Genomic DNA, 57,671 nt, shown 5'->3' on the forward strand with positions numbered 1-57,671 from the left:
GATTTTACCTTATGTTTTATTTGTTCTATTAGATTTCTAACTGAAAATACCCTAAGGCTTTATGCTAGAAAAAAGAGCCCCGAAGGGCTCAAAAGGGTGACAACTTTAAACTTTGATAAGTACAGATTTATGCTCAGTGTAGGCGGCAATAACTTCCTCGCCCATCTCGCGCCCCAAACCAGAAAGCTTGTAACCGCCAAAAGGCAATACAGGATCTAAAGCACTATGGCAGTTGACCCACACTGAGCCTGATTTAATTTGCGGAATTAAGCGATGCACAGCGGCTAAATCATTTGACCAGATACTCGCGCCTAGGCCGTAGATATTATCATTGGCTAGTTTTACAGCTTCTTCTAAGCTGTCAAAAGGTTGGCAAACCAATACAGGCCCAAAAATTTCTTCCTGCACTAATTTGCTGTCTTGTTTGACATCAGCAATAACCGTAGGGCGTACAAAATAGCCAGGACCAAAGGACTCACCGCCGCATAGAATACGAGCTCCTTCGGCTTTGCCCTGATCAATATAGGCTTGCACATTATTTTGCTGTTTTTTAGACACTAAAGGACCCATGTCGACGCTTGGGTCCATGGCATTGCCTAACTTCATGCCATTGGCAATATCAGCAATGCCTTTAATCACAGTCTCATAGTGTTTCCGATGCACATATAAGCGTGAGCCGGCACTACATACTTGCCCATGATTAAAGAAAATAGCTTGTGCAGCTCCAGCAATGGCTTCTTCTAAATTGGCATCTTCTAAGATTAAAACGGGTGACTTTCCACCTAGCTCTAAGGTCACACGGGTCATATTATCCATGGCTACTTTGCCAATGGTTTGTCCTACTTGTGTTGAGCCAGTAAAAGTGAGCTTATTCACCTGTGGATGGCTTGTTAACGCTGAACCAACAACTGAGCCAGGGCCAGTAATAACGTTAACGACACCAGCCGGATAACCCGCTTCTTTGACTAGCTCAGCCAGTTTTAGCACGCTCAGTGGTGTTTCATCTGCGGGTTTAATAACAATGGTGCAGCCTGTAGCAAGGGCAGGTGCAATTTTCCAGCAGGCTAATAAAAGGGGGAAATTCCAAGCGACAATAGCACCAACCACACCAATAGGCTCACGACGTGTAAAGCCATGAAAGTGTGCATCAGGAATTAAAGGAATGGACGGCTCCACAGTGGTACCACCTAACTTAGTCGCCCAGCCAGCCATATAACGCAAAAAGTCGATACATAGCTGCACGTCCATAGCGCGAGCAACTGCGGCACTTTTACCATTGTTTAGGCATTCTAGTTCGGCTAGCACTTGCCCATCGCGCTCCATTAAATCCGCCAGCTTCCATAATAAATTTTGGCGCTCACGTGGTCGCATACGTGACCAAGGTGAATCGTCAAATGCTTGGCGCGCAGCGGCCACTGCTTTTTCCATATCACTAATACCGCCATGTGCAACACTAGCAATAGGTTCGCCTGTGGCAGGGTTCTTTAGCTCTAGTACTTTACCGCTGTCGGCTTGCACAAATTCATTGTTAATAAATAAAGGGACTTGGCGTTTTAAAAAATCTAAGGTTTTTGAAAGAGGGCTTGCTACAGACATAGTTTTATCTCTTGTTGTGACTGTGTGCGTTGTACAAAGCAAAGCCTGTGCCAAGTTGCTTAGCGCCTTTATTTTTAAGGCTTATTAACCAGTAGCTTAGATTCACCTTCAGTAAGGACTGTTTTTCATTGCGAACAGCCTGTCGCAATGTGAAACACTTGTACTAAAGCAGTGCTTTAGCGATAAGTCGAAGTGAGTAGTGGTCTTGGCTATGTCATCTTGCTGAGCAATCTGTTTAGCAATAAGAAAAAGGTGTTTCAGCTTGCGACAATATGTCTATGAAAATTCTATAAATCATTTTATGAAACCTAAAAAAGGCTAGGTAGTTGTTTGTAACTAATTGAAATATATAGTTATTTTTAATGTTGGCATAAAAATAGCTTAGTAGTTGAAAGAGGATATATCGCTCGCATGCTGCGTTGCTGATCCCTAGTTGTAACAATAAGAATAATGTGGAGGTCTTGATGAAGACAAAACTACGGCAATGCCTGATGCCTAGTCTGCTGTCCTTAGCAGTAGTAGGATTTTCAACGCCTGTGATGGCGGAAGATGTACGTCCAGGGCCGCAAATTGTGCAAGAAACCTGCGCGGTGTGCCACCAAAAACAAGATGACGAAAAACTAAGTCGCATTAGTTTTCAACGTAAAACCCCCGAAGGCTGGCTGATGACGGTAGTACGTATGCAGCAAGCCCATGGCTTAGAGATTAGCAATGCTGAACGGCGCAGTGTGGTTAAGTACTTGGCTGATACGCAAGGCTTAGCACCTAAAGAAACCGAAGGTGTGCGCTATGCGTTAGAGCGTCGTTTAAATACTCAAGAAAGCTTTCGTGAAGAACCTTTAGGCGAAATGTGTGCTCGCTGCCACTCAGGTGCACGTTTTGCGTTGCAACGCCGCCCAGCGGGTGAATGGGAAAAGCTTATCAATTTCCACTTAGGACAATGGCCTTCTTTGGAATATCAAGCACTATCACGCGATCGTGATTGGTTTGATATTGCAACAAAGCAAACGGCTCCAGAAATCGCCAAGCGCTTTCCTTTTGAGTCTGTGGACTGGGACAAATGGAAAAAAGACAAACCAGCTTCTGACAGCCTAAAAGGTACTTGGAGCTTTAGCGGACACTACACAGGTAAAGGTGAAGTGCGCGGCACTATGAGTGTTGAGCCAACCACGAATGACGAATTTAAGGTGCAAGTAACGGGACAATACGCTGATGGCAAGCCGTTTAATGGGGAAGGCACAGCTATTGTTTATAACGGTTATGAGTGGCGCGCCAACATTACTATTGACGGTGTAGTCATGCGTCAAGTGCTATCGGCCGTTAATGGCGAAATGAAAGGGCGCATGTTTGAGCGTCAGCGCGATGAGCGTGGGCTAGACTTTGTTGGCGCACAACAAGGCCAGCAACGCATTCTTGCAGTGCAACCAGCTTATGTAAAAGCCGGTAGCGAAGCCGTAATCACCTTAGTCGGATCAGGACTTTCTGGTACGCCTAGCTTTGCTAAAGGTATCGAAGTGGTCAAAGTCGAGTCTGCCAGTGATACGCAAATGCAGGTGCGCGTGAAGGTGGCAGCAACAGCCGAGCTAGGTATCAATGAAGTCGCAGTTGGTAAAGCCAAAGGCGCTAGCCTTGCGGTCTATAACAGCGTTGAAAGCATTAAAGTAGTACCCGAATATTCTATTGCACGTGTAGGTGGCAACGGCGGTGCGGTAGAAAAAGTAGAAGGGCGTTTTGATGCTGAAGCTTGGGCCGTCAATGCCAAAGGTAAACCTTATCGTATTGGTGTGATGCCAGCTACCTGGTCAGTAGATGCCTGGGATGAAAAGGCCGTGCGCGATCAGGATCTACGCTTTGCAGGTACTATGGACGCTGCCACAGGTGTATTCACACCCAATGGAGCAGGCCCTAACCCAGAACGTAAAATGATGGCCAGCAACGTGGGTAACCTAAAGGTAATTGCTAAGGTTGAGCAAGATGGCAAAACCCATGAAGCACAAAGCCATATGGTTGTCACAGTACAGCGTTGGAATCTTCCACCGATTCCTTAAACGTTTATAACAATAATTAAAGAGGGTGCAATCATGGGTGCGAAGTTGAACTTAGTAGAGCATAACGTGCACGAGGTGCAGGTAGATGCCGCACGCATGCTGTTTCATATTCCAAGTAGTTCGTTGTTCGCTAGCGATGAACTAACCACGAGTGTGATAGCAGGCTTGCGCGCGGGTAGCTGCTCTGAGCAAGAGTTGCAAGCACGTTTAGCTGGGCGTTTTTCGCAGGATGATGTGCAGCAAACACTGCAAGAGCTAATCGCCTTAGAAGTGGTTAGCGATGGGCGACCATTAACCCCTGAAATTCGTAATAAGCGAGTCGAGAAAACAGCATTAAATACCGTAGTGTTAAACGTTAACACAGGCTGTAACCTAAGCTGTACTTATTGCTACAAAGAAGACTTAGATAAGCCTTCTGAAGGCAAAAAGATGAGTTATGAAACAGCAGAAGCTTCGGTTGAAATGCTGTTAAAAGAATCTCCGGATGAACCACGCTACACCGTTGTTTTTTTTGGTGGTGAGCCATTGAGCAATCGCCCATTAATTGAACATATGGTGGATTACTGCGAGCGCCGACTTGGTGCTTTAGGTAAAGGGGTTGATTTTGTGATGACCACTAATGCCACCTTGCTGACTGAAGAAATAGTGGATTACTTAAATGCTCATCGTTTTGGCTTATCAATCAGTATTGATGGACCTAAAACAGTGCATGACCGTAACCGTATTACTGTCGGTGGGCAAGGTACTTATGATGTGGTTCGACGCAAAGTCGATATGTTGCTCTCGCGTTATACCAGCCGACCTGTAGGTGCTCGGGTTACCTTAACCAAAGGCATTACCGATGTTGAAACCATTTGGAATCACTTATTTAACGAAGTAGGTTTTGCTGAAGTAGGTTTTGCACCTGTGACAACAGGTGATATCAGCAGTTTTAACCTTAGCGCTGAAGAAGTGGCTCAAGTGTTTGACAACATGAAAGCCTTGGGGCGTCGTTATCTTGAAGCCGCACTACGCAACGAAAATACAGGCTTCTCTAACTTGCACCAAATGATTACGGATATTCACGAAGGCCATAAGAAATTATTACCTTGTGGCGCAGGCTTAAAAATGCTGGCGGTTGATCATAAAGGCGAATTAAATCTTTGCCATCGCTTTACAGGCTCAAGCTTGCCAACATTTGGTAACGTGCATGAACAAGGTGTCAAACAAGCCGAGCTAAATGACTTTTTGTCGGTGCGTTTAGACCGTACGAATACGGGCTGTCAAACCTGTCGTATCCGCAATCTTTGCTCAGGCGGTTGTTACCACGAAAGCTATGCTCGCTTTGGCGACCCAACGCACCCAACCTATCACTATTGCGAACTAATGCGCGACTGGGTGGATTTTGGTATCGAAGTTTATAGCCGAATTATGGCGCATAACCCAGATTTCATTACCACGCATATCACACCGCGCAAGGGGCATTAATTATGAAACATCTAAAGCCAATTAATAATAAAGCACAGCATCTAACCCAAGCGGTGGCTGAAGATCGTCAAGACGAAATTTTGGCCATGAGTGTTGTAGCAGGCTGTACAGCTACTGTCGACCCAGGTTGGGAGGTTGATGCTTTTGGTGGTATTAGCTCGTTATGCCAGCCGATGGAAGCCGATCTTTATGGCTGTGCTGACCCATGCTGGTGGCCAGCACAGCTGCCAGACATTATGAGCACGCACCCTAACTGGAATAAAGATGCAGCTGACTCCGCCACTGACTGGCGCAACCTGCAAACGATTTTCCCTGAAGACGTGTAACGCTTGGCATGAGGAATAACTATGAACAATAAGAAAATGTGGTTAGGCGCAAGCTTTGCAGCGCTGTATTTAGCCAGTGCAGGCGCTTATGCATTAAATGAAAGCAAGCCATTAAGCAAAGGCACTGAGTATTTAGCTGTGGCTAACTATCCAGACAACCTACATATTATTGATGTAACCAAGGATAAACTTGTTAAAACCTGCAAAATTCCGGGTAAGTTTGGCCCAGGAACAGTAGTAATGAGCCCAGATAAAAACCGTGCCTATGTGCTAGGTAATGGGTTTAGTGAAGTCTTTGGTTTTAATGTCGACAACTGTGAAATAGAATTTCGCGCTAAATTCTCGCAGCAGCGTAATGAAGAAGCACGCTCTATGTTCTCATTTACGGTGAGTGCGGATGGCAAAGAAGTCTATGTAGTAAACAACCCTGTGCTTAAATTCAGTGAGCATTATGAAGTTAAGCAGCCGCGTTTATTTGTATATGACGCCAATGGAGGGACGGACGCTAAGCCTATTCGTAAATTCCCAATGCCACGCCAAATGTACATTATGCAAGCAGCGGATGATGGTTCAATTTACATTGCAGGCGCGGATATCTACAAAGTAGATGTTCATACTGGAAAGTATGAGGTTGCCATTCCTGTACGTAACTGGAAACGTGAAAACTATGGTGCGCCTGACGTACTCTACTTCTGGCCGCATCAGCAAAAAAATCGTGATTTTAGTATTTTGTATACAGCACCTAAATTCAAAGATGCCAAGCAAGATATGGAAACCGCAGACTTTAAGTATGGTTTTTACAATGTGAATTTAGCCACAGGCAAAACTGAAACTATCGATTTTGCGCCTGTTGAGGAAATTTATTTCACAGGTTATCGCGATCCAAAAGACAGCAATACCATGTTTGCTGTGTTAAATCGCCTAACCAAATACGACATTAAAGGTGAAAAACTGTTACAAGCGCAGGAATTAGACCATACCTACTACTGCATAACCTTTAATGATAAAGCCGACAAAATGTACCTTGTGGGGACCCTGAATGACATTAGTATTCATGACCCGCAAAGTTTGAAAAAAATCGGCAGTATTAAGCTTCCAGGTGGCGATATGGCTATTACCACAGCACAAACCTTTATCCGCTAATCCCCTTACCGTGAGTTCTGCCGTGCAGGCTCACGGGTTCTTTCCTAAACAACAAAAATAACGATTAGGAGTGTTTATGCACAAGCGCTCAATGCTTTCTTGCGCCTTAATTTCGCTGCTAGCTGTAGCCAATGCAGGTGCTTATGAGCTGTATAAAGATGACGAAAGCTACCTCAATGTTGATATTTCCGCTGCTTTTGGTCTGTTTCATAGCCAGAAAAATTATGCTGCTATTAATCCAGAGCAAAAAGCAGGTTCAAGTAGCTGGCGTGAAGGCTATATCAAATATGGTTTTTCAGCAGGCCATAAACTAGTAGATGAATCTGAACTAAGTGCTGGTCTAGCTTGGGTTAGCTCAGGTACTTGGGGTGACGGTGATGCTGCGGGTTTAACCAATGGTAAAGAGCGAAGAACCCATGTGGAAGATGCATGGTTGCGCTGGAAATCGGGCAACTTGGCACCCATGCTAGGTGAGGATGGGGTTGATATTTCGTTTGGACGCCAGTTTGCTGCTGTCGGTAGCGGTTTTTTAATTTATGGTGATCCGGTCAATATGGGAGAGGGCGTTGCTGCAGGGGATTTAAATCGTGGCGGTGCTTATTACCTTGCTGCGCGCAATAACTTTGCACGCACCGCTATTTTGCGTTTAGGTGGTGCAAGCGGTTGGCGTGGTGATTTAATGTATTTAAAGTCAGATAACCGTGCGCAAGCAAAAACCGCACTCTATGTCGCAAATCTTGAACATGTAGGGGAAACCTCCACCCTAGGGTTAACTTACATAAAAGGGCAGGATGTTGATAAAAACTACGCCGATGATAACCAGCTAGAACGCAAAGGCATGAAGGTTTACAGCTTGCGTGGCAATACCAGTTTAGGTATAGAAGGTTTAGATCTTGCAGGCGAATATGCATGGCAAAAAAAACGTCATGGCGATAAAGAAAATGCATGGTTTGCTCAAGCTAGCTGGCAATTTAACGAGGTAGCATGGCAGCCTAAAACAACCTATCGCTATAGCCGCTTCTCTAAGGAGTTTGATCCATTATTTTTTGGATTAAGCACAGGTTTTGGTAGTTGGTTCCAAGGCGAAGTGGCGGCCAATTATGCGGGGCCATTTAACAGCAATACACAGGTCCATCATTTAGGTTTTACAGCGCAACCGCACGAGGCGGTGACTATCGGGGCCTTAGCATTTAACTTCTCAACTTTGCAGAAAAAGCTAGGTGATTTATCAGGAAACGAGATTGATTTGTATGCACAATGGGATGTGAACGAGCATCTGTCAATTATTCCTGTGGTGGGTTGGTACAAGCCGAAAAAAGATGTGAATCACGGCGGCGCTCAACTAAAGAATAATCAGACTAACCTATATAGCCAATTGCTTTTTATGACGCAATTTTAAAGGATGGTGTAAGTATTCTATAAAGGAAAACGTCATGCAGCACATTGTGGTTTTAGGTGCAGGTCCTGCGGGAGCTGTCTGCGCCTTGGGGTTACACAAGTTGGGCTACCTTGTTACTGTGGTATCCAGTAAACGCAGTTTTGCTGCGCTAGAAGGGGTTTCTCAGCGCGTGCTGCATGCTTTTCAGCAAGCAGGGCTAGATTTAGCCCTTGCTACAGTTAATCAATCCTGTGCTCGCCATGTTATTTGGAATGGGCAAGAAAGTGCACAGAACCATGAATTCTTGCTTGATCGCCCTGTTTTTGATCAAGCTATTATTGCTCAATTAAAACAAGCTGGTATTCCTGTTATTGAAAAAAGCGCCGTACAAGTGCAAGCCGTTAGCGCCGGTTTTAGCGTGCAATTAAAAGACGGGCAAGCACTACATGCCGACTTTTTAGTGGAAGCGCGTGGTCGGCAAGCGCCTGCTTCAGGTAAAGGTTTAAGAGGGCCAGAAACCATCAGTTTGCTTAACCGTTGGCAAGCGACTCAAGGTGAAGCTAAAACCGCAGTGACCAGCTTGCCAGATGGCTGGAGCTGGATGGCACAATTGCCCGATGGGCGTTGTTATTGGCAAATTACCTTAGATGTTGCCAGCGCCAATCTACCCAACAAAGATCAACTCTTGGATTACTGCAACCAACGCCGTAAAGCCTGCATCTTAAGCCAGCAATTCTTTGCTCAAAGCCCACGTCAAGGTATCGATCTACACGCACGTAGCAGCACCTCAACATTAAGCCAAATAGCCGTTGGCGATAACTGGATTCGGATTGGTGATGCCGCCATGGCGGTTGATCCTTTATCAGGCAATGGCGCTTTTCAGTCTTTATCTTCTGCTTTACAAGCGCCTGCCGTGATTCACACATTACTTAGCAAACCAGAACATAAAAAACTCGCCCAAAGCTTTCATCAAAGCCGCATTGAAAACCTATTTATGCGCTTTGCCCGCTTAGGCCGCGATTTTTACGCGCAAGAACAACAATGGCAAAGCAACCCATTTTGGCAAAAGCGCAGCACTTGGCCAGACAACCAACCTATGCACCTAGTTACCCGCCTAGAACAGTTGCAAATAGCCACGCGTCCTGTCTTGCAGAGTAATTTAATTGTGGCAAAAGAGGTAGTTATAACTCCAGATCAGCCATTAGGTATTTGGCATCTTGAAGGCATCGAACTGGCTGGCTTTGTACAACAAATAAAACGGCAAGGACTAGCACAGGCATTACGAAATTATGAGCCACAACAACAAAAGATTTTGCAACATTGGTTTAATACAGTGATTAACCAAGCTTAGCCTTATTTGGCGCTACTCTGTCAGCGACTGTATATCAACCTAAATAGTGTGGACGAATCTATGTATAAGACATTAAGCATTTTAGCCGCAGCCACTGTGCTTGCAACAGGCTGCATGACGTTATCAGGCAGTTATGAAGTGATCGCCTATGATCAACAAGGAAATAGGTTACTGCCGCAATCTCAAATGAAAGCACACGGCACAGGAATTTACACCGTCCGTAATGCAGTTTGCGAGTCTTTACGTGGTGAAAAAGCCATAGTACGTATGTACGATACTGATACAGGAAAGGAAGTAAGAAGCGAAAGTCCTTATCATTGTAAAGAATAAATAGAGTTAAACCCTATCTATTGAGTAGGGTTTTTATGTATAAAATACTTAGTAGTAATAGTCTGAGCCACTGAAGTCTTACCAACATTAAGCATAGAGTATTTTGACAGTTGAGGAGTTTAAGGGACATAGTTAAAGGCTTGGTAATTTTATCTTTAATACCTAACGTTACCTTATTATTTCAAAGTGTAGCTGCCAATTTTAGCCAGCTCCTTTGTACTGTAACGCATGGGAGTGTTTAGGCTTAGGTAGCTTAGTCATAGTTCCTATAATTTTATGGTGCTGTAAAGCATATAGTAGAACTATTTATGGATCGTTAGCTGCATTTTTAATTTTTTCTTAGGGTATTACTGTTGGTATTTGTCTTTGGACTCGAAAGGAAATAATGGATTAGCAGTTTTGCTTTATTTGACATCACTACCAAGTGGATATGTAGGCTCTTTTTTATCGGTTATTATTAGTTATAAATTAGATAGAAATTATTTTTTATTTGGTTTTTCTATTTCTTTTTAGGTATTTTTATAGGCGTTTTTTATAATTTAATAGCTCATTAAATTATACTTTAATTATATTTTTAACTTTTTTTATTGCTTCATTAAGTAATAAGTTCGTTTTCCTCAAACTCTAAAAAGTCTTCATGTAAACCTTGGATGGGGCGATCTGTTGTCATTCCATGCTCATCTGTTTCTACTAGTAGCCAGCCTACTTTATCTTGTTCTAGGTTGTAGTTGCCTTCATCAAGCAAATCAATAACCTGGCCAATTAAGCCTTTACCATAATCATGTAAGAAATAAGCAATGTTTTGCTCTCCGAGAAGCTCGCATAGTTTTTCATAAACCACAACTGATTCAGGTTTTTGCGTGCCATTAGCTAGCTTTTCACAAAGGGCTTGGTATTCAGGCGCTACACTACAGCCAATATCACCGGCATAACTGAGGTTGCCTTGAATATCGTTATGTAACTGGGTAAGGTTTTTTAACATAAGAAAGCGCCCAAATTGCGCAATGTTTTCGCTAATTTCGCTGCTTGCCCAGCTTTTTGGGTTTTTCGCCCCAGCTTGCTTGAGGCGGTTTATAAGGTCTTCACGTTTGCTGTTCATTCATTGATTACTCGTATTTAGGTGGATGAAAATAGCCTGCCTTAGTAAGCTGGGAACAGTGTAAAACTATCTAAATAGCAGCAATAGTTTTAATACGGATGCTATTTAGTGCCTAAAAATAGATTTTGATGGGCTAAAGTTATTTCTTTTAAGTACTCCCATAATACACGAATACGTTTTAGTTGGCGTACTTCCTCACGGCACGAAATCCAAAAACTATTATTGACTACAATCTGATCAGTTAATAGGGGCACAAGGTTGGTGTCTTGCTCCGCAATAAAACATGGCAAAATTGCAAGATGTTGCCCTTGTAAGGCGGCGTAATATTGCCCAATAACTCCTGTGCAAGTTAAAGGTGTTTGTGGGTGGGCAATGTATTTTTGCAAATAGGATAATTCATTACTAAACGTAAGGTCTTCAACATAGTTAATGAATTGGTGTTTTGCTAGATCATTGATGCTATTAATGGGTAAATTGTTAGCTAAATAGCTTTTACTTGCATATAAACGTAAACGGTAATCACAGAGTTTGCTACTAACATAAGGCCCCCGTGCTGGGCGTTCAAGGGTGATGGCGATATCGGCTTCACGCTTAGATAAACTGACAAAGTGTGGAACAGCCAGCACGTCTAAATAAATCATTGGGTATTCTTTTTGGAATGCTGCTAATTGGGGCATAAGAAAAAAAGCGCCTAAGCCTTCTGTGCAACCAATACGAACTTTGCCTGTTAAAGAGCTGGCAGTGCCTGATACTTCTTCAAATGCGGAAAGCATCAGACTTTCGATGGATTCAGCGTGTTGTAGCAAAGCTTGTCCCTCAGACGTTAGGATAAAGCCAGCCTGCCGTGATTTTTCAAAAAGTAATGTATTTAAGCTTTTTTCAAGAGCGTTAATTTTCCGTGAAACTGTCGTGTAGTCTACCTCAAGACGGCGTGCTGCTTGGCTTGCAGTACGAGTGCGTGAAACTTCTAAAAAGAATTTTAGGTCATTCCAATTTAATTTACTCAGGAGGTTGCTAGTTTTTTGCATAATGAACCTGCTTTTTTGTCTGTTTTTGTAGCAAGAGTGCATATCTATACTCAAGTTGACAACAAAAACAACAGCCGCTCATCTACCCAAATAGGACAGCATGGAATGCAATGGTAGGCAGTCTGAGCAGTTACGTACTTCTTTACTACAACAATAAACACGTACAAAAACGGAAAAGGAAGCACTATGGCACATGAAATCTATGCAAGGATTAGAAAAAATCCTAAGTTCCATCAACTGGTAAAAACACGTACACGATTTGCGGTTGTCTTAAGCATTATTGTTTGCGCTATTTTTTACGGTTTTGTTTTGCTGGTCGCTTTTGACCCCGAGCTGATCGGTAAACGCCTTGGCTCAAGTTATATCACTATAGGTATTGCAGCAGGCTTGTTTCAGTTTATTTTCTTTTGGTTGCTGATTTGGTGGTATGTGTATCGCGCCAATGGTGAGTTTGATCGTTTAAACGAGGAAATCATCTCAGAAGCAGAACAAGGAAAATAAGCACATGAAAATAATAATTAAATTAAGTGCAGCTGTCGTATTGGCAAGTTTTAGCTCATTGGCTAGTGCTGCACAGGGTGGAACTAATATTCCTGCAATCAGTATGTTTTTTGCCTTTGTAGTGATGACGCTAGGCATCACTTACTGGGCAGCACGCAGAACTAAATCAACCTCAGAGTTCTATACTGCTGGCGGTGGTATTAAAGGTTGGCAAAATGGCTTAGCCATTGCTGGTGACTATATGTCAGCAGCCACCTTACTTGGCTTAACAGCGATGTTATACACCACAGGCTTGGACTCATATTTTTATATGATTGCCTTCTTTGTGGGTTGGCCAGTCATTCTATTTTTAATGGCTGAGCGTTTGCGTAACCTAGGGCGCTTCACTTTTGTTGATATCACCTCATATCGCTTGAATCAGGGCAAAATTCGTACCATGGCGGCTATTAGCTCATTGATTGTGGTGTGTTTCTATTTGGTTGCACAAATGGTCGGAGCTGGGCAGTTAATTAAGCTGTTATTTGGCCTTGATTATAATGTGGCACTTTTTATTGTCGGCATTCTGATGATCGTATATGTCACCTTTGGCGGTATGGTGGCTACAACGTGGGTGCAGATTATTAAGGCGTGCATGTTGTTATCAGGTGGCACATTAGTCATGGTTTTATCCTTAACCTATTTTGGTTTTAACTATGAAAAACTCATGACAGAAGCTATTAGTGTGCATTCACTGAAAGAGCGTTTAGTTTACCCAGGGAGCTTTCTTTCTGATCCTGTAACCTCTATTTCGCTTGGCTTAGGCTTGATGTTTGGTACTGCAGGTTTACCTCATATTTTGATGCGTTTCTTCACTGTTGGTAATGCTAAGGAAGCACGTAAATCAGTATTGTGGGCCTCGGCTTGTGTTGCTTACTTTTTCAATGTTATCGCGATACTAGGCTTAGCTGCCATTGTCATTGTTGGGCAAAATCCAGAGTTTTTTGAAGATGGCAACCTAGGTGGAAAAATCATTGGTGGTGGCAACATGGTTGCTCTACATCTGGCGAAGGCCGTAGGCGGGGATATGCTGCTGGGCTTTTTATCGGCAGTAGCTTTTGCAACTATTCTGGCTGTTGTTGCAGGTTTGGCATTAGCGGGGGCTTCAGCCATTGCCCATGATTTATACGCACAAGTTTATAAACGCGGGCAGGCAACAGAAAAAGAAGAACTGAAAATGACCCGATTAGCTACAATTAGCTTAGGTGTGGTAGCTATTTTGTTAGGTATCGCCTTTGAAACCATGAACGTAGCCTTTATGGCGGGTATGGCGTTTGGGGTTGCTGCTTCTGCTAACTTCCCTGTGTTAATTCTTTCTATGTACTGGAAAAACTTAACTACATGCGGTGCAATGGCGGGTGGCTATGCTGGGTTATTTAGCGCAGTAACCTTTGTGCTCTTATCTAAGTCAGTATGGGTTGATGTATTTGGCTTTACTCAGGCGATCTTCCCTTATACGCAGCCTGCGCTTTTCTCCATGCCTATTGCCTTTGCTTTAGCCTACTTTGTTTCTAAAGCAGATAAGTCTAAAGAAGCGATGGCAGAGCGTGAAGCTTTCGCAGATCAGTATGTGCGTGCACAAACGGGGGTAGGCGCGAGTGGTGCGTCAGCGCATTAATATTATTAAAAGTGCATAAAATAAAAACGCCATTATATGGCGTTTTTATTTCTATGGTTGCAATGTCTAGAAATAATATAATTTTCATATATTGTTAGTATTTTAATTTTTGTAAGTGATTGATAACCAATAATTATTATTGTGTTTCTATATGGGGGTGTTGTTTGGTCTGATTTTTAAACGAATAAATGTTGAAAAAAATAGAACTGCATCTATTTTTATTTGTGACTTTATTCGCGCAATTTTATCAATTTACTTTAGTTTTTAGGAATTGATTCTATTGCTTTGGTAGATAGTGTCTAAGGCACTAAGGGAGTTTATATGTTCAAAAAATGGAATTTTGTTTTTCCTTTAAGTGCTTTAGCTGTTATGTCAACGGCTTACTCAGCGGCTCACACATTATCCCCAAATGAAATTTACAGCTATGGAGCCGCTACTGGAATAGGGTTTAGTGGAGGTTATATTGCGATCACTAGTGCTGACAACCAAGTTTTTAGGGCAGTCAAAGATACTAAAGGCTACAACCTAGAGTCGTTGCAAAGTGTCGTCACGGATAAGATTATTTATGCAAAGGCGAATGCCGTTTCAGCGGATGGCAGCGCTTTGGTTGGTGGTTATGCAATACGTAAGACAGATCCTGATAGTGTAGGCGTGTATCATCCAGCTCAACCTGAATATAAAACACAAGCCTATATTTGGGATAAGGACCATATCACTGTTATAGAAGGCTTTAGATTTCCAACTTTCCCAGGTGTACCAGATATCTTCCCTGCATATCACGATACCTATCGTGATGAAGCTACTGCTATTAGCGCCGATAAAAATACAGTCGTTGGTAATACGCGTTTTTACTGGACTGATTTTTGGAATAACAGTCCAGAGGAGGAATCCCGTGCTTTTATTTGGAACAGGGCGACCGCTACTAGTAGTGAGGTTGGTTTTTTAAACACTAAAGATCCTAGCATTACGCATATGAGCCAAGTTGCTACAGGAATTTCAGCCGATGGCAGTAAAGTTGTAGGTCAATCACGTCGTAGTAGTACGGCTGAACGTGCCTATCTATGGACGGTAGGTGATGCGACCGCTATTGATTTGGGAACATTGCAAGCGAATAGCCTGACAAGTAACACAGGAAACTCCTATGCAAGCGCTATTTCAGGGGATGGCAAAACCATTGTGGGCTGGGCGGATAACGATGCTGGACAGCAAATAGCTTTCCATTGGCAAGTGTCTACAGGAATGCTTGCGCTTGGCACTCTAGGCAATGATATAAAATCAAAGGCCAATGCGGTGTCTGATGATGGAAAGATTATTGTAGGTAACTCGTATAACGCAGCTAATGAGTCAAGCGCATTCTATTGGCAGAAAACAGAGTCTGCTAATGGCACTATGACTCAGTTGGCTCACTTGACTGGTCAGACTAGCTCAGAAGCTAATGCAGTTAGTAAGGATGGAAAAGTTGTGGTGGGCACATCAGGCGGGCGAGCAACCGCTTGGCTAGAGAATAAAAATAAACCTATCGATATTATTGATCACAATAACTCCATTAATAAAGTGGCAGAAGATACTTATCGCTTAATTGATTTATACCGCGCCCGTCTTAGCCGCCTTAGCGACAGTCGCTGTGAGTTAGGAGAGCAAAATTATTGTATAGGCGGCTTTAGCAACTATAACCAAACGAGCGGAAACTCTTTGGATTATTCAGGGGTATATTCTAGTGTGAGACTCAGTCAAAATTGGCAGGCAGGGTTAAGTTTAGATTTTATGCTATATGACTCATTAAGCTCAACTTACCGCACGCGTTCTAATGACCTTCCAGGTTTAGGTGCTTTTATTCGTTATCAACAAAACAGTGAGCAAATTGGCTTTAATGTTGATTTTAGTTTAGCTAGCCATTCTCAAAAGTTAACTGCGTATCGCGCTAAAAAAACGAATACTGAAACAGGTAAAGGTAGTACTAAACTTACAGGTAAGACCCTTAATTTAGAAGTTGCTTATGGCATTAAGTTAAGTGAGCAGGTCACTGTTTTACCAACTATTGGCGTTCGATATATCAAAACAGAGCGCGATGCTTATGCCGAAAGTCAACGCTTACAGCTACCAGTTAACTACTCTAAAGTAGCAGTGAATGAAACAAGTTTAAAATTGGGTTCAGCGTTCGAATATCAAGCAAGCCATGATATGTTGCTTTATGCCGATGCCGGTACCTATATAAAGCTGCATAGAAAACATGATGAGTTCACTGCTCAGGTTCCTTATAACTTAGGTGGAGGCTTCATTAGTCGAGGTAAAACGCAAGGTACCCAGCCCTATATTAATACAGGTGTACAATTTGCAGTTTCACCCGCCAGTAGTGTTCAGTTTGACTTAGGTTGGAGTAAAGAGGTTTATAAAAACAGCACCTATACACTAGGCTTAGGCTATCAATATCGTTTTTAAATAATTTTCATTGAAGTAAAAGAGCACTCCTTTGAATTGCCCCAAAAAAGTTGGCCTCACTTTTTTGGGGTTTTTCTGTTTAGGTATTCATCTGCACTTAAAGTAAACCAAAAAATAATGCTCTGTTGTGACTGCTTAGGATCAATATTGCATCAAAGTAATGCCTTTAATGTGAACTTAATAATAGTCTGCAGCTCTATTGGCAGGTATATGAATCCTAGATGTAAACATCTTCTAAATAGGTAAAACTATGGGTATGGTTTTTCGTCCAGCATTACTAGCCACTTGTGTGGCAATGCTTGTGGCTTGTGACTCGACAGATAAGACAGAGTCTACTAGCAAAGTTTCTGAGTCCTCTGTCAGCACAACACCGGCAACGCCAGTGCAGCAAGCTCCAGCGGCTAAGCCTAAGCTGAGCGAGGCTGAGTTAGCGAAAAACTATGCTGGGCAAAGTATGCGTGTTGTTGATGCATCTGAAGTGGAGTATCAAGGTGCAAGTAGCATTCTATTAAGTTTCTCTGTACCACTAAAAAGCGGGCAGTCTTACAATAACCTGATTAGTTTAGTTGATACTAAGAAAGGTAAAATTGATGGCGCTTGGGAGCCTACAGAAGATGGTTTTGGCTTACGGATGCGCCATATTGAGCCTAATCGTGTACTTAAGCTGAGTGTCAATAACGTACTTGGTGTGAACGATGCTAAGCAACAGGCTGAGTTTGAACAGACAATCAAAACCCGAAACTTACAGCCAACCGTAGGCTTTGCTAGTTCAGGATCTTTATTACCTACTGAAATTATTGCTGGTTTACCTGTGACCACCATTAACGTTAACCAAATTAACGTTGAGTTCTTTCGTGTCAAAGAAGATCAGTTGTCAGGTGTTTTGCGTGATCTTTATAGCTCCAGCAATATGAGTCCGTGGGAGTTTGAGCAAATTAAAGACCGTTTAGAGTTTGTCTATACGGGGGTTTATAAGTTAGAACCTGCTAAAAATACTCGAGAAACAGTGATGTTACCTGTTTCTGATGCTAAAGAGCTTAAACAGCCAGGCATGTATTTTGCCATTATGCGCCAAGCAGGCGACATGAGTTATAGCCAGCCAATGACCTATTTTAGCCTGACAGATATTGGTTTATCTGTGCATGCTAGCGCATTAGACCTTGATGTCTTTGCCCAGGCTTTAGCAGGTGGTGCCGCCCTTAAAGACGTTGAAGTTGTTATCTATGATGTTAAAGGTAAAGTCATAGATAGCGTTAAAACAGATAACAAAGGTCATGCGCGTTTCACTAATGTGGATTACAAGACAGCGCGCTTAGTTGCAGCTACTAAAAATGGCCAGACTACAGTTTTACAACTCAACAAACCAGCACTGGACTTAACTGAATTTAAAGTAGGTGGTCCGCAGTACAATGCTCAGCAGTTATTTGTATTTGGTCCACGTGATCTTTATCGCCCAGGTGAGACCGTTTTACTCAATGCGCTCTTGCGTGATGCTGATGGTAAACCTTTGCCAGCTCAGCCAGTTAAAGTCAAAGTTATGCGCCCAGATGGCAAAGAAGCACGCAGCTTCACATGGCAAGCGGATAGCGATGGTTTCTATCAATATAATTTACCTATCTCAGCAGAAGGGCCAACGGGTAGCTGGGATTTAATTATGGATTTAGGTGGTACTCAGCAAAGCTATAGCTTTATGGTTGAGGACTTTCTACCTGAGCGTTTAGCACTTGAGCTTAAAGGTTCAGAAGCGCCTATAGGTTTGAATGAAAAACTGGTTGTCGATATCAATGGTCGTTATTTGTATGGCGCTCCTGCCAGTGATAATCGTGTTACGGGGCAAGTTTTTGCACGCCTAGCGCGTGAGGCTGTACCTTCATTGCCTGGCTATCATTTTGGTGATGTTACGCAAAAGCTAAACCAAAATTTCGAGTTAGACGAAATCAAGCTAGATAGTAAAGGTATTGGGCGCTATACCTTAAATTCAGATTGGGCGGATGTGAAATCTCCCGTTAATTTAATTGCGCAAATTAGCTTGCTTGAATCTGGTGGCCGTCCAGTTACTCGTCGCTTCACTCAACCAGCATGGCCAGCCAATTTCCTGCCTGGAATACGTAGTCAAGCAGGCAGTGAAACCAATGATGGCGCTATTGCTAAGTTTGATATTGTGTACAGCAACTTTGCAGGCGAGCGCATGGCCGCAAATAACTTGCAAGTACGTTTAATCCGCGAACGTCGTGATTATTATTGGAGTTATTCTAATGAAAATGGCTGGCGCAGCCATTACACCCAGAAAAACTTAGTACTAGCTAATCAAGATATCTCCATTGAAAAAGATAAGGCAACTACCGTTGAGTTTCCATTAGATTGGGGTCCTTATCGCGTTGAAGTAGAAGATCCAAAAACTAAGCTGATTTCCAGTACTCGTGTTTGGGCAGGTTACTGGTGGCAAGAAAATACTGAAGGCGGCAATGTACGCCCTGACCAGGTAAAACTTGCCTTAGATAAACCCGCTTATAAAGCAGGAGACAAAGCTAAAATTACTGTCACTCCACCAGCAGGAGGCAAAGGCTATTTGCTAGTGGAATCCAGTGATGGGCCTTTATGGTGGGAAGAAATTGAAGTAGGTGCAGAAGGTAAAACCTTTGAAGTACCTGTAGATAAAGACTGGACCCGTCATGATCTATATATTAGTGCGCTTGTTGTACGTCCAGGTGAGCGTAAAGCTAATGTTACGCCAAAACGTGCGGTAGGTGTATTGCATCTGCCATTAGACCGTGCTGAGCGCAAGCTCGATGTTGCTTTGAATGCGCCGAAAAGCATTCGTCCTAACAGCAAGCTGCCTGTTGAGGTACAAGTGCTTGACAGTAACGGTAAGCCAGCGAAAAAAGCACGTGTTTTAGTTGCCGCAGTGGATGTGGGTATTTTAAATATTACGAAATACCAAACACCTAACCCATTTGAAGCCTTCTTTGGGCGTAAAGGCTATGGCATTGATCAGCGAGATGTATATAGCTCATTGATTGAAGGTGATGGCAAGCTAGCGACCTTAGCCTATGGTGGTGATGCTGCACTCGCTGATGGTGGCGCGCGTCCAAAAACTAGCGTAACTATTGTGGCTAAACAAAGTGAAGTGTTAACCCTAGACGAAAATGGCAAGGCGACAGTTAACCTTGATATTCCTGACTTTAATGGCCAAGTGCGGTTAATGGCTCAAGCATGGACAGCGCAAGACTTTGGTGTGCAGGAAGCGGCGACTACTATTGCGGCTCCGGTTGTAGCGGAAATGTCAGCGCCACGCTTTATGGCTGGCGGTGATGAAAGTACGTTTGCCTTTGATGTCACTAACCTAACAGATGAAGAGCAAAAACTCACAGTAAGCATTCAAACTGAAGGCTTACTCAGCGTTAAAGGCGAATCTGAGCATAGCTACAGCTTGAAAAAAGGTGAGCGTACTACGCTTAAGTTACCTATAGTTGCGAAAGGTGGTTATGGTCAAGGCACTGTCAAATTGAAAGTCAGTGGTTTGAACTTGCCTGATGTGAAAAATGCAAGCTTTGATCGTGAATGGAAAATAGGCGTTCGTCCAGCATTTCCAGGTCGTTTAGAAAGCTTTAAAGCCTTAATTCAACCGAATGAACAATGGCAGTTACCAGCAGGCGCTTTAGATAGGTATCAACCAGAAGGTTTAGAAGCCTTGTTAACGGTTTCGAGCTTACCGCCATTGAATGTGGGCGCACATATTCGCGCGTTACGTGCTTATCCTTATGGCTGTGTTGAGCAAACCACCAGTGGTTTATTCCCATCACTCTATGTTGACAGCGCCACTTTGCAAGGCTTAGGCATTGAAGGTGAAACGGATAAAGAGCGTCGTGAAAAAGTAGAGATAGGTATTAGTCGCCTATTAAGCATGCAGCTTAACAATGGCGGTTTTGCAATGTGGAGCGCTGATGGTTCAGAGCAGTATTGGGCAACGGTTTATGTCACAGACTTCTTATATCGTGCTCGTGAACAAGGTTATGCAGTGCCAACCAAGGCACTAGAAAAAGCCAGTCAACGTACATTGCGTTACCTCAATGAGGCGCATTTAATTGATGGTTATACAGACCGCCTAGAAGGCACCCGCTTTGCTGTTCAAGCCTATGCCGGTTATGTGCTAGCTCGTAATAAAAATGCGCCATTAGGCCAGCTACGTAAGCTCTATGAGCGCCGTGCTAAAGCAGAAACTACCTTGTCTTTGGTGCAGCTAGGGATAGCTTTAAAACTTATGGGTGATGAGCTTAAAGCGAAAGAAGTGATTGACCAAGCCTTAAATATGCCTGTGCGTTCTAACCAATACTGGTTAGGTGATTATGGCTCATCATTACGTGATCAGGCGCTTATCATTTCCCTTCTTAATGAGCATAAATACCGTGAAGATTTAACGGCTGATATGCTAATGAGCTTGTCAAATGACTTAGGTAATCAAACCTACTTATCTACGCAAGAGCGTAACGCTTTATTTATGGCAGGTCGTAATTACCTCAACCATAAAGAAAAACCTTGGAATGCGGCGATAGTCATGGGCGACAAGCTTGAAAACATTAACAACAGTAAGTCGGTTGTACGTTTAGGCTTGGCGCAGTTGGAAAATATGAATGCCGTTAAAGGTGATGTAGAGCATAAACTCTATCAACGCATGGAGATTTCAGGTTATCCAAATAAAGCACCTGAACCAACCTCAAATGTACTAAGTATTGAACGTCAATACTTAGATACTAAGGGTGAGTTGATTGATATTAACAATCTGAAAAGTGGTGATTTGGTGCTAGTGCACTTAGCCATTCGTGCTAATAAACAACGGGTGAACGATGCTTTGTTGGTTGATATGTTGCCTGCAGGTTTAGAGCTAGAAAACCAAAATTTAGGTAATAGCTCAGCTAGCTTGGCTGATAGCAGCACTAAAGTAAAAGGCTGGATGCAGTCTATGGCCAATGCGCGTATTGAGCATCAAGAATACCGGGATGACCGTTATGTCGCTGCGTTAAATGTGAACTCTTACAATACAACGCATGTGCTGTATTTAGCGCGGGCCGTAACACCAGGTACTTACCTAGTTCCGCCTCCTCAAGTGGAGTCAATGTACCGCCCTATGTGGCATGCGATTGGTGAGACGCCAAGCACACTTAGAGTTCGCGCTAAGTAAAAATTGCGAAAACCCTCAACCGCTTAGTTATGTATCAATAACTAGGCGGTTTTTTTATGGCATAAAAAAGTTGTCGCATGCTTGTCATGTCTTTAGGTTGTAATGAATCTGTAAGCAGTTTGTCGCTTACTAGTCAGGAGATTTACATGATGCAAAGCTCTGTAGCGGATCACAGCAAACCAAGATTATACGTGCTTGATACTAACGTGCTAATCCACGACCCCACCGCGATGTTGAACTTTGAGGAACACCAAGTAGTGATTCCCATGACCGTACTGGAGGAGCTTGATCATCTTAAATCAGGAAAACCAGCTGTAGCCGTTGAATGCCGTCAAGCTATTCGGTTGATTGATCAACTCATTGGTGATGCTAGCCCAGCTGAACTAGAAAAAGGCGTGCCTATTTTACGTGTTGATGGCAATACTTTAGGGCGTTTGTCTATTGCTTTGCAGCTTAATGGGGAAGTGGTAAAACGCTTGCCTAATACCATTAATGACAACCGAATTATTAACTTGCTAGCTATTTTGCAAGAAGATTATCCACAGCATGAAGTTGTCTTGGTCAGTAAAGATATTAACTTGCGCATTAAAGCAAGGGCTTGTGGTATAGAGGCTGAGGATTATCACACTGATCAGCTAATTGACGATATTTCATTATTACCAAAAGGCTATCATGAATTTTCTGACAGTTTCTGGGATGGCGTGGACAAGGTTGAAACGCGCCAAGAGCTAGGCGTTACTTATCACTCTATTGCGCTAAATGATGATTTACCTAGCATGCACATGAATGAGTTTATTCTCGACGAGCAAGGTTTTGTCGGCTGGATTAAAGAAATTGATGATAAGCGCCTGTTGGTGAAGGATCTGTCCAATGACAACTTGTTACAACAAGAAGCTTGGGGTTTAAAACCAAGGGATATTTATCAAGCTTTGGCACTCAAAGCCTTGCTTGATCCTGATATCCATCTGGTTAACCTGACAGGAGCTGCAGGTTCGGGAAAAACTATTTTGGCACTGGCTGCGGCGATTGAGCAAACCATGTCAGAAAAGCTGTATCGCCGCATTATTGTGACGCGAAGTGTGCAGGGTTTGGACGAAGATATTGGTTTTTTACCAGGCACTGAAAAAGAAAAAATGGAGCCTTGGTTAGGTGCTATTACAGATAACCTTGAAGCATTACATCTAGATGATGAAAATCCGAAGGGCAGTGTGGAATATATTTTAGACCGCATACCTTTACAGTTTAAATCGCTTAACTACATTCGAGGACGCAGCTTTCAATACAGCTTTTTATTAATTGATGAGTGTCAAAATCTTACACCTCATCAAGTAAAAACTATCATTACCCGTGCCGGCAAAGGCACTAAAGTGGTTTGCTTAGGAAACCTAGCACAAATTGATACGCCTTACCTTTCTGCAACAAGCTCAGGTCTAACCTATTTAACGGAACGCCTGAAGGACTTTTCAGGTAATGTACATATTACTCTGCAAGGTGTGCCACGCTCACTATTAGCAGAATATGCCGATGCTAACTTATAAGTAACACTTAACATCAAAGGAGCTATTTCTGAGCTCCTTTGATTATTTATACTGAGCACAAAATGAAAATATATTTAGTATTACTACTGTCTTTTATGCCATTAGTAGCCTTTTCTGCACAGGCTAATTATCCTGACGTGTGTGCAAAAATTGAGGCTACCATTGAAAATAACACCTTTACGCTATCTACTACAGAACTAGGTATAGATCCTAAACAGATAATAAGGGAACAAACACAAGTTAAAGTCTTAGCCATTAACCCTGTAACCCCATTGTTAATTAAGCAGTATGCAGATGCAGCGGATGCTAATATGCGAGATATTTATTTTTCTATTTATAGAGAGGGCAATCCATTAGTGATGGTTGTTCAATACACCTATGTTAATGCGAAAAAACAAGAAAACGTATTTATTTCATCAGCTGTCGTGAATGACGAAGAATGCTCAGTTTCGTTTGATAAATACTTAACCGTAAAACGCGAATTTTAACGATATAGATATAAATTGGTAACTAACCAGCTAGCCTATATTGAACTAGCTGATGGGTTTAGTTAACTATTTTATGCCTTCACTTTTAAACTCAATTTTACCGCTGGCAATAGCTTCTAGTATTCTTTCTGTAGTTTGATCTTCAGGTACGGCTGCTTGATAGCGCTTAAAATGTTTTACAGCGTTTTCTTTATCGCCTTTGTATAAGTAAAACATGCCTAATGACCAGTATGCTCGCTTATCGCCTAACGCTAGTGCTTTTTCTAGTAGTGGTTGGGCATTTTGTGGTTTACCTGAATCGAGTAAAAAGACACCAAGAAATAGATAGCCAGCGGCTGACTCAGGATGCTCTGTAATATAGCGCTGACTGTAGTCAACAGCCATTTCTGCTGCACCTTTGATATCTAGGTTATGTCCAAGACGAGCCATTTGCATACTCAGTTGTAGAACATGCGGGTTGTTATCTTTTTCCTTAACAATTATTTGGGCTATTTTTAAGAGTTTAAATGCATCTTGTGTTGCTGCTTTTTTATCTGCTTCATCATCAAATTTGGTTGGGTAGTTCTGCGCATATTTTCCAATGTTGATTATTGCAGCTTGGTATTCTTGAATATTAAATTGGTTGTTGCTTGATGTCTGACTGATAATTTTTTCAAAATTGGCGGGCTGATAGGAGCCTGCTATTGCTGAGGTTAAAAAGGATGAGCTAATTAATAAGCTCATAATTAGTTTTTTGATCATATAAATAATATCCTTCTATACTTAAATGAATAAACTTATTTAGCTTAGTGGTTTTTCTTTTTTATTCCAATAAAAGTCTGTTGTTTTGAATGCTAAAAAGAGCACCGAAGTGCTCTTTTATTTAACGCTGTAATAAATGCTCAGGAGGCATTTGGCAGTCAAGTTTCCCACCAAGTAAAGCTTCAATGGCGGGTAAAGCAAAGGCGTCATCTTCACCTGCAAAACTGATGGAAACGCCTTCTGTCCCTGCACGGCCTGTACGTCCGATACGGTGCACATAATCGTCTGGATTTTCTGGCAAGGTGTAGTTGATGACGTGGCTGATATCATCAATGTGAATACCGCGGCCAGCAACATCGGTAGCCACTAAGACCTGTAGTTTACCGGCACGAAAGTCTTCTAGAACACGAACGCGTTTATTCTGCGCCACATCACCAGACATCTGTGCTGCTTTAATACCATCGCGACGTAGTTTTTCTTCAATACGGCGTACTTCATCTTTACGGTTGGCAAATACCATCACCCGAGGCCAGTTATTTTCACGAATAAGGTTGCGTAATAAGGTGTATTTGTCATGGCTGGCAACGGCATACACATGCTGTTCAACAGTATCGCTTGCTACGCTTTCAGGTTCAATTTCAACTACCGCAGGATCAAGCGTCCATTGTTTGGCAAGATTCATTACATCTTCAGTAAAGGTGGCTGAAAATAATAGGGTTTGGCGCTGACGTTTATGCGGTGTTTGGCGAATAATTTGGCGTACTTGTGGGATAAAACCCATATCTAACATGCGATCAGCTTCATCTAAGACTAATACTTCAACCATGTCTAAATGCACTTCGCCACGATGGTTGAAATCAAGTAAACGCCCAGGTGTAGCTACCAAAATATCACAGTATTTGCTTTCAAGTTGACGTAGTTGTTTGTCAAACTCCATGCCGCCTACAAAACTCATAACGTTTAGCCCGCAATATTTGCAAAGCTGTTCTGCATCTTTAGCAATTTGAATGACGAGCTCACGTGTAGGCGCAATAATCAATGCGCGCGGTTCGCCCATGTAGCGTTCATCCGGTACAGGGGTTTCCAGTAGCTGACTAATAGTGGAAATTAAAAAGGCAGCGGTTTTTCCCGTTCCTGTTTGTGCCCGACCAATAGCATCAGCACCACGTAAAGTATGACCTAAAACCTGTGCTTGGATAGGTGTGCAATAACTAAAGCCGGCTTCTGCAATAGCACGCATCAAGCTAGCTTCTAATGGGAAATCATGGAAGCGTGTTTTATTGGGAACAGCCTCTACTTTAAATTCATCAATTGACCATGCGCTAACAGGTGTCGCTGGCTTAGGTTTAGATTTGTACTTTTTATTCTTAGTGTTGCGTTTGTAGTTTTTCTCTTGACGCGCTGGCTTATTAGGGACAGCAGAAGTGGCTGGCGGCTTAGGAGCGCTGGGAGTAGTTTGAGGCGATTTACTACCAAATAGGTTTTTAAGTGCTTTGAGCACGGCAATCTCTTTATTAAATAAAAACGACAGTGTATAGGAATTATTCGATGAATTATAACTGTTAACTGACCGTTAAGCTGTTTCTATTAAGTGTGTCTGTAAAAAACGTGCAATATCTTTGATTTGGCTAAGGCAAACTTCATGCTGCATAGGGTAGTCGTGCCAAGTAACGGGCTGTTGCAGTTGCTGTAGTTGAGCAAAAGCAGCTTTGCCAAGCTCAGGGCTTACGACGTCATCCTGAGTGCCATGCATACAAAGCGTAGGGTGTTTATGTGTGCTGTATTGAGCGGTTGGGGGAAAGTCAGGGGCATAGGTTGAGAGTGCCAGTACAGCCGCTAGTGGTCTATCCCAGCGTCTAAAAGCAGTATGTAACGTGACAGCGCCGCCTTGGGAAAATCCAGCTAATACCAAGCGTTGAGCAGGAATACCTTGAGCTATTTGTTGTTCTAGAAGGTTAATGATGTGATCACAGCTTTGGTTAAGATCAAGCAGATTTACTTGCCGAATATTGTGCTCCATCCGTAAAATATCGTACCAACTAGGCATTGTGTAGCCGCCATTGACGGTCATCGCTCGCATGGGGGCTTGTGGCAAAATAAAACGCGTGGCAGGCAAGGTTTTTTGTAGCATGCGAGCGACAGGTTCAAAATCACTGCTTCCTGCGCCTAATCCATGCAGCCAAATCACACAAGAATCAGCTGGTTGTAGCGCTTCAATCTGTAAGTCATACATTGGTTTTGCTCTCAAATCGACCAGCAGCGCGGTTTTTTATAACCTTGCCTGCCTCAAATAGGTTGCCATTCATGGCAATGTAAATCCCTTTTGATAAACACTGTAATGCGCCAAGGGCAAAGCCCAAATTGAAGGGAGCATCTGTTTCGCGCATGCGTGCAGGTTGCATAGCGCCAACGAGTACAACAGTTTTGCTGCTAATACCTAATAAAGCTTCTGCAGTGATTGGCATGGTATCAGTGCCGTGGGTAATTAAAATCTTGTCTGCGCTGCAAGCTTGGACTGCGTCAACAATCAGCTGCCGATCGTCATCTGTGATCTCTAAGCTGTCTTTTTTAAGTAGGCTGCTAACTTGGTAGCTAAAGCTAACTTGGGCTTGCTGTAGAATATCAGGCGCGCAAGGCTCGCCAATCGAAAACTCAGATAAGGCATCAAAGTAGATTTTGTCGAAGGTGCCACCTGTAGTGAAGATCTGAATTGACATGGTAATCTTCCGCCAATAAAAGCCTGTATTATCCTCAATTAAACCTGACTAAACCAGCTAACAGTAGAATGACAGAAGAAAAACAGAAAACATGGTTTGTGTACTTAGTGCGAGCTGAAAATAATGCGCTCTACTGCGGTATTAGTGATGATCCCCAGAGACGTTTTGAAAAACACAAAAGTGGAAAGGGCGCGCGATTTTTTAGCACCAGCCCAGCGTACTCACTAGACTATATAGAAGCCTGTGGCAGCAAGTCGGCCGCGTTAAAACGTGAATGTGCGATTAAAAAACTGAGTAAGGAAGCTAAAGAAAGACTAGTGAGAAGTGCTATAGCAGCGGCGGAAAACTAACCAGTGGTAGAGCTTTAGCTATATGAATATGACCAGTTAGTCAATAAAAAATCGATATTAGATACTTAGACCATTATCTACCATATCTCTTTATATTTTTCAGTTAATGTTTGCCTTCCTAACAACAAAAACAATAGGGTGAATCATGTCAATGATCTCAACTTCCCGCGTGACTCAACTTTCCATTGCCTTGGCTGCGTGTTTTGCATTCTCAGCAACAGCTGCTGTAAAAAATCCTCATGCAGCAGAAAGCATAGGTACAGTGCAGCAAGTTTATGATGGCGCGCTAATGCCAGATGTTCAAGCTAATACCTTCCGTAATATTGATCGTTTATTTGCCACAGCTGATATTAAACATGATGCAAAAAATGTTTTGCCGCTGCCTAAAGCAGAAAAACCGTTAGCTAATATTCATGTGCAGGTAAATGGCAAAGATTATGATCTTTATGATTATGTGTCAGTCAATCGTGTAAGTGGTTTATTAGTCTTAAAAAATGGCAAGATTGCGCATGAAAATTACCAGCTAGGCAATACAGAAGACACGCGCTGGATGTCGATGTCTGTGGTTAAGTCAATCACTGCGACTTTAATTGGGGTCGCTATTCATGATGGCTATATTAAAAATATTGATGATCAAATTACGCTTTACCTGCCTGAGCTAAAAGGCAGCGCTTATGATGGTGTCACTGTACGTAATTTGCTGCAAATGGCGTCAGGTGTGAAATGGAATGAAACCTATACTGATCCAAAGTCAGATCGTCGCGCTATGTTGGAAGTTCAAAACGCACAAACACCAGGTGGTGTGCTTAAATTAATGGCGCATTTACCACGCGCAGCAGAACCAGGAACGCGTTGGAATTACAGTACAGGTGAAACCCATGTAGCCGGTGCCTTAGTCCGTGCAGCTGTTGGTAAACCTGTTAGTCAGTACTTATCTGAGCGTATTTGGAGTCAGGTGGGTATGGAGTCTGATGCTACTTGGTGGTTAGAATCGCCAAATGGTTTAGAGGTAGGCGGAAGTGGCTTATCCGCAACCTTGCGTGATTATGGGCGTTTTGGCTTATTCCTGTTAAATGATGGTGTAATAAAGGGTAAACGAGTTTTACCTGAAGGCTGGATGAAAGAAGCGGGCAGCCCTAAAGTCGTCAATGGTGAAACCGTTAACTACGGCTATATGTTATGGCCAATTCCGAATGCTAAAGGTACAGCTAATGAAGGTGCTTTTGAGGCTAGAGGGATTTTTGGGCAGCATGTGTACGTCAATCCGAAAGAAAACGTAGTTATTGTGGTTTGGAGCGCTTTGCCAAAACCACAAAATAAAGCCACAGTACCTGATAATGATGTCTTTGCAGCCATTGTTGAACAGCTACGCTAAGCTTTAAATAGGTAAATAAAACGCCCACTTTATAGTGGGCGTTTTGATGTGTGTTTCTTATTCGTATGCGCCTTGCATTGGACGTAATTGCACTTCTACACGGCGGTTGTCTTGGCGGCCTTGCGCTGTTGAGTTAGACGCTATAGGTTGATCAGGACCTACTCCTTGAATATTTAAACGCTGGGCTGAAACGCCTTGGCTTTCCAAATAATAGCCAACACTTTGCGCGCGACGTTTGGAAAGCTGCATATTAAAACTACGGCTTCCAGTGTTATCAGTATGACCTACCACTTCGACAATACTTTGATTGTACTGTTGTAGTGAGCGGGCTAAGTCATTTAAAGGGCCATAAAAATTGCCTGCAATTTCATCTGAACCTGTGGCAAAGGTAACATTGCCTGGCATTACTAAGGTTAGCAGATCGCCTTCGCGCTGAATATCAATGCCAGTGCCTTGCATGCTACGACGTAATTCAGCCTCTTGACGATCAAGGTAATAGCCGTATCCACCCGCAGCTGCACCGCCAATAGCGGCACCAATTAAGGCACCTTTGCCTCTGTCGCGTTTACTTGAGGTGGCCGCTCCAACTGCAGCGCCAGCTAGGGCGCCAAGGCCCCCATAAATAGCAGTTTTATTTGAACTGCCTTGGTTAGCTTGCGGGTCATAAGGATTGTGACTGGCGCAACCTGCCAGCAAGGTAAAGGCAGTGGCTGTAGCAATAAGTTTTAACGCTGAATTCATATGTCTATTCTCCAAATAGCCTTGCGGCTAATGCGCTATAGATAGCTATAATAATTAAGAAGTTCCTTAAGCTTTTACGAAAGGGTTGCTGCGCATTTCGGCACCAATACTTGTATCTGGGCCATGCCCTGTAACAACGACAGCCTCTTCATCTAATTGGTAAAGGCGTTGACGGATAGACTTTTCAATAGTATTGAAATCGCCTCCCCATAAATCGGTGCGGCCAATGCTGCCTTTAAATAAGGTATCTCCAGCAATTAGTAGCTTATCTTGGGCAAACCAAAAGCTCATTGAGCCAGGTGTATGCCCTGGTGTATGAATAGCCACACCACAGCCGCAAGCCAGTTCTTGATCATCACTGAGCCACTGATCAGGTTCAGGTACTGGCGTGTATGGAATGCCAAACATATTGCATTGCATTTCTAAGGCGTCCCATAAAAACTTATCTTCTTTATGTAAATGCAAACTGGCCCCTGTTTTCTCTTTCATTAGACCTGAGGCTAGAAAGTGATCGAGGTGCGCGTGGGTATGAATAATGCTGACGACTTTTAATCCTAGCTGATCTAAACGCGCCAGAATAAGCTCATGATCTCCACCTGGGTCTACCACTATGGCTTTCTTGGTTAGAGGATCACCAATAATAGTGCAGTTACATTGCAACGGGCCTACAGGAAATGTTTCACGGATTAAGCGTGGTGTGGCAGTGCTCATAGACCGTCCTTAAGCTAAAATAAAACCAGTGTAACATAGGGAGGTTAGGATGCTTGCAACTCAATCTGAACCTGAGTAATAGCGTTTTGAATACGGTCAATAAAGGCTGATTCTTGATGGTATGTCATTACTAATCTATCCATTGCGCGTGTCATCGCTACATAAAATAAACGTATATCGTCATCTTTACGTTCTTCTTTAATGCCTAATGTATGGAAACTTGGGATAAATACACTGTGAAATTCTAAGCCTTTACTAGAATGCATAGAAACAATTTTAACGCTAGGCTCACCTTTAAACAGCTCAGTCCTATTGTTTTTATTACGTGAGGATATAAACGGAATATGTAAACGGCTGAGTGCTTGCTCGGCTGTTTCAGCGTGATCATTTGTTGCAACAATAATCGCAATATCATTAAGTGAAATGCCTTGATCAATTTCATGCTGTACTAATTCTGCTAGATTACGCCACTCAGCTTCTTTTGAGGCAAATTTAAGTAGCTTAGGCAAGCAGCCGCGGCGACCTGCGCTTTCAGGCGCCAGTGTTGGAATATTGTCATCGACAGCATTAATGCCCTTGAGCAACTCATTCCCAAAATGCTTGGCTGTAGCTAATATTTCTAAGGTATTACGGTAGTTTAGCTTTAAAATAGTTGTTCGCCCTTGCGCTTGTATACCTACACTGGAAAAGGTGAAGCCTAAGGATTTTTTGCCATAAATAGATTGTGCGTCATCATAAAGTACCAGTAAGGCATTTGTTTCAGAATCAACCATAGGCACTATCATGCGTAGCCAGTCAGGCTCAAAATCATGTCCTTCATCTATTAAAATGGATGCATAACGTGCTTTGGGAATGCGACCATCCTGTATTGCATTAGCACAACTCTGCTCTAGACGATTTAGGTAAGATCCAGAACCCTCCAGCAAAGGCACATTATATTCTTTAAGCAGTTGTGTACACCAACCATGAAAATGTAGCACCTGTACCTTGTCGCTGTTTTTTTGCGACTTAATCATCTGCTCTAAACGGCTAGCAAGTGCTTTGTTAAAGCATAAAATAAGAATTGGTTTGCTCACTCCGCCGGCTAAATAAGCACTGCGATAGCTTAAGATCATAGTTTTACCACTACCAGCCACTCCATGAATAACTCGATGGCCAGCGCCTAATGAACGCGCGAGCTGTTCTTGTTGTAAGTCCATTACTTGCATAATGCTAGGTAGTGGCGCTTGCTTTTCAGTGAATAAACCAAACTGAGCACTGGCTGTGTTAATGCGAACCTCTGGATAAAGATGCCAACGCACACGGTCAATTTGTTGATTGTTTAGATGGCAAGGAAACCTCTGTAAAAACATATTCCATAGTCGCTGCTGGAAATCTTCTGCATCAACAGATTCGTACATTTCGTCTTGGCAAATAACACGATTAGCGTCAAGCACTAAATCTAACCCAGCATTATTAAATTGCTTACGAGTAATATTTGTCAGTATCACCCCAAAACCATAAGGCATGATTAAATGGCCTTTATAAGGCGCCTTACTTTGGCATAGTGCCGGATCTTTTTGTAAGCTAACAGCGGTGGCTAATGCATAAATACGAGCCTGGGTTTGGGGGTTTTTAACAGAGATACTCTCTTGCTCATGGCTATGCATCTCGCCATAGTCCTTGCGTAAGGTAAGGATGTTTTCTAACTTCCAGTCTTTGGCTTCAAGCACGAGTAAGCCACGATTAGGATGCAAAATGATAAAGTCAGGCTGTAGTGCTTTTTCGCCTACAGGTACATTAAACCAGCACAAATAATCATCTTCTAATTTTTGCTTAAGACGCTCAGCTACGCGACGTTCACCAGCAGTGTCAAAACTACAGCTGGATAAAGAGGGGAAGAATACAGCCATGACACAAAGAGTCCTTCAATTAAAATGCTAAATTCAAAATAACATTGCCATTACTGTTTTAGGCGAGGGAAGAATAAGGTGCAAAGCAGATAGGGTAAAGCGGCTAAGATTAAACCTTGGCCGCTTTAGAGGAGATTAGTGCAGTTTCATACGAGGGTGGGTGCGTTTTCCAATGTTATCACTAATCATCAGCAAGCCTGTACGGAAGAAACCATAAAGAGCAATTTGGTGCAGGCGATATAGTGAAATATAGAACATACGTGCCAGCCAGCCTTCGACATTGACTGAACGCATGACAGTTCCCATAAGGTTACCAACCGCACTAAAGCGCGAGAGTGATACCAAAGAACCGTAATCTTTATAGCTGTACTCAGGATAGTTGGTTTTGCCTTCAATACGCAGCTTCATTGTTTTGGCTAGCAGTGATGCCTGTTGGTGTGCTGCTTGAGCACGAGGAGGGACATTGCGCCCACTGCCGTCATCTAATGCACAGGCGGCACAATCGCCTAGTGCAAAAATATTTTCATCTCTTGTGCTTTGCAGGTTTTTATTAACCACAATTTGGTTTATACGGTTAGTTTCTAATCCGCCAAAGTCTTTAAGAAAGTCAGGACAGCGCACGCCCGCCGCCCATACTTTTAGATTGGCTGGAATATGCTTGCCATCTTTAGTGGTTAGGCCTGTGGCTGTGATATCGGCTACAGCAGAGTTAGTGAGGACACGTACATCAATTTTAAGCAATTCGCGGTGGACATCTTGCGCTATTTTTTCTGATAGTGCAGGAAGAATACGAGGGCCTGCTTCGATCACGTTAATGGTCATATCTTCAGGTTTAATTTTGTCTAAACCATAGCTAGAGAGCATTTGTGAGGCGTTGCGTAACTCGGCGGCTAGTTCTACACCTGTTGCACCCGCACCTACAATAGCAATACTAATGTCTTTTTTTGCACCTTCGCCTTCGCCTTCGTCTGCTGTCGCTTGTGCTGTGAGATATTGTGCTAGTAATTGGCGGTGGAAATCTAAAGCATTGGCTTGAGTGTCTAGGAACAAACAGTGTTCTTTTGCACCTGGCGTACCAAAGTCATTGGTGATACTGCCAACGGCGATGATTAGCGTGTCGTAATGAATATGGCGCGCAGGCACTAGCTCTTTGCCTTTATCATCCAATGTGGCAGCGAGTTCGATTTGTTTAGACGCGCGATTAATGCCACACATTTTACCAATTTGAAATTCAAAAAAATTCCATTTGGCTTGCGCTACGTAGTTCAGCTCGTTTTCATTATTATTTAATGAGCCTGTTGCTACTTCATGTAGTAAAGGTTTCCAGATATGCGTTAGGTTAGCGTCGACTAAGGTAATTTTGGCCTTACCTTTTTTACCTAGTTTACGACCGAGTTTGGTTGCGAGCTCGAGTCCGCCAGCGCCACCGCCGACGACAACGATTCGATGAGACATAGGATAGTCCTGTGGGTAGTCAAAGAAACTTGATATGCAGTCGAGTAGGTGATTACTCGGCTGCAAAGATAGGGGTTCTCATTGCTACAGTGAATAGCTGCACGGTGAAAAATTGCAGCAATTTTAGACGCAATTACTAAGAAAATAGTAGTTAAATTGTTGATAATCATTACAAATGCGCCATTTAATGAGGGTTGTAGCTACTTCTCTAATACTAAAGTTGTATGTGGTTTTATGTCGCACACACTGTATCGAGTGAATGCTTATAAGATGGTTAATAGTTAACGCCTAAATAATAGATAGCGTAATACTACTTTGTATCAAGAGTTGGAACCTTTAAACTGCTACTTTATTCCATCAATGATGAGCATGGCGTGTATGCAATTAGCTAAGCTAATTAAGGTGGTTATGGTTGCAGGCTTTGGTCCTGTCAGTCAGGATCATATGGCGAGTCAAGCATTTTATTTGAATCATTTAGGCTTGCCGCGGCGGCCACTGCCAGAAAATCTAGATTATCTTTTTTGTGAATCTTCACAATTGCAAGGTGCTAAGCATTTTGCCATCTGGCCGTTGGCACAAGCAGCACCATCTTGTTTCTCTAGTCTAGTTTGGCCAGAAAAATATAAAGTGCCTCAAGCGTGGATTGAGTTTGAAGTTGAAGACTTGCTCCTTGCAACATAGCAATTAGAGGTGCAAGGTTATTCGTTATTAGTTGCTAACCGTGAAGAGCCTTGGGGCAACGTGTTTCTCGTGTGCTAAGCCCAGAAGGTTTATTGGTTGGATTAACTGTTACACCGTGGTTACGTAATAATTAGTTTGAAAATAGCATGTAAATATGGAGATGACTTTAATGCAGTATCAAACAGGTATTCTGACTAGCCCTGTACCCGATGCAGGACGCCATCTGTTTTTTAAAATCCAAGATGCTAAGGCTGTGCCTGCAGCACTGGCTCGTTTACAAGAATGGGAAGGGCAAGCAAAAGCCGTTCTTGGTATGGGCAAATCCTTAACTCAAGCACTTGGCAAAAACTTGCCATTATTGCGTGTATTTCCAGCGTTGACTGGACCAGCGGTAGAAGTGCCCTCTACCCAAAAAGCGCTTTGGTGTTGGCTTTATGGTACTGATCGCGGGAAGTTGTTACTCCAAGGTCAACAGTTACAAGCCCTGCTAATGCCTGCGTTTGAGCTAGTAGAAACGCTTGATAGCTTCCGTTATTTAGATGGGCATGATTTATCAGGCTATGAAGATGGCACGGAAAATCCGCAAGATGAGGATGCATTAGCCGCTATTTTGGCAGAGGATGCGCCTGGTGGAACCTATGTTGCAGTGCAAAAATGGCAGCATAATCTCGCTCGTATGGCTGGCTTTGCACAGCAAGAGCAGGATCATATTATTGGACGTCGTTTATCTGATAACGAAGAGCTAGAAGAGGCTCCAGAGTTTGCCCATGTTAAACGTACAGCGCAAGAAAGCTTCGAGCCTGAAGCCTTTATGGTGCGTAAGTCGATGCCGTGGATTGAGGGCGAGCGCTCAGGCCTGCACTTTGTTTCTTTTGTAAAAAATCTTGATGCCTTTGAGGTCCAGCTGCGCCGAATGGTAGGTGAGGAAGATGCTATTGTTGATGGCTTATTCCGTTTTAGCCAACCATTAACAGGCGGGTATTACTGGTGTCCACCAGTTAAGAACGGAAAGCTTGATTTAAGCTTTTTGTTGTCATAGTTGATACTTGGTCAGCCTTAAATAAGCTGACGTTATTTGAGTTAAGCCTCGGCTGTCTGAACTGCCCCAAAACGCTAGTCAAACTTTTTAGGGGCAGTTTATTACGAGGCTTTTTTATTTACTCAATTAGTTTGACGTTCACGTATCCATAGCACAGTACCACCTGCTACAGCAGCGGGCATAACAATAAGGTTTAAGATAGGCACCATTAGTAATAAGTAAGTAATACCGCCAAAGCTAAGGGATGTCATACGCTTAGTTTGTAACCAATTCAGCATTTCTGGCCAGCTGACTTTATTGTTATCGGCTGGGTAGTCAATGTACTGAATAGCCATGGACCAAATGTTAAATAGCAACCATAAAGGCGCAGCAACAATATTGACGCCAGGAATAAATGAGAGCACCAGTAAGCCCAGTGCGCGTGGTAAGAAATACCCAAGTTTACGCATCTCACGCCCTATAGTGCGCGGAATCATGGCACTAAATTCGCCCCATGAAAAAGGCGGAAAATGATCTTCTCCGCGTACATAAACTTCCACTTTTTCTGCCAGAAGCCCATAAAAAGGCGCCGCGATAATGCTACAGAGCATGGTGAAAGTGAACAAAAAAATCAGCACCATTAAGGCAACTACTAAAATCCATAAAATAAACTGTAGCCAGCTTAACCAGTCAGGTAGCCAACTAATCATGCTATCAATCCAGCCATGAACACGGGTGATGCTGTAGTAGATCAAACCTGCAAAAACTAATAGGTTAATCAAAATGGGAGCTATGACAAATCGTCGCATCCCAGGTTGGCGAATAATATTGAAGCCTTCTTGTAAATATTGAGGCCCCGTTAAAACCTTAGCTTGCATAGATAACTCCGAGAATTGACCAAAAAATAGTGGTCTAGTCGGCTAAATCCATAAAAATGGATGGGTGTTTGCCTAGTTTAAATCGTGTAGTCTAACGTCATCAGTTTTTGCTGAACATACCTTTGTTCAGATACCGAATTTTACAACAAGTTTTATTAGGAGCGTTTTGATGTCTGAAGTTCGCCATGCCAAAGTAATCATCCTTGGCTCGGGGCCAGCAGGATATAGTGCTGCGGTGTATACCGCACGTGCCAACTTAAAACCCTTGTTAATTACAGGTATACAGGCGGGCGGGCAGTTAACGACCACCACTGAGGTAGACAACTGGCCAGGCGATGCTGAAGGTTTAACAGGCCCTGCCTTAATGGAACGTATGCAAGCGCACGCTGAACGTTTTGAAACAGAGATTGTATTTGATCATATCCACACGGCTGAGCTTAAACAAAAGCCGTTTAAACTGATTGGCGATAGCGGTACTTACACCTGTGATGCATTAATTATCGCTACAGGTGCCAGTGCTCGTTACTTAGGTTTGGCCTCAGAAGAAGCTTTTATGGGTAAAGGTGTATCTGCTTGTGCGACCTGTGATGGCTTTTTCTATCGGGGTCGTGAAGTTATTGTTGTGGGCGGTGGTAATACGGCCGTTGAAGAAGCGCTATACCTTTCTAACATTGCCAGTAAAGTCTATTTAGTACACCGCCGTGATAGCTTCCGTGCTGAGCGTATTGAGCAAGATAAACTTATGGCAAAGGTAGCTGAAGGTAAAATTGAGCTAAAAACCAATGCGCAATTAGAAGAGGTGCTAGGCAATGACATGGGCGTTACAGGCGCGCGTTTAATTAAAAATGATGGCTCTAAAGAAGAATTGGCAGTGGACGGCATTTTTATTGCCATTGGTCACACGCCTAATACTTCTTTATTTGAAGGGCAGCTAGCGCTGCGTAATGGTTATATGCAAGTCAAAGGGGGCAGTGAAGGTAACGCTACGGCAACGAGTATTGAAGGTGTCTTTGCGGCAGGTGATGTCGCTGATAGTGTTTACCGCCAAGCTATTACCTCAGCAGGTGCAGGTTGCATGGCAGCCTTAGATGTAGAGCGTTATTTAGAAGGTAAGTAATTTTATCTCTGCCTTAAAGCTGAGCTTAACTGCTCAGCTTTTTTACTTTGTTATTTTATATAGACTGATGATTGCTCGTAGGTCGTAATACTTTTGCAGTAACGCTCCTATTAATAACCTTATGCGTTAGCCTTTACTCTAGGGAATAGGCTTTTAATCTATATGGACAAGCGGCTCTCGCGGATACTGTATTTTATTCAACAGAAAGCCACGTAAAAAGTTAAGTTTTAATTGCTTGATAGAAATGCATGATGGAAGTCATGTAAAAACAAATGATGCTATGTGAAAATGTTTACGCCACTAGTTAATTAGTGGCGTAAAAATATAAATAAGGACTATTTATGAAAAATGTTATTTTATCTATTTTTTTATTAGCATTAGTAGGTTGCTCTGATAGTGAAAGCTCCCAAGGGTCTAACTTAAATGCATCCCAGAATGATGGTTATTCCGCTTATGAAAAAGATTATATGGAAGGCTGCACTAAGGGACGTAATAATCAAGCTTTTTGCCAGTGCACATTTAATCATATGAAAAAGCAAATTAGCTTAGAAGAAATGGAGCGTATTGATCGTGGTTTAGCTTCAGCACAAGATAAAGAAAAACTCACGCGAACTATTGTTCAAGTTATGATGGAATGCCAAAGCAGTTATTGATGATGTTGAAAATAGTGAAATCTGAATAAGGATGTTGGAATTAAAAAGTCTTAATTTTATTAATGGAAATCGATTAGCCATTGGCTGTAGCGATAATAAAAATAGCAACTACAGTGATCCTGTTTATCTTGTTTTTGAGAAAGGATTTATACAAATTTTAAGCCTAACTTAGAATAACTGGCTGTTTGCCCGTGCACTAGTTAAGAAAATTAAAAATTCCTAATATGGTTAGATAATTAAGCACATTAACGCCATAGGTTTTAGTGGGAGAGCTAGAAGGTATGAAGACTAGCTGGCGCTTATACTTATTTGTAGATAAGCGCTTCTAATGATTGATGTTAAGTAAAAAGTTGTGTGTTTCTAAGGTATATTTTTCTAAGCGACATTTAGTCTAAGGTGTGTAAAATATGCGACTTGTATCTCATACGCAAATAGCCATTAGAGCTTGTGCGTTCTGCCACTTAGGAGCCACCTTTGAAAACCTTACTGACCGCTTGCTTAGCTGCTGGCGCTGTCGCGTTAAGCGCAATAGCCCATGCTGATGAAAGCCCATTGCAATGGCACAATGAAAGCCTGACGTTATTAGCAGGCAAACACTATAAAGTGAATCCTCACCGTCAATATACAGCTACTTTTGAGCATGCAAGTGGCTGGTCGTGGGGGGATGTTTTCTTCTTTCTAGATAGTATTCATTACAAAAATGAAAAAGACGCTAACTTAGGTAAAAGTACTTATTATGGTGAGTTTACACCGCGCTTTTCTTTAGGAAAAATAACAGGTAAAGATTTTTCATTTGGTATTGTGCAAGATGTATTGCTTGCCACTACCTACGAGTTTGGTGAAAACCGCCAACATAACTATTTGATTGGTCCTGGTGTTGACTTAGCTATTCCAGGTTTTGATTATTTTCAGTTGAATCTGTATTACCGTAAATCGGACAGTAATAAAGTACCAGCAGGTGCTATTCAGGTTACACCTGTATGGGCTGTGACCATTCCTGTGGGTAATTCAGATATATTAATTGATGGTTATATTGATTGGGTTGTCAATAATAAAACGGCTAAGCGTAGCTCAGCGTACCATCAAAATGATTACCACGCTAACTTGCATATCAACCCACAGGTTAAATATGACCTTGGCAAGGCGTTAGGCTATGAAGCTAAACATCTTTATGTGGGCTTTGAATATGACTACTGGAAAAATAAGTATGGCATCAAAGACAGCAAGGGTTTTAGAACAGACCAAAATACCTATAGTGCCTTAGTGAAGTACCACTTCTAATAAGCAAAAAGCCCAAATACTGTTTGGGCTTTTTGCTATAGCGTGCGGCAACCTTGAGGTAATGACGCTTTTTTAAGGTATTGCCGAATCTCACTGGCCAAGCCAGCAGCGGCAGGGGATAAGGGATGATCTTGATGGGTAATTAAGCATAATGAGCGCAGCATTTGTACATCATTTAATAATGCAAAACCTAATTTGGGCGTGCGCACACGATGGGCAATTAACGCAGGCAATAATGCAATGCCTAAACCGTTCTCAATCATGGAAGATTGAGCAGCTGTGCTCGAGGCTTCATAAAAGGGAGTAGAAGCTTCTAAAGGAAGATCTGCTCTGGCGCTAAGGACAGCCATAATCCCAGTTTCGCCTGTAACCCCAACAAAGCGTTGCCCCTTAAGTTGAGCAAGGCTGATGCTATGGTCACTATTTAATTGAATAGATGGATCCTCTAAACGGTATAAAATGCCAAATTGATCTTCGACTAAAGGCTCGCATTCGAGCCCATAAACATCAGCCCAGCGGCTGGTAAGACCAAAGTCTACCTCGCCTTTTGCCACCAAATTTTGAATTTTCTCTGCGCTATCATCGCAAATATTAAGCCTAACATTAGGATATTTTTGGCTGTAGGAACGCGCGGCTGGAGCAATTAATCCATTAATCGCAGAAAGCGCGGCAGCGACTTTTACCTGCCCCTCTTTTTGCTCACTAAATCGCAGCACATTACCTACTGCATTATCAAAATCGGCCAGTAAGCGAATCACGCGAGGCAAGAATTCCTGCCCGATAGAGGTCAATGAGACACGTCGGCTGGTGCGTGATAAGAGGGTGGTTCCCAAGGCAGTTTCTAACTGTTGGATTAACCCCGTAATGGATGATTGGGTTTGACATAAACGATGCGCAGCACGTGTAAAACTGCCTTCTTGTGCGACGGCCACAAAGGCATTTAGGTGCCTCAAAGTGATGTTTTTGGTAAGCCTATTAATTGTCATATGTGATTAATCAATAAAAATAAACGATTTTTAATATAGATCATCGCTTGCTAATAATAAATTGTCGACTCGTAATGAGTGAACTACGACTTAGGCATAGCAAAGATTGCAGCACTTGTTAGAACGGCCTGACAAGTGAGTAGTAAGTTTAAGTGCAAATGAAAATGAACTACAAAAAAGGGTGTTACAAAAAATAAATACAGCAACACGCAAAATAAGCCAGTGATCTAGTAAAGCGTGCCAATGTAGTAAAAAGGATTGCATTCTTTAGTCTGTGCCAGTACTTCCGTGGATAAAAAGCGTATTACTGCTTAGAAATTACGCCAATGAGATCATGATACAAGTGATCAAGGGGATAAATATGACATTGATTCAACCAATGCCAACTGGCAAGCGTAATGCAGCCATAGCTATTTTTTTAGTGGGTTTAGCCATTGCGCTGTATATGCACTTTATGATTCCTGGGCAAGCTTCTTTGCTAGGTTTAACACCTGTAATTATCTTTGCGGTGGTGGCTTTATTAGGCGTTGATATTGTTTTAGCAACCATAGGCGCTATTGTGCTTGGCGCTATTATGACCAGCACCACCCCCGTTGAGATGGGGAAACTACTAGCAGAGTCTTTAGGCTCATTTATTGCGGTGGTTGGGCTGATTATTGTTCTCGGCGCAGGTGTAGGCGAGGTTGCCGCTAGAACAGGTGCAGCAGAGCAGCTAGTACGTGCCGTGGTTAAGCAGGTGGGCTTATCCAATAGTGTGCGTGTGCGTTTGGGTATCATGATAGCTTCAACATTAATTTGTGGTGCATTAGGTACCTTATCAGGTGGTAATGCCATTATTGCGGCTGTAGTTATTCCTATTGCGGCTGCCGTACGCATTACTCCTCCTACAGTGGCTGCTTTATTTCAAAGTGCAGGCTCAGTTGGCTTAATTCTCGGACCTTTCACACCTAATGTGGTAACTGTTACAGGTTTAACTGGCTTGAGCTATGTTGAGTATTTAATGGTTGCAGGCTTACCTATGGCAGCGGCTACTCTACTAACAGGGTGGTTTATGTCAGGTCGAATTCAAAAAATAACTGAGCCTCACTTTCAGTATGAAGAAGCTGCTTTAGGGCAGGCGGCAGCGCAATTGGATAAGCCAATGTCTAAGCTGTCTGTACGCGCTGCTTGGGCGTTTTGCTTGACTATTGTGATCCTAGCTACCCTAGGCATTATGGCTAAGGCTGGTTTTGCATTCGCTATTATTGTGATGTTGGCGTTAGGCACTACTACAGGACTAGCAGGCGGCTTATCACCACGCGCTATCTTAGAGGCCATGTATGCCGGTTCGGGCAAACTTATTTGGCTATTCTTCTTATTCTGGTTATTCAACCCTGTGCTGGTTTTGGTTGATCAACTCAATGCCTATAACACCTTGCTGGAAGTTGTACAGCCGTACTTGATTGGCTTAAGTGGTGCTGCACTGTGTATGCTCATTGTGGCCTTCAACGTGGTTGGGCATATCCCAGGGGCTGCGGTTGCACAGATGACCTTTACTGCGAAAATTTTTGGACCTTTCTTAGCTGCAGCAGGCGTTAGCCCAGCTGCTACTACTGCGGTTATCTTGGGTAGTTCGCAAATTGATTGGTTTGGACCTTTCCCTTCATCAGACATGTTTGGACAAATGGGTTTAGCGCGTTCAACGCAGCTGAAATACATGCTCTATAACGGCTGGGCAGTGATGATTGTCAATCTCATTATGTTTGCTGGGCTGTTTATGATTTTAGCCTAACGCCATAAAAATTAGGTGCTAGGCATACATATCGCCTAGTGCCTTACAGTTTAAGCAACCTAATAAGGATCACCTATGAAAACCACTCGCGTTGCTCTAATTCAGTTAAATAGCGCTACGGACCGAGAGCAAAACCTTGAGCAAATCGAGCGCTGGGTACTAGCCGCAGCCAATGATGGTGCGCAACTTATTATTACACCAGAGTACAGTGATGTGCGCGGCGATGCGCGGTGCTTGCAAGACAATGCTAGTTTTATTCCAGGCGTGGTGACTGAGCACATCGCCAGTTTAGCAAAGCGTACAGGCTGTTGGATTCATCTTGGCTCCATGCATGAAAAAACGAAGCGTGATCATCGCTTAGGCAACACAAGCTTAACCTTTTCCCCAATGGGAGAAATCGCTGCAAAGTACAGCAAAGTACATTTGTATGACGCTGTAGTTAATGGCTTGCCTTATAAAGAATCCGCTGATTTTTTCCATGGTGAGCATTTGCAAACCGTACAGGTTGGCGACTTAAAGCTAGGGCTCAGTATTTGTTATGACTTACGTTTTGCTGAGCTATTTCGAGCCTTACGCGCCCAAGGTGCCAATGTATTGGTAGTTCCTGCTGCCTTTAATGTGCATACAGGGCGTGACCATTGGGAAGTGCTATTGCGCGCCAGAGCTATTGAAAACCAGTGCTATGTGCTAGCCGCCGCGCAAATTGGTGGGCCAGGGCCGGCAATGCCGTGTTTAGGCCGTAGCATGATTATTGATCCATGGGGCACAGTGCTTGCCTGTATGCCAGATGAGACGGGTTACATCTGTGCGGATATTGATCCCGCTCGAGTAGCAAGTTTGCGTGAAAAACTACCTGCTTGGGAGCATCGTCGTCATGACTTGTATCCTGTAAGCGATAAGGTATAAGAGAGTAAATGTTATGTTAACTAAGGACCTGCCTGTATTTGAATTTCATCAAGGTACAGAGCCTCTTTTAATTTCAATGCCGCATTCAGGGACACAGGTACCAGCAGATATTGCAGCCGGCTTTACAGCACAAGGTTTAGTGCTAGCTGATACAGACTGGCATATTCCATGTTTATATGAGCATGCTAAGGCGCTGGGAGCTTCTATTTTGCAAGCGAACTACTCGCGCTATGTGGTGGATATGAATCGACCACCGAATAACGCTAGTCTTTATCCTGGTCAAAGTGTGCCTGGCCTGTGCCCTGTAGATACCTTTCATGACGAGCCTATTTATCAATCAGGTAAGGCACCATCAGAGGCCGAAATAGAGCAGCGCAAACAGCTATTTTGGCAGCCGTATCATCAGCAGATAGAGCGTGAATTGCAACGCTTAAAATCGCTATTTGGTTGTGCTGTTTTGTGGGATGCGCACTCAATACGCTCTCATGTGCCACGTTTTTTTGAGGGTAAACTACCAGATTTAAACTTTGGTACAGACGGTGGTAGAACTTGTGATCTAGGTTTAATGCAGGAGTTGTCCAACTTAGCAGCAAGTCAGCCGTTTACTCATGTTGTCAATGGGCGTTTTAAAGGTGGTTACATTACGCGTCATTATGGGCAACCTGAAATGGGGATACATGCGGTGCAGTTGGAAATGGCTCAATCATGCTATATGGATGAGCAAGCCTTTGCTTATCTGCCAGACAAAGCAGAGCAAATACAGCCATTAATTACCCGTTTATTAGAGGCTGCCATACGTTTTGCTCGCAGTGCTTAAAGCGAGCGCCTTTATTAAACTGCCTAGCAAAGTTAAACAGGCTTTTGGAGGCAGTTTAATAGGGGATGTTTAGACTTCGTTTAGGGTGCTTATATTGCGTTTAGTATTAAGGTTACGTAGCACACTAATTAAGAAGTAAATACCAACACTGCCTAAAATAAAGGTCATGCTAAAAAACAAGCTAAGATAAATATCTAATTTCAAATTTTGTTGCATAAGCCCCAGTGGCAGACGTGATAGAAACTGGCTGTTGTACATATAAGTCACAAAAGGTGCGACATAGGCACATAACATTAACAAAATGCCAGACAACAGTAGACGTAATGCGCCATGGCGGCGATAGCCCAATGTTTCGTTATTTTTTAAGCTGTAAACTATAGCAACAACCATTGATGTAATGGATGAAAGAATTAAAGGAAAAACATGAACGCCCACTAGGTTAAGCTGCATAGCTAACGTTTCTAAATAAGAGAGGGGCGAAAAGTAACCAATCCAAAACGCAATTAAGGTTAAGGGGAGGCAGATTGACAGTAAACCTTTGCCTTGCATAATTCGTTCCTTGTTACGCAATTATCAAATAGGTTTAGGACCGCTCTTGCAAACTGAGTTGGCAGAATCCTAGTGGTCATACCTCAAAACCTACGTATCTTATAGGTATAGCTAAGTACATTAGTTATAGCTGATTATAGAAAGTGAATGGGAAACCAGCTATTCGTCGTTTGGATAAAGTGCTTCTGGTTAAATTAGCATTTGCAAAGTATCAGACTATAGTGCTAGTTAGTGTAGTTAACTTAGCATAAGTTATGCGTCTGTTTTGTGGTGAAGATCTTAGATTGAATGAGAAAAATAAGCGTTGCTGCTGGTAGGTGAGAAGATCTAACTTACTTAAGAGATAGGCGTTGGCCAATTCATGAGTCTAGATAAAAGAATAGATGAGCAGGTTGTGGTAGCTGTATAAATGCTGTTCTATTAGCCTTCGTGAATATTTAGCTTAAGTGTGTATGTCTGCAAGGAAACAGCGCTAGGGCTTTACCCCAGGTTGTGTATTGCAAAGACTTAGACTATACAGCTAGTTAATATCACAGGATTGTTTAAGTGCTTGGTATTTACATCTAATTGTGCACTTTTGGCTTGGGTGCCTGTCTTGTATTAATGTATATAGCGAATGTTGTGTTAAACCAGCCCAGTCATTTTTGTTATTTTGCATTGAGTCTTTTTTATGTCTACCTCTGATATTGATGAAAACCAACTGCCTTCGATCACCTTGTCTCCAGAAGATGCGCTACATCTTACTGAACGTCAGCAGAAAAACATTAAAAAACAAGAGATTAAAAAGGTTGCAACGGCACCGCTGTGGGCGCTACTGGTTGTTGTGTTTATTGCCTTAGTAGGCGTCAGTTGGTGGAGCTTTCAGCAAATTAAATTATTGTCTGATCAGCTAGTGGCCACTCAAAACAGTTTTGCGCAAATTACTGAGCTGGCAGATGGGCGTTTACAGAAAATATCAGGCTTAGTTAGTGCGGCAGAAAGTAGCTCTTCGGCAGAAAATAAAGCCTTTAAGCAAAGCTTGTCAGACATGGCATTAGACTTACAAAAGCAGCAAGAGCACAAAGCCCAACTCGAAAGTGCTATATACCAACTGCAGCATGATTTAAAGCAGTCGCTGGCGGATAACCAAGAGCTACAAAAAAACGGGCTGCTTTTACAGAGCGCGCACAAGGATCAAATCGAACAACAAAAAAAACAACATGAGATGCTTAACGAACTAGCACAAAAATATGCTGAGTTAACCAACAATAATAAACAACAACAGCAAGAATGGAATAAAACGCTCGCTAGTTTTGAACAGCGTTTAAAAACCTTAGATGGCAAATTAGCAGCGAGTGTAGGCAATAAAACTTTACAGGAAGATATGCGTAATCTTAAACAGGATGTATTGATATTACGTACAGAACTGGAAAGTAAAAATACGGCTGCTGGGGTTAGCCAGCAGGAGTTTGATGCGTTTCGAGCACAAATTAATCGGCGCTTAGGTACTAAGTAATTAGCTTTCGCTGGCTGCTACAATGAGTAAACGGTCAATAGCATGCTCTAACTCGTCCAATAATAGTGCAATATTAGGTGAGTTTGATTTAAGTGCAGTTTCAGTTTCATTACAGTAGTGGCGTAATTGAGGTACACCACAGTAGCGTGTAGCACCATGTAGGCGATGTACACGCTCTAGTAGTTTTGACGTATTAGCCTCAGCCCGTGCTTGTTGAATAAATTCTTTATCAGCTGGCAAGGAATCTAACAGTAGCTTGAGCAAGTCATTTGCTAAATTTTGCTTTCCATTGGTTAGGCGTACGGCTTCCTCATTATCTAACACCGCTAGAGTATTCACTGCTATTGTTGGTGTGGTTAGGCTTCTTTCAGGTAAAAACACATTGTTGGTAAGTTGAATGCCTGTCCACTTAGTAATCATTTGAATAAGCACTTGTTCATTAATAGGCTTACTTAAATAATCACAAAGGCCGTTTTGCAATAGAGCTGCTCGCTCATGTGGCAAGGCATGAGCAGTAACAGCAATAATAGGCAGTGAACTTGTTTTATTATTTTGCTGCTCCCATGCACGTATTTTTTCAGTTGTTTCCTGCCCATCCATTTCAGGCATTTGAATATCCATAAATACGAGATCTAAGGTTTCATTCTGCACAATATCCACGGCACTAAAACCATTTTGTGCAGTGAATACTTCAATATTTAAATCTTCCAGTAGAGTTTTAATTAAGAGTAAATTAGCTGGGTTGTCATCTACACATAAAATACGCAAAGCCGAGGTATTTGATTCAGAAACTACAGTGTTAGCAAGTGTAGGAACATTAGGAATATGGTCATTTTTATTAATAAGATTAACGCATATTTTTTGTAATTTACGATAGCATACAGGACGCGCAAGCATCTGCTCATAAAAATCAGGTAAGGCTTTTTGGTAATATGTGAGCTCTAAACTATTACAAATAAGAATAGGTATAACATTCAGATCGGCTAATGTCGTTAACCAAGGGAGAATCTCTTCAGGTCGGTATTGCGCTAAACGTACATTTAAAAACGCAAAAGAAAAAGCTTGAGTGGTGTTTTTGCGTTTTTCAACAGTGGCGTATAAGGATTCAACGTCAGTAAAGTTCTCACCAATTAAGCCACAGTCTTGTAGTGTATGGGTAAGTACTTTGCTGCCTAATGGTGTTTCTTCAAAGGTAGCTGCATGTAAGCCTTGTAGCTCATCTAAAACAACAGGGGTATTAAATTGGCTATAGGCTTTTTCTAATGAAAGTACTAACCAGAACTCAGAGCCTTGGCCTAATTTACTGGTTACGCCAATTTCACCTTTCATTTGCTCAATAATACGTTTAGAAATACTTAACCCCAGTCCCGTACCAGAGGCTTTACGACTAGTGCTATGATCAAGCTGGGTAAAGGCGTTAAATAGCTTATCAATATCTTCCTCAGCGATTCCTATGCCTGTATCTTTAATATTGATACGTAAAAGCACTTTGTTATCAGTTTCATCCTCCATCATGACCTTGACCATCACACTACCATGGAGGGTGAATTTGATGGCGTTACCAATCAGGTTCGTGAGCACTTGTTTTAACCGTTGCGGGTCACCCATAAAATTACTAGGCGTGTCGTGGTAAATAAGGCTGTAAAGCTCTAAATGTTTTGAGTGTGCTGAAGGGGCTAATAACGTAATGACTTCTTGAATTAAATCGCGCAGGTTAAAGGGCATATTTTCTAAAATCAATTTGCCAGCTTCAATGCGTGAAAAGTCTAATACTTCGTTAATAATGCCTAATAAGTTTTCAGCCGAAGCATAAATAGTATTTAGCTGCTCGCGCTGATTAGGGGTGAGTTCAGTTTTCCCGAGTAATTGAGTAAAACCAATAATACCGTTGAGCGGTGTACGAATTTCATGGCTCATGTTGGCTAAAAATTCAGATTTAGTTTTACTGGCTTCTAAGGCATCTTTACGCGCTAAGTCCAACTCAACGTTTTGAAACTCTAAGGTTTCTAGTGTTTGTTGAATATCATCTGTAGCTTGGTCAATGCTACTTTGCAGTTCTTCATGACTTAATTTGATGGTCTGCGCCATTTGGTTGATGCCATCAATAAGTTGATTGATTTCAAAGCTAAGAGTGCGTTGAATAGGCGTATCAAAGTCACCTTCTTTAATGCGTCGAATTCCTTTTAAGACAGTTTCTAACGGCTGGTTCACTGTGTTCGACAGGCGTAAGGCCCAAATAGCAGTAATAGTTAAGCCAAGTAAAATCAGTAAAACACTGATAGCCATTTGTTTATAGCCTTTTAGCAAGGTATTTTGATGGCTTAGCTCTAACTCTAGCCAGCCAATAGGTGCTGGCGTGGCAGTAGAGGAGTGTTCTGTTGATTGCTCTAAAATAGGAATGACTAAAATAGAGCTTAAATCTTTGTGCTCAAGCACAGGCTGTACACTAGGCAGTGGTACGGTATAGCGTAAAGAGGGGCCGGCACTGGCAATAGCTTTGGCATTGCTACCACGAAAGCGGACAAAGCGTACGTCTTCTAAATCAATAGTTTCCTGAGCAATATTTTGCAGCTCAGTTACGTTTTCATTTTGCAATGATGTTGTGCTAATACGAGCAATTTGCTGGGCAATTAGCTGCCCGCGTTGAATAAGTTGATCTTGTGAGGTTTGCACCTGCATCCAGCTAAAGCCAATACTGAGAATCAGCGCAAACAGCCCCGAAGGTAGTAGGGTAAGCAAGAGAAGACTGCTTTTTAGGCTTAGTTTGCGCAGCACGGAGTAGCTCCTAGAATAATTAAGTACTCAGTATAGAATAGGTTACTTTGAAGCTTTATAGCATATAGTTATATGCTACGTTCTTCCTGTTTTATCAGCTAATGCGATTTCCCAAGTATTATGTAATGACTAAGGTCATTTATAAGTGAGCATTACTGTGCGCTATTCAACATTGGCAGACTGCATTGGCAATACACCTTTAGTGCGTTTACAGCGCATGGGTGGTCATACAAGCAATAGTTTACTGGTAAAACTAGAAGGGAATAACCCAGCTGGATCAGTAAAAGATCGCCCCGCATTATCTATGATTGAGCGAGCAGAACTCAGTGGGCAAATAACAACAGGCGACACACTGATTGAAGCTACTTCAGGTAATACAGGAATTGCCTTAGCTATGGCAGCGGCTATTAAAGGCTATCGTATGATGCTTATCATGCCGGAAAATTCAACCCAAGAGCGTAAAGATGCAATGGCAGCCTATGGTGCACAACTTATTTTAGTTGAAACTATGGAAGCTGCCCGTGACTTAGCTTTACAAATGCAGGCTCAAGGCAAAGGGAAGGTGTTAGATCAGTTTTCAAATCATGATAACCCTTTAGCCCACTACAATAGTACAGGACCAGAAATTTGGCAGCAGACGGCTGGGGAAATTACCCATTTTGTCAGTGCTATGGGAACAACGGGTACTATTATGGGCGTTTCTCAGTATTTAAAAGAGCAAAATCCGGCTGTGCAGATTGTAGGTCTGCAACCTATGGAAGGCTCGGCTATTCCCGGAATTCGACGCTGGCCTCAAGCCTACTTGCCAAGTATTTTTGATAATAGCCGTGTTGATCAGATTATTGATATGAGTCAGCAAGAGGCAGAGCAAACCATGCGCCGCTTAGCTCGTGAGGAAGGTATTTTTTGTGGTGTGTCATCAGGTGGTGCAGTTGCGGCAATGCTGCGCTTATCGAAACACTTGGAAAATGCGACAATAGTCGCCATTGTGTGCGATCGTGGTGATCGTTACTTATCCAGTGGTTTATTTAGTAAGGCGTGACACATGAGTCGCCATAAAGGTCGAAATTTACGCTTCCAGCCAGCTGGCGGTGAAAAGCCAGTTGCCATTCCTGTTGGTAAAAAGCAAACCCTTAAAATCGAGCGTTTATCGCATGACGGTCGAGGTATTGCGTTTTGTGAAAGTAAAACATGGTTTGTTACAGGGGCTTTGGTTGATGAGCAAGTAGTGGCACGGGTACTAAATGCGCGTAGCAAAGTAGTTGAAGCCAATGCTGAGAAAATTGAACAGGCCAGCCCTTTACGGCAAGTGCCTAAGTGTCAGTATTTTTCCCAGTGTGGTGGCTGTACCTTACAACACATGTCAAATGCACAGCAATTATCGCTTAAACAGAAAGGGTTAGCTGAGCAATTACAGCGTGCCGGTGTTGAGCCAAAAGAATGGGCTCCATCCTTAGAAAGTACAAGCTGGGCTTATAGGCGACGTGCTCGTATTGCCGTGAAGTGGGATGATAAGCAAGGGTTGCAAGTTGGTTTTAGGCAAGCAGCTAGCAATGCCATAGTTGCTGTTGAGCAATGCTTGGTACTGCAAGATGATTTACAACAAGTTTTTCCCTTTATTGTGCAGTGCTTAAAGGCGCTTTATAAACCGCGTTCAATTGGGCATGTGGAAGTATTTAGTGGCACTCATATTGCCCTATTAGTTCGTCTTACTGCGCCATTAGCTGAGCAAGATTATGTGGCGTTACGTGAGTTAGCTCAGCAGCAAAACCTACAATTGTGGTGGCAAGATCAAGGGCTAGCATATCCTGATAAAGCTGAGTCAACCTTAGGTTTTAGCTTACCCACTTGGAACCTAACCTTAGCTTGGCGTCCAGGTGATTTCGTTCAGGTGAATGATCAAATCAATCAACAAATGATTGAACAAGCGCTCACTTGGTTAGCACCTAAAAAAAATGAGTATGTACTAGATCTGTTTTGTGGCTTAGGCAATTTTTCCCTACCCTTGGCGAAGCAGGTGGCTCAGGTGGTTGGTGTTGAAGGTGTACCAGCGATGGTAGAAAGAGCTAAGCAAAATGCGCAGTCAAATCAACTTAACAATGTACAGTTTTATCATGCTGATTTAAATCAGCCGCTTGTAGCTCACTCGTGGGCAAAACAAAAGTTTGCTGGGGCTTTGCTCGATCCTCCACGTGAAGGCGCACTGGAAACGGTCAAGTATTTAGCTAAATTAGCCGTAGAGCGTATTGTGTATGTGTCTTGTAATCCGGCAACCTTGGCGCGTGATGCTGCAGCGTTGGAGCAGTGTGGTTACAAAATGATACGTTGTGCTGTAATGGATATGTTCCCGCAAACAGCGCATGTTGAAGCAATGGCGTTATTTGAGCGAACTTGAAATCCAAAAGTTTGTCTCCATGTGTAACTAACTTGGGCGCAAAACAGAACAGGTAATACCCCATGGTACAAGTAAGAGCTGAACAACCAGTAAAGGCTGATGGAAGTATTGATTTAGAGGCTTGGGTTGCTCATCTTCTAAGTATTGATAAAAGCCTTAATCGTGATAAGTTGCTAAAAGCCTGCCGCTTTGCTGAAGAGGCTGAGCGCCGAGCTGGTGTAGCTAAGCATGTGTGGAGTAATGATACTTCTAGTTTACGTACTGGGCTAGAAATGGCACAGATACTGGCAGACCTCAAACTGGACCAAGCAACACTTGTAAGTGCTATTATTTACCGTTCTGTGCGTGAAGAAAAAGCTAGCCTGAGTGATGTTACTGATTCTTTTGGTGAAGAAGTGGCAAAGCTAGTGCAAGGCGTTTTACAAATGGCCGTTATTAGCGCCAGTATTTTGCCCCATGATTCTGTTGTACTTAATGCACAAGCTCAGGTTGAAAACCTGCGTAAAATGTTGGTTACGCTGATTGATGATGTGCGCGTAGCCTTGTTAAAAATTGCAGAACGTACCTGTGCTATTCGAGCAGTGAAAGAGGCTGACCCTGAACGGCGATATAAGGTAGCCCGTGAAGTTTTTGATATTTACGCGCCATTAGCCCACCGTTTGGGTATTGGACATATTAAGTGGGAACTGGAAGATTTATCTTTCCGCTACATTGAACCAGAACAATACAAATATATTGCGGGTTTGCTGCATGAGCGTCGAATAGACCGACAACATTATGTTGAAAGCATAATGCAGCAGCTACGTAACGAGCTTAAAGAAGCACATATTGATGCAGAAGTAACAGGTAGGGTGAAACATATTTACTCTATCTGGCGCAAAATGAAGAAAAAAAATCTGCAATTTAGCGAAATTTATGATGTACGTGCTTTACGTATTTTAGTGCCACAGGTGCGTGATTGCTATACCGCATTGGGCATAGTGCACACTATGTGGCGTCATATTCCTCAAGAATTTGATGACTACATTGCCAACCCTAAAGAAAATGGCTATCGCTCGCTACATACAGCCGTGATAGGGCCAGAAGGTAAAGTGGTAGAAGTGCAGATTCGTACTTATGCCATGCATGAGGAAGCAGAGTTAGGGGTTTGCGCACACTGGCGTTACAAAGGTACTGACGTTAAAAGCAATTCAGACCATTATGAAGGCAAAATTGCCTGGCTTCGCCAAGTGCTGGAATGGCACGAAGAATTGGGCGATATGGGCGGCTTAGCGGAGCAGATCCGCGTAGATATTGAACCAGATCGTGTTTATGTGTTCACTCCAGATGGCCATGCTATTGATCTTCCTAAGGGCTCCACTCCGCTGGATTTTGCCTATCGTGTACATACGGAAATAGGTCACGGCTGTCGTGGTGCGAAAATTAATGGGCGCATCGTTCCTTTAACCTATAACCTCAAAACAGGCGAGCAAGTTGAAATTATTACAGGGCGTAAAGGTGGCCCGAGTCGAGATTGGTTAAACACCAGTTTAGGCTTTGTTAATACTACTCGTGCACGGGCCAAAATTGTTCACTGGTTTAAACTGCAAGCGCGTGAGCAAAACGTTGCGGCCGGCAAGCAAATGCTTGAACGTGAATTACAACGCCTAGCGATAGGCTTCACTGAATATGAAAAGTTGGCAGAGCGCTGTAATGTTCATTCATTAGAAGATTTATTTGCGGCCTTAGGTGCTGGGGATGTGCGGTTATCGCACGCAGTGGGCATTGCGCAACAAATGACCGAACCTGTGGAGCGTAATGCAAACACTGAGCTGATTCCACGTAAGCCAAGTCAAAAAACAGCATCGCATGATGAAGTGCGTATTAACGGTGTCGGCAATCTACTAACGCAGATTGCAAAATGCTGTGCACCATTACCAGGTGATGCGATTGTCGGCTACATAACTCTAGGGCGAGGGGTTACCATTCATCGTCAAGACTGCTCAAATGCGTTAACGCTAGCAGAAAAAGAGCCAGAGCGTATGATACAAGTATCTTGGGGCAGTGCACCAGTGAATACCTATCCTGTTGAAATTGTTTTGCATGGCTTTGATCGCCCGGGTTTTATACGCGATGTGACGCAAGTATTGCTTAATGAAAAGCTAAACGTCGTCGCTATGGATACCCGCACTAACAAAGAAGAAAATACCGTAAGCATGAATTTCACCATTGAAGTACCTACGTTGTCGGTATTAGGACGTCTATTAGGGCGTATTTCGGGGGTGCCTAACGTGATTGAAGTGAGGCGTCATCGTGCATCCTAGAAGTTACCAGCTAGAAGACTTACTGTATTTAATGCAACGTCTGCGTGATCCAGAACATGGCTGCCCGTGGGATATTGAGCAGAGCTTTGCCAGCATAGTACCGCATACCTTAGAAGAAGTTTATGAGGTAGTAGATGCCATTGAGCGTGAAGATTTTGCGCATCTCCCTAGCGAGCTTGGGGATTTGCTATTTCAGGTGGTGTATTACGCCCAGTTAGGTAAAGAGCAGCATAACTTTGATTTCTCGAGCATTGTCGATAACATTACACGCAAGTTAATTCGGCGCCATCCTCATGTATTTCCAGATGGCGACTTGTATGGATCAACTGGTGTTCCACGCTTAGCAGAAAGCGCTATTAAGCAGCGATGGGAAGAAATTAAAGCGCAAGAAAGGGCAGAGCAAAGTACTCAACCTGAGCAGTTGTCGCTATTGGATGATGTGCCTAATGCATTACCCTCTATGACACGTGCCATAAAATTGCAAAAACGTGCGGCTAGTGTGGGTTTTGACTGGCAACAAACGGAGCCTATTTTTGCTAAACTCGCCGAAGAAACGCAAGAGCTACAAGAGGCAATTGCATCAGGCGTCTATACAGATATGCAAGCTGAATTGGGTGATTTACTGTTTGTTGTAACTAACTTAGCGCGTCATTTAAAGATTGATCCTGACCAAGCATTACGGCAGACCAATCAAAAGTTTGAGCGTCGCTTCCGTTTTATTGAGCAACACATGCAAGCCGCTGGTAAGGCTTTGCAAAGCGCAACACTAGAAGAACTTGATGCTTTATGGGATCAAGCAAAATTACAGGAAAATAAAGCCTAAGGTTTTATTGTTATTCGTTTTGTAGATGGTTTTTGAATATGAGTCTTTCTCTGCGTGACCAATTATTAAAAGCGGGCTTGGTTAATGAAAAACAAGTTAAACAGGCTGAGCGCTCACAAAAGAAACAAGATCGTTTGGTGAAGAAAAACCAAGCCGATGCAGATGATTCGCAACGCAATGCAGCGCAGCAAGCACAAGCGCAAAAGCAAGCACGCGATCAAGCGTTAAATCGTGAACAGCAAGAAAAAGCGCAGAAGAAAGCTATCAAGGCGCAAATTAAGCAATTAATTGAAGGTTCGCGTTTGCCAAAACTAGAGAGTGATGATTACTTTAACTTCGTTGATCATGGAAAGGTAAAACGTATCGCCGTGAATACCATGATGCGCGATAAACTCAGTCGCGGCACCTTAGCTATTGTAAGTCATGCCGGTGGTTATGAAATTATTCCACGTGATGTAGCATTAAAAATTCAAGAGCGCGAAGCCCATAGGATAGTTTTGCTTAGTGCACCAGATGAAAAACCAGATGAAGATGATCCGTATGCGGCTTATCAGATTCCAGATGACTTGATGTGGTAATTAGGTATTATAAATTAACAGGCGGGGCATAAGCCCCGCCTTTCAGCTTCCTGCTGGTCTTCCCGACGCCATCACCCCCGTGATGTCCTCGCACACTAGGTCCTTCTAGTGCGTGCTACCCCTTAGCACAATTACAGATTACAAGCTCTAAAAAAAAGCGCAATAGTGTTTTTTTGTACTACAAAATAAGTAGCAAAGAGAGCTTAAAATAAAGGCATATAAAACAAATGGTTATATTTATTTGAAAGTGTTTGTAAGTCTTGGCTTACATCATATTACTTAATACCCTTACAAAATTTATGTGAATAAGTGTGATAAGGGGATTGATTTTTAAATTTAGTCAGTGTGTTGGGCTAAGATAATTTTGAAGATAGCTAGCCACTTGATGCAATGGCTAGCTGTTTTATTTATAGCGGATAATGGACAAGTTCGCGGGCGATAACCATACGCTGGATTTCGCTAGTACCTTCGTAGATTTGGGTGATGCGTGCATCGCGATAATGGCGTTCAACACCATAGTCTTCAAGGTAGCCGTAACCGCCATGGATTTGTATTGCCTTAGAGCAAACGTACTCAGCCACTTCTGAAGCAAAAAGTTTAGCCTGAGAAGCTTCGGATAGACAGCTTTGGCCTTGGCTGCGTAACTGCGCTGCATGCATAATCAGCAAACGCGCGGCATTCATGCGTGTGTGCATATCCGCTAGCATATTGGCAACACTTTGGTGTTCAGCAATTGGCTTGCCAAACTGGATACGTTCACGTGAATATGCCAGTGCTTTTTCAAACGCTGCTTTGGCAATACCTAAAGCTTGTGCACCAATACCAATACGCCCGCCCTCAAGGTTTGATAACGCAATGGCTAAGCCTTTACCGCGAGGTCCTAACATATTTTCTTTAGGAATACGGCAGTCAACCAAAGAAACCGCACAGGTATCAGAGGCTTTTAGGCCAAGTTTCTTTTCAACAGCATCTACTTGGAAACCTGGATTATCAGTTGGCACTAAAAAGGCAGATAAGCCTTTTTTGCCCAATTCAGGATCAGTGATAGCAAAAACAATAGCTAAACCCGCGCGTTTGGCATTGCTAATAAACTGTTTTGAGCCATTAATTAGCCAAGAGTCGCCATCCTCTACAGCGCGTGTGCGTAGGTTATTGGCTTCAGAACCAGCTTGGGGTTCTGTAAGGCAGAAGCAGGTAATAATTTTGCCTGCGGCTAAATCAGGTAACCATTGTTCTTTTTGTGTCTGGCTGCCGTAGTTAAGAATAGGCGAGCAGCCAACAGAGTTATGAATACTCATAACAGCCCCTGTTGCTGCACAGCCGGAGGCAATTTCTTCAACAGCTAAAGCGTAGGCAACGTAGTCAATGTAAGAGCCACCCCATTCTTCAGGTACTGTCATGCCTAAAAAGCCGAGTTCACCCATTTGTGCCAGCACGGCTTGATCTAACCAGCCTTCTTTTTCCCACTTCTCAGCATTGGGTGCGAGTTCGCTTTTGGCAAAGTCACGTGCCATATCGCGAATCATTTTTTGTTCTTCGGTGAGTAAAATATCGTGCATGATTTAGCTCCTAGACGAGCGCTTAAAGGCTAGGTGTGAAACCTGCAAATAGCGCTTGGACTTGTTCTTGTTGTACGTCATCAATATGTGCGTGCTGCCATTTTGGATTTTTATCTTTATCAACAATCAGAGCGCGCACGCCTTCCATAATGTCACCTTGATCAAACCAGATGCAGTCAAGATGAAATTCTAGATTAAAACAGTTTTCCAGTGATAGTTGAGCGCCACGCTTGACTAACTCGATCGCTGTAGCCAAGGCTAAAGGGGAGCGACTGTCGAGCGTGTTAACAATCTTTTCAGCCCATTGTGCGTAGCTAGGATCAGTTTCATTTTTTAATGAATGATAAATGGTTTTTGCATCAGCAACAGAAAAATGCTTTTTAATAGCAGGTTTTAGTTTAAGCAGCTCGCTGCCATCCATGGTTTTGTGCGCAAGCGTTTCCAGCAAACTACGTATAGCCTCATTAGGATGTCCATTCCATGACATATGATCTAAACAACGGTCAAACTCGGCAAATTGCTCTTTAGGTAAATGCCAGTCGGCTAAGCCTACCGCCAGTGCATCAGCCGCTTTAATAGGATTGCCCGTAATAGCCATATAGGTGCCAATATGGTCAGCAAGGCGTGATAAAAAATAACTACCACCGACATCAGGAAAGTAGCCTATGCCTGTTTCTGGCATGCCCATACGGGTATTTTCACTAATGACACGAAAGCTTGCCCCTTGTACCAAGCCCATGCCACCGCCTAATACATAGCCGTCCATCAGCGCAACTACAGGTTTGTTGTAGTTATGGATAAATAGATCAAGCGCGTATTCTTCGCTAAAGAAGGTTTCGTTGTCTTTGTTGCCAGCTAAGTGGTTGTCATATAAGGCGCGTATATCGCCGCCAGCGCAGAATGCTTTTTCGCCTTCTGCGCGTAGGACTACCGCATAAACTTTGGCATCATCAGCCCATGCGCTGAGCTGTTGCTGCAATAAGCGAACCATCTCAAGGTTCAGTGAGTTCAAGCTCGCTGCCCGATTAAGCGTAAGATGTCCTACATGATTGCGCACTTGCGCTAGCACTAAGGCTGAATCGCTCATAAATTATTCCTTATGATAAAGCTTGATAATGGCAGAAAAATCCAGCTGTCCATTACCTTGTAGACTAAAGGCTTGGTAAAGTTGCTGTGCCATACCACCCATGATCACAGGTTGCTTGCACAGTTTCGCCGCTTCGGTAGCTAAACCTAAATCTTTGAGCATTAAGTCTGTCCCAAATCCCCCAGTATAGCCGCGACTAGCAGGTACATTTTCTAAGACGCCTGGGAATGGGTTGTTGATTTCAGAGCTCCAGCAGCGACCGCTTGAGGTGTTGATAATACCCGCTAATACTTTTGCATCCATGCCTAGCGAAACGCCTAGCGCCATGGCTTCAGCAACGCCAATCATGGAGATACCTAACAGCATGTTGTTGGCTACTTTAGCAGCTTGGCCATTACCGCAAGCGCCACAGTGGACAATATTTTTCCCCATGGCCGCTAAAATGCTTTTAG

At 42.8% G+C, this 57,671-nt stretch carries 47 protein-coding genes (1 of these 47 running past the window's edge); 29 read left to right on the forward strand and 18 right to left on the reverse strand.

Translation table 11 applies throughout. The features are described from left to right. Window positions 1-105 precede the first annotated feature (105 nt). On the reverse strand, window positions 106-1,596 hold the full coding sequence (locus VQ643_RS06795; protein WP_414198681.1) for an aldehyde dehydrogenase family protein: 1,491 nt from the start codon (window positions 1,594-1,596) through the stop codon (window positions 106-108). A gap of 464 nt (window positions 1,597-2,060) precedes the next feature. Between VQ643_RS06795 and peaA the strand changes: the two genes are divergently transcribed. The 7 genes from peaA (at window position 2,061) to VQ643_RS06830 (ending at window position 9,639) form a co-directional block, all read left to right on the forward strand. Further along, window positions 2,061-3,644 (forward strand): quinohemoprotein amine dehydrogenase subunit alpha, encoded by a 1,584-nt coding sequence (gene peaA, locus VQ643_RS06800; protein ID WP_414198683.1) that lies wholly within the window; start codon window positions 2,061-2,063, stop codon window positions 3,642-3,644. A gap of 33 nt (window positions 3,645-3,677) precedes the next feature. After that, window positions 3,678-5,111, forward strand: a complete 1,434-nt coding sequence (gene peaB / locus VQ643_RS06805; protein ID WP_414198685.1) for a quinohemoprotein amine dehydrogenase maturation protein — start codon at window positions 3,678-3,680, stop codon at window positions 5,109-5,111. Window positions 5,112-5,113: 2 nt separating this feature from the next. Continuing rightward, window positions 5,114-5,437 carry a quinohemoprotein amine dehydrogenase subunit gamma gene (gene qhpC, locus VQ643_RS06810; RefSeq protein ID WP_414198687.1) on the forward strand — a complete coding sequence of 108 codons (324 nt, stop codon included), beginning with the start codon at window positions 5,114-5,116 and terminating at the stop codon, window positions 5,435-5,437. A 21-nt stretch (window positions 5,438-5,458) separates the two neighbouring features. Further along, the gene (gene peaD / locus VQ643_RS06815; protein ID WP_414198689.1) at window positions 5,459-6,580 is read left to right on the forward strand and encodes a quinohemoprotein amine dehydrogenase subunit beta; all 1,122 of its coding nucleotides are present in this window, start codon (window positions 5,459-5,461) and stop codon (window positions 6,578-6,580) included. A 76-nt stretch (window positions 6,581-6,656) separates the two neighbouring features. Continuing rightward, the gene (locus tag VQ643_RS06820) at window positions 6,657-7,979 is read left to right on the forward strand and encodes a hypothetical protein (protein ID WP_414198690.1); all 1,323 of its coding nucleotides are present in this window, start codon (window positions 6,657-6,659) and stop codon (window positions 7,977-7,979) included. A 34-nt stretch (window positions 7,980-8,013) separates the two neighbouring features. Then, a complete protein-coding gene (locus VQ643_RS06825; RefSeq protein WP_414198692.1) occupies window positions 8,014-9,309 on the forward strand; it encodes an NAD(P)/FAD-dependent oxidoreductase in 1,296 nt (431 codons plus the stop codon). Window positions 9,310-9,369: 60 nt separating this feature from the next. Further along, window positions 9,370-9,639 (forward strand): hypothetical protein, encoded by a 270-nt coding sequence (locus VQ643_RS06830; protein ID WP_414198693.1) that lies wholly within the window; start codon window positions 9,370-9,372, stop codon window positions 9,637-9,639. Window positions 9,640-10,234: 595 nt separating this feature from the next. On the opposite strand, the gene VQ643_RS06835 is transcribed toward VQ643_RS06830, so the two are convergent. Both VQ643_RS06835 and VQ643_RS06840 read right to left on the reverse strand, forming a co-directional pair. After that, entirely contained in the window at window positions 10,235-10,738 is a 504-nt protein-coding gene (locus VQ643_RS06835; RefSeq protein WP_414198694.1) for a hypothetical protein, read from the reverse strand. Between the two features lie 101 nt (window positions 10,739-10,839). Beyond that, window positions 10,840-11,766, reverse strand: coding sequence for a LysR family transcriptional regulator (locus tag VQ643_RS06840; RefSeq protein ID WP_414198696.1), 927 nt, complete (start codon window positions 11,764-11,766; stop codon window positions 10,840-10,842). A 186-nt stretch (window positions 11,767-11,952) separates the two neighbouring features. Here VQ643_RS06840 and VQ643_RS06845 point away from each other — a divergent pair, with 186 nt between their 5' ends. The 6 genes from VQ643_RS06845 to VQ643_RS06870 all read left to right on the forward strand — a co-directional run bounded on the left by VQ643_RS06845 (window position 11,953) and on the right by VQ643_RS06870 (window position 23,565). Then, window positions 11,953-12,267 (forward strand): DUF485 domain-containing protein, encoded by a 315-nt coding sequence (locus VQ643_RS06845; RefSeq protein WP_414198697.1) that lies wholly within the window; start codon window positions 11,953-11,955, stop codon window positions 12,265-12,267. Between the two features lie 4 nt (window positions 12,268-12,271). Continuing rightward, window positions 12,272-13,921, forward strand: coding sequence for a cation acetate symporter (locus VQ643_RS06850; protein WP_414198699.1), 1,650 nt, complete (start codon window positions 12,272-12,274; stop codon window positions 13,919-13,921). A gap of 321 nt (window positions 13,922-14,242) precedes the next feature. Then, on the forward strand, window positions 14,243-16,360 hold the full coding sequence (locus tag VQ643_RS06855) for an autotransporter domain-containing protein (protein WP_414198700.1): 2,118 nt from the start codon (window positions 14,243-14,245) through the stop codon (window positions 16,358-16,360). Between the two features lie 256 nt (window positions 16,361-16,616). After that, entirely contained in the window at window positions 16,617-21,539 is a 4,923-nt protein-coding gene (locus tag VQ643_RS06860) for an MG2 domain-containing protein (RefSeq protein ID WP_414198832.1), read from the forward strand. A gap of 146 nt (window positions 21,540-21,685) precedes the next feature. Then, window positions 21,686-23,077 carry a PhoH family protein gene (locus VQ643_RS06865; protein ID WP_414198702.1) on the forward strand — a complete coding sequence of 464 codons (1,392 nt, stop codon included), beginning with the start codon at window positions 21,686-21,688 and terminating at the stop codon, window positions 23,075-23,077. Between the two features lie 62 nt (window positions 23,078-23,139). Next, on the forward strand, window positions 23,140-23,565 hold the full coding sequence (locus tag VQ643_RS06870) for a hypothetical protein (RefSeq protein WP_414198704.1): 426 nt from the start codon (window positions 23,140-23,142) through the stop codon (window positions 23,563-23,565). A gap of 66 nt (window positions 23,566-23,631) precedes the next feature. Here the strand turns inward: VQ643_RS06870 and VQ643_RS06875 are convergent, their stop codons facing one another. The 4 genes from VQ643_RS06875 to VQ643_RS06890 all read right to left on the reverse strand — a co-directional run bounded on the left by VQ643_RS06875 (window position 23,632) and on the right by VQ643_RS06890 (window position 27,023). Continuing rightward, entirely contained in the window at window positions 23,632-24,306 is a 675-nt protein-coding gene (locus VQ643_RS06875) for a tetratricopeptide repeat protein (protein WP_414198706.1), read from the reverse strand. 121 nt (window positions 24,307-24,427) lie between these two features. Continuing rightward, window positions 24,428-25,807 carry an ATP-dependent RNA helicase RhlB gene (gene rhlB / locus VQ643_RS06880; protein WP_414198707.1) on the reverse strand — a complete coding sequence of 460 codons (1,380 nt, stop codon included), beginning with the start codon at window positions 25,805-25,807 and terminating at the stop codon, window positions 24,428-24,430. 72 nt (window positions 25,808-25,879) lie between these two features. Beyond that, window positions 25,880-26,539 carry an alpha/beta hydrolase gene (locus VQ643_RS06885; protein ID WP_414198710.1) on the reverse strand — a complete coding sequence of 220 codons (660 nt, stop codon included), beginning with the start codon at window positions 26,537-26,539 and terminating at the stop codon, window positions 25,880-25,882. After that, the gene (locus tag VQ643_RS06890; protein ID WP_414198712.1) at window positions 26,532-27,023 is read right to left on the reverse strand and encodes an asparaginase domain-containing protein; all 492 of its coding nucleotides are present in this window, start codon (window positions 27,021-27,023) and stop codon (window positions 26,532-26,534) included. The genes VQ643_RS06885 and VQ643_RS06890 overlap by 8 nt, the downstream gene beginning before the upstream one ends. 68 nt (window positions 27,024-27,091) lie before the next feature. On the opposite strand from VQ643_RS06890, the gene VQ643_RS06895 reads away from it, so the two are divergent. Together VQ643_RS06895 and VQ643_RS06900 are read left to right on the forward strand one after the other, a co-directional pair. Further along, window positions 27,092-27,373 carry a GIY-YIG nuclease family protein gene (locus VQ643_RS06895; protein WP_414198714.1) on the forward strand — a complete coding sequence of 94 codons (282 nt, stop codon included), beginning with the start codon at window positions 27,092-27,094 and terminating at the stop codon, window positions 27,371-27,373. A 142-nt stretch (window positions 27,374-27,515) separates the two neighbouring features. Next, complete coding sequence (locus VQ643_RS06900) at window positions 27,516-28,748, forward strand: serine hydrolase domain-containing protein (protein ID WP_414198834.1); 1,233 nt, start codon at window positions 27,516-27,518, stop codon at window positions 28,746-28,748. Between the two features lie 57 nt (window positions 28,749-28,805). On the opposite strand, the gene VQ643_RS06905 is transcribed toward VQ643_RS06900, so the two are convergent. From VQ643_RS06905 to VQ643_RS06920, 4 genes are all read right to left on the reverse strand, one after another. Further along, the gene (locus VQ643_RS06905; protein ID WP_414198716.1) at window positions 28,806-29,489 is read right to left on the reverse strand and encodes an OmpA family protein; all 684 of its coding nucleotides are present in this window, start codon (window positions 29,487-29,489) and stop codon (window positions 28,806-28,808) included. Window positions 29,490-29,555: 66 nt separating this feature from the next. Continuing rightward, complete coding sequence (locus VQ643_RS06910; protein WP_414198717.1) at window positions 29,556-30,200, reverse strand: MBL fold metallo-hydrolase; 645 nt, start codon at window positions 30,198-30,200, stop codon at window positions 29,556-29,558. A gap of 44 nt (window positions 30,201-30,244) precedes the next feature. After that, a complete protein-coding gene (locus VQ643_RS06915; RefSeq protein ID WP_414198719.1) occupies window positions 30,245-32,092 on the reverse strand; it encodes a 3'-5' exonuclease in 1,848 nt (615 codons plus the stop codon). 135 nt (window positions 32,093-32,227) lie between these two features. Next, the gene (locus tag VQ643_RS06920) at window positions 32,228-33,547 is read right to left on the reverse strand and encodes an NAD(P)/FAD-dependent oxidoreductase (RefSeq protein WP_414198721.1); all 1,320 of its coding nucleotides are present in this window, start codon (window positions 33,545-33,547) and stop codon (window positions 32,228-32,230) included. A gap of 378 nt (window positions 33,548-33,925) precedes the next feature. On the opposite strand from VQ643_RS06920, the gene VQ643_RS06925 reads away from it, so the two are divergent. Together VQ643_RS06925 and VQ643_RS06930 are read left to right on the forward strand one after the other, a co-directional pair. Continuing rightward, window positions 33,926-34,228, forward strand: a complete 303-nt coding sequence (locus VQ643_RS06925; RefSeq protein WP_414198723.1) for a hypothetical protein — start codon at window positions 33,926-33,928, stop codon at window positions 34,226-34,228. Between the two features lie 160 nt (window positions 34,229-34,388). Beyond that, window positions 34,389-35,267 (forward strand): Dyp-type peroxidase, encoded by an 879-nt coding sequence (locus VQ643_RS06930; protein WP_414198835.1) that lies wholly within the window; start codon window positions 34,389-34,391, stop codon window positions 35,265-35,267. A gap of 122 nt (window positions 35,268-35,389) precedes the next feature. Here VQ643_RS06930 and cysZ read toward each other — a convergent pair whose 3' ends face one another. Beyond that, window positions 35,390-36,124, reverse strand: coding sequence for a sulfate transporter CysZ (gene cysZ, locus VQ643_RS06935; protein ID WP_414198725.1), 735 nt, complete (start codon window positions 36,122-36,124; stop codon window positions 35,390-35,392). 169 nt (window positions 36,125-36,293) lie between these two features. Here cysZ and trxB point away from each other — a divergent pair, with 169 nt between their 5' ends. The 3 genes from trxB (at window position 36,294) to VQ643_RS06950 (ending at window position 39,175) form a co-directional block, all read left to right on the forward strand. After that, window positions 36,294-37,241 carry a thioredoxin-disulfide reductase gene (gene trxB / locus VQ643_RS06940; RefSeq protein ID WP_414198726.1) on the forward strand — a complete coding sequence of 316 codons (948 nt, stop codon included), beginning with the start codon at window positions 36,294-36,296 and terminating at the stop codon, window positions 37,239-37,241. 341 nt (window positions 37,242-37,582) lie between these two features. Next, complete coding sequence (locus VQ643_RS06945; RefSeq protein WP_414198728.1) at window positions 37,583-37,894, forward strand: hypothetical protein; 312 nt, start codon at window positions 37,583-37,585, stop codon at window positions 37,892-37,894. Between the two features lie 474 nt (window positions 37,895-38,368). Further along, the gene (locus tag VQ643_RS06950) at window positions 38,369-39,175 is read left to right on the forward strand and encodes an outer membrane protein OmpK (protein ID WP_414198729.1); all 807 of its coding nucleotides are present in this window, start codon (window positions 38,369-38,371) and stop codon (window positions 39,173-39,175) included. A gap of 35 nt (window positions 39,176-39,210) precedes the next feature. Here VQ643_RS06950 and VQ643_RS06955 read toward each other — a convergent pair whose 3' ends face one another. Continuing rightward, the gene (locus VQ643_RS06955; protein ID WP_414198730.1) at window positions 39,211-40,161 is read right to left on the reverse strand and encodes a LysR family transcriptional regulator; all 951 of its coding nucleotides are present in this window, start codon (window positions 40,159-40,161) and stop codon (window positions 39,211-39,213) included. 361 nt (window positions 40,162-40,522) lie between these two features. On the opposite strand from VQ643_RS06955, the gene VQ643_RS06960 reads away from it, so the two are divergent. The 3 genes from VQ643_RS06960 (at window position 40,523) to hutG (ending at window position 43,655) form a co-directional block, all read left to right on the forward strand. Continuing rightward, entirely contained in the window at window positions 40,523-41,932 is a 1,410-nt protein-coding gene (locus tag VQ643_RS06960; protein ID WP_414198732.1) for a hypothetical protein, read from the forward strand. 75 nt (window positions 41,933-42,007) lie between these two features. After that, window positions 42,008-42,838: a carbon-nitrogen hydrolase family protein gene (locus VQ643_RS06965; RefSeq protein WP_414198734.1), complete on the forward strand. Its 831-nt coding sequence runs from the start codon at window positions 42,008-42,010 to the stop codon at window positions 42,836-42,838. 13 nt (window positions 42,839-42,851) lie between these two features. Then, window positions 42,852-43,655, forward strand: coding sequence for an N-formylglutamate deformylase (gene hutG, locus VQ643_RS06970; protein WP_414198735.1), 804 nt, complete (start codon window positions 42,852-42,854; stop codon window positions 43,653-43,655). Between the two features lie 69 nt (window positions 43,656-43,724). Here the strand turns inward: hutG and VQ643_RS06975 are convergent, their stop codons facing one another. Next, entirely contained in the window at window positions 43,725-44,204 is a 480-nt protein-coding gene (locus VQ643_RS06975) for a hypothetical protein (protein WP_414198736.1), read from the reverse strand. Between the two features lie 670 nt (window positions 44,205-44,874). Here VQ643_RS06975 and VQ643_RS06980 point away from each other — a divergent pair. Beyond that, the gene (locus tag VQ643_RS06980) at window positions 44,875-45,699 is read left to right on the forward strand and encodes a hypothetical protein (protein WP_414198737.1); all 825 of its coding nucleotides are present in this window, start codon (window positions 44,875-44,877) and stop codon (window positions 45,697-45,699) included. Here the strand turns inward: VQ643_RS06980 and VQ643_RS06985 are convergent, their stop codons facing one another. After that, on the reverse strand, window positions 45,700-48,474 hold the full coding sequence (locus VQ643_RS06985; RefSeq protein ID WP_414198739.1) for an ATP-binding protein: 2,775 nt from the start codon (window positions 48,472-48,474) through the stop codon (window positions 45,700-45,702). 151 nt (window positions 48,475-48,625) lie between these two features. On the opposite strand from VQ643_RS06985, the gene cysM reads away from it, so the two are divergent. The 5 genes from cysM (at window position 48,626) to VQ643_RS07010 (ending at window position 54,573) form a co-directional block, all read left to right on the forward strand. After that, the gene (gene cysM, locus VQ643_RS06990; RefSeq protein ID WP_414198837.1) at window positions 48,626-49,516 is read left to right on the forward strand and encodes a cysteine synthase CysM; all 891 of its coding nucleotides are present in this window, start codon (window positions 48,626-48,628) and stop codon (window positions 49,514-49,516) included. Between the two features lie 3 nt (window positions 49,517-49,519). Beyond that, window positions 49,520-50,869 (forward strand): 23S rRNA (uracil(1939)-C(5))-methyltransferase RlmD, encoded by a 1,350-nt coding sequence (gene rlmD, locus VQ643_RS06995; protein WP_414198741.1) that lies wholly within the window; start codon window positions 49,520-49,522, stop codon window positions 50,867-50,869. A gap of 62 nt (window positions 50,870-50,931) precedes the next feature. After that, complete coding sequence (gene relA, locus VQ643_RS07000; RefSeq protein ID WP_414198743.1) at window positions 50,932-53,172, forward strand: GTP diphosphokinase; 2,241 nt, start codon at window positions 50,932-50,934, stop codon at window positions 53,170-53,172. Window positions 53,173-53,203: 31 nt separating this feature from the next. Further along, complete coding sequence (gene mazG, locus VQ643_RS07005; protein WP_414198838.1) at window positions 53,204-53,995, forward strand: nucleoside triphosphate pyrophosphohydrolase; 792 nt, start codon at window positions 53,204-53,206, stop codon at window positions 53,993-53,995. Between the two features lie 38 nt (window positions 53,996-54,033). After that, window positions 54,034-54,573, forward strand: a complete 540-nt coding sequence (locus VQ643_RS07010) for a DUF2058 domain-containing protein (protein ID WP_414198744.1) — start codon at window positions 54,034-54,036, stop codon at window positions 54,571-54,573. A 407-nt stretch (window positions 54,574-54,980) separates the two neighbouring features. On the opposite strand, the gene VQ643_RS07015 is transcribed toward VQ643_RS07010, so the two are convergent. The 3 genes in view from VQ643_RS07015 to mmsB are tightly spaced (at most 22 nt apart) and all read right to left on the reverse strand, a layout consistent with a single transcriptional unit that may run on beyond the window. Continuing rightward, window positions 54,981-56,132 (reverse strand): acyl-CoA dehydrogenase family protein, encoded by a 1,152-nt coding sequence (locus VQ643_RS07015; RefSeq protein WP_414198745.1) that lies wholly within the window; start codon window positions 56,130-56,132, stop codon window positions 54,981-54,983. Between the two features lie 22 nt (window positions 56,133-56,154). After that, window positions 56,155-57,219, reverse strand: coding sequence for an enoyl-CoA hydratase/isomerase family protein (locus VQ643_RS07020; RefSeq protein WP_414198747.1), 1,065 nt, complete (start codon window positions 57,217-57,219; stop codon window positions 56,155-56,157). 3 nt (window positions 57,220-57,222) lie between these two features. Then, on the reverse strand, window positions 57,223-57,671 hold the 3' portion of the coding sequence (gene mmsB / locus VQ643_RS07025; RefSeq protein ID WP_414198749.1) for a 3-hydroxyisobutyrate dehydrogenase. It continues 439 nt past the right edge of the window; 449 of the gene's 888 nt are visible here — the last part of the coding sequence; its start codon lies off the right edge, out of view; it ends in the stop codon at window positions 57,223-57,225.

It is taken from the genome of Pseudomonas sp. F1_0610 (assembly GCF_047470865.1).
Classification (GTDB): Bacteria; Pseudomonadota; Gammaproteobacteria; order Pseudomonadales; family Pseudomonadaceae; genus JAZDRH01.

Bases quoted from the DNA above. Each gene is read 5' to 3' on its own strand.
- hutG (WP_414198735.1), top strand. From the start codon at position 42,852: ATGTTAACTAAGGACCTGCCTGTATTTGAATTTCATCAAGGTACAGAG.
- VQ643_RS07020 (WP_414198747.1), bottom strand. From the start codon at position 57,219: ATGAGCGATTCAGCCTTAGTGCTAGCGCAAGTGCGCAATCATGTAGGA.
- VQ643_RS06865 (WP_414198702.1), top strand. From the start codon at position 21,686: ATGATGCAAAGCTCTGTAGCGGATCACAGCAAACCAAGATTATACGTG.
- VQ643_RS06870 (WP_414198704.1), top strand. From the start codon at position 23,140: ATGAAAATATATTTAGTATTACTACTGTCTTTTATGCCATTAGTAGCC.
- VQ643_RS06855 (WP_414198700.1), top strand. From the start codon at position 14,243: ATGTTCAAAAAATGGAATTTTGTTTTTCCTTTAAGTGCTTTAGCTGTT.
- VQ643_RS06820 (WP_414198690.1), top strand. From the start codon at position 6,657: ATGCACAAGCGCTCAATGCTTTCTTGCGCCTTAATTTCGCTGCTAGCT.
- VQ643_RS06975 (WP_414198736.1), bottom strand. From the start codon at position 44,204: ATGCAAGGCAAAGGTTTACTGTCAATCTGCCTCCCCTTAACCTTAATT.
- VQ643_RS07010 (WP_414198744.1), top strand. From the start codon at position 54,034: ATGAGTCTTTCTCTGCGTGACCAATTATTAAAAGCGGGCTTGGTTAAT.
- mazG (WP_414198838.1), top strand. From the start codon at position 53,204: ATGCAACGTCTGCGTGATCCAGAACATGGCTGCCCGTGGGATATTGAG.
- VQ643_RS06835 (WP_414198694.1), bottom strand. From the start codon at position 10,738: ATGAACAGCAAACGTGAAGACCTTATAAACCGCCTCAAGCAAGCTGGG.
- VQ643_RS06920 (WP_414198721.1), bottom strand. From the start codon at position 33,547: ATGTCTCATCGAATCGTTGTCGTCGGCGGTGGCGCTGGCGGACTCGAG.
- VQ643_RS06905 (WP_414198716.1), bottom strand. From the start codon at position 29,489: ATGAATTCAGCGTTAAAACTTATTGCTACAGCCACTGCCTTTACCTTG.
- VQ643_RS06910 (WP_414198717.1), bottom strand. From the start codon at position 30,200: ATGAGCACTGCCACACCACGCTTAATCCGTGAAACATTTCCTGTAGGC.
- peaB (WP_414198685.1), top strand. From the start codon at position 3,678: ATGGGTGCGAAGTTGAACTTAGTAGAGCATAACGTGCACGAGGTGCAG.
- VQ643_RS06965 (WP_414198734.1), top strand. From the start codon at position 42,008: ATGAAAACCACTCGCGTTGCTCTAATTCAGTTAAATAGCGCTACGGAC.
- relA (WP_414198743.1), top strand. From the start codon at position 50,932: ATGGTACAAGTAAGAGCTGAACAACCAGTAAAGGCTGATGGAAGTATT.
- VQ643_RS06960 (WP_414198732.1), top strand. From the start codon at position 40,523: ATGACATTGATTCAACCAATGCCAACTGGCAAGCGTAATGCAGCCATA.
- VQ643_RS06955 (WP_414198730.1), bottom strand. From the start codon at position 40,161: ATGACAATTAATAGGCTTACCAAAAACATCACTTTGAGGCACCTAAAT.
- VQ643_RS06890 (WP_414198712.1), bottom strand. From the start codon at position 27,023: ATGTCAATTCAGATCTTCACTACAGGTGGCACCTTCGACAAAATCTAC.
- VQ643_RS06830 (WP_414198693.1), top strand. From the start codon at position 9,370: ATGTATAAGACATTAAGCATTTTAGCCGCAGCCACTGTGCTTGCAACA.
- qhpC (WP_414198687.1), top strand. From the start codon at position 5,114: ATGAAACATCTAAAGCCAATTAATAATAAAGCACAGCATCTAACCCAA.
- VQ643_RS06980 (WP_414198737.1), top strand. From the start codon at position 44,875: ATGTCTACCTCTGATATTGATGAAAACCAACTGCCTTCGATCACCTTG.
- peaA (WP_414198683.1), top strand. From the start codon at position 2,061: ATGAAGACAAAACTACGGCAATGCCTGATGCCTAGTCTGCTGTCCTTA.
- VQ643_RS06845 (WP_414198697.1), top strand. From the start codon at position 11,953: ATGGCACATGAAATCTATGCAAGGATTAGAAAAAATCCTAAGTTCCAT.
- VQ643_RS06945 (WP_414198728.1), top strand. From the start codon at position 37,583: ATGAAAAATGTTATTTTATCTATTTTTTTATTAGCATTAGTAGGTTGC.
- VQ643_RS06860 (WP_414198832.1), top strand. From the start codon at position 16,617: ATGGTTTTTCGTCCAGCATTACTAGCCACTTGTGTGGCAATGCTTGTG.
- VQ643_RS07015 (WP_414198745.1), bottom strand. From the start codon at position 56,132: ATGCACGATATTTTACTCACCGAAGAACAAAAAATGATTCGCGATATG.
- VQ643_RS06915 (WP_414198719.1), bottom strand. From the start codon at position 32,092: ATGGCTGTATTCTTCCCCTCTTTATCCAGCTGTAGTTTTGACACTGCT.
- VQ643_RS06795 (WP_414198681.1), bottom strand. From the start codon at position 1,596: ATGTCTGTAGCAAGCCCTCTTTCAAAAACCTTAGATTTTTTAAAACGC.
- rlmD (WP_414198741.1), top strand. From the start codon at position 49,520: ATGAGTCGCCATAAAGGTCGAAATTTACGCTTCCAGCCAGCTGGCGGT.
- VQ643_RS06825 (WP_414198692.1), top strand. From the start codon at position 8,014: ATGCAGCACATTGTGGTTTTAGGTGCAGGTCCTGCGGGAGCTGTCTGC.
- VQ643_RS06875 (WP_414198706.1), bottom strand. From the start codon at position 24,306: ATGATCAAAAAACTAATTATGAGCTTATTAATTAGCTCATCCTTTTTA.
- VQ643_RS06840 (WP_414198696.1), bottom strand. From the start codon at position 11,766: ATGCAAAAAACTAGCAACCTCCTGAGTAAATTAAATTGGAATGACCTA.
- VQ643_RS06885 (WP_414198710.1), bottom strand. From the start codon at position 26,539: ATGTATGACTTACAGATTGAAGCGCTACAACCAGCTGATTCTTGTGTG.
- VQ643_RS06850 (WP_414198699.1), top strand. From the start codon at position 12,272: ATGAAAATAATAATTAAATTAAGTGCAGCTGTCGTATTGGCAAGTTTT.
- trxB (WP_414198726.1), top strand. From the start codon at position 36,294: ATGTCTGAAGTTCGCCATGCCAAAGTAATCATCCTTGGCTCGGGGCCA.
- VQ643_RS06930 (WP_414198835.1), top strand. From the start codon at position 34,389: ATGACTTTAATGCAGTATCAAACAGGTATTCTGACTAGCCCTGTACCC.
- peaD (WP_414198689.1), top strand. From the start codon at position 5,459: ATGAACAATAAGAAAATGTGGTTAGGCGCAAGCTTTGCAGCGCTGTAT.
- cysZ (WP_414198725.1), bottom strand. From the start codon at position 36,124: ATGCAAGCTAAGGTTTTAACGGGGCCTCAATATTTACAAGAAGGCTTC.
- VQ643_RS06895 (WP_414198714.1), top strand. From the start codon at position 27,092: ATGACAGAAGAAAAACAGAAAACATGGTTTGTGTACTTAGTGCGAGCT.
- VQ643_RS06925 (WP_414198723.1), top strand. From the start codon at position 33,926: ATGCAATTAGCTAAGCTAATTAAGGTGGTTATGGTTGCAGGCTTTGGT.